Raw genomic sequence first — 49,191 nt, 5'->3', positions numbered from 1 at the left:
GGGTAAAATACCGCCAGTAAAATATGCGGAATTTAATTCTCTTGGGGCTAGCCCCAAGAGAATTAAAAATAATAAGTTTGTAGAAATATTAGAAGAATGAACAGTTCTAATTAGGGGAAGCTTACACTTTAATTTTGCAAGAAGCCAAAGACAGCAATGAAATTGAAAATATTGTAACAACGGACGACGAAATGTACAAAGCAAGTGTAGATGAAATTGCCACTACCAGAACTGCAAAAGAGGCACAAAATTACGCAACGGCATTAAAATTTGGCTTTAAAATAATTCAGGAAAAAAAATTACTTACCATAAATGACATCATAAAAATACAGCAAATAATTGCTCCAAATCACCCAATTAGAAAAGTGCCGGGAACAGTTCTTAAGAATCCCGGCTCAGGAGAAGTAGTTTTTACACCACCCCAAGATTATAATGAAATTCAAAATTTACTTCAAAACCTTGAAAAATATATTAATGACCCGGATTTTCATAAAATTGACAGTTTATTGAAAATGCCAATAATCCATTATCAATTTGAAAGTATCCAACCTTTTTATGACGGCAATGGAAGGACTGGCCGCATCATAAATATGCTATATTTAGTACAACAAAATTTGCTGGATATTCCGGTATTATACCTAAGCAGTTATATTATAAGAAACAAAGCTGATTATTATCGACTGCTTCAAAAGGTAAGAATCGAAAATGATTGGGAATCTTGGATAATCTGGATGCTAAAGGGAATAGAAATTACGGCTAAGGAAACGATCGTGACCGTAAATACTATCAAAATCTTGATGGATACTTATAAAATGAAAATCCGTTCTAATTTCACTTTTTATAGTCACGATTTAATCAATACACTTTTTAAACATCCATATACAAAAATAGATTTTTTGGCAAGAGAATTGGGCGTGCATAGAAATACCGCCAGTTCTTACCTTAATGCCCTTGCAGAGCACGGATTGTTGGTTAAACAAAAAATTGGGAAAAGTAATTATTATATCAATCAACCACTTCTTGACACACTTAGTAAACGATGAAAAGACTAGTGCGCTTTTTAAAACGTTTTTTTATTTTGGTCGTAATTCTCGTAATCGGACTTTACGTTACGGGCTACGGCTATATACTGAAAGGCGTTTGGGTAGTCTATCTGCACGGGCACACCACGGCCTATATTGACGATTTTAAATTTTTTGAAACGGAAAAAATCCCTGCGAGCACCCATCCGCAACCTTGGCCAATCCATAAAGATTACAACAGCGCTGAGGCGACCAAAGCCCTTTCTGAAATGAACGACACCTTGGGAACGGTTGCTTTTTTGATCATAAAAAACGACAGCATTTGGTTTGAAAAATATTTTGACGGCTTCACGAAACACTCGCAGACCAATTCGTTTTCCATGGCGAAGAGTGTTACTTCTGCGTTGCTCGGAAAAGCGATTGACGATGGTTTTATAAAAAGTTTGGAGCAGCCCGTCGGCGATTTTTATCCGCAGTATGCCGGAACCGGAATGACGGTTGGCGATCTTTCCTCTATGGCTTCCGGGCTAAATTGGGACGAATCGTATTTCAATCCGTTTGGGATGACGGCCCGTGCCTACTACGATGCCGATTTGGCCAAAACTATCTTAAAATTGAAAGTAGTAGATACGCCCGGCGTTCGCTTTAAGTATTTAAGCGGAAATACGGAGCTTCTGGCAATGGTTATCCAAAAAGCAACAAATAAAAAGTTGGCGGATTATTTACACGAAAGTTTTTGGCAACCGCTGGGTTTTGAAAATCCTGCGGTTTGGCAAATAGATGACGAGGAAAACAGATTGGTAAAAGCCTATTGCTGTATTGGCAGCAACGCAAGGGATTTTGCACGCTTCGGAAAACTGTATAAGGATTTCGGAAAGTGGAACGGCCGGCAAATTTTGGATTCAAATTTTGTGGCAAAATCCATCACGCCACGTTTTGCAGACAGTCCGGAATACGGTTATGGCTTTTGGCTGAGCAATTATTTGGAAAAGAAAATTTTTGTAATGCGCGCTATTCTTGGACAATACGTAATCGTGATTCCCGAAGATGATTTAATTATCGTGCGCTTGGGGCACAAACGCGGCAATAAAACCGATTTGCCTTTTAGCAGTGATTTTTATGTTTATGTTGAAGAGGTTTATAAGATGTTTGGTCAAAATCAATAATTTTCCGTAGCTTTAAGCATCTCCCCAGTTTGAAAATTTCAGAATTATGATCAAGCGTATAAACTTGGAGCATATCCTATTCTTGGATATCGAGACGGTTCCACAGTACGAAAATTTTGACGAACTGGACGATACCTCAAAAACACTTTGGGAGCTGAAAAGCCAATACCAAAGGAAGGATGAAATTTCCGCGGAAGAGTTTTACGAACGCGCCGGCATTTGGGCGGAGTTTGGAAAAATTGTCTGCATCTCCGTAGGCTATTTTGTGCTGAAAGGCGACGTCCGCAATTTTCGCGTAACCAGTTTTCACGGCGATGAAGTGAAAATTCTGAAAGATTTCAAAAGGCTTTTGGAAACCCATTTCAACAAACCCCAACATTTGCTCTGTGCGCACAACGGCAAGGAATTCGACTTTCCCTACATTGCCCGACGCATGATTATCAACAGTATCGATATTCCTTTTAAATTGGACCTTTTCGGAAAAAAACCTTGGGAAGTTCCGCATTTGGACACTTTGGAATTATGGAAATTTGGCGATTACAAGACTTTCACCTCCCTCAAATTGATGGCGCACGTTCTCGGGATTCCTTCCCCAAAGGACGATATTGATGGCAGTCAAGTGCGCAGCGTTTTTTATGAAGAAAAGGATATCGATAGAATCATTATTTATTGCGAAAAGGATACGGTAACTGTCGCCCAAATCCTATTACGGCTTCGCAATGAAGAGATTTTGAGCGAAGACGAAATACTTTCAGTATAACTGCTTTACTCAGGAAGGATTTCCCACTTGTGGTTTTCTCTTTAAATTTTGGTAGCTTTGTCGGTCATAATTAAATAACTACTGCTATGACAATTCCACGATTCAATCCAAAATCATTTTTAATAGTCTTACTTGCCGCGGCGCCATTTTTTATTTCCTGCAAGGATAAAGAAACACCTACTGATACTACAAACACTGTGCAAGAAGCAACCCTTGAACAGAAAAAGCAAGCCCTTCAAAATGTGGCTCCTGCAACTACTACCACAACAACTACTGCTAACAGCGGCAATCAAGCCATAAATCCGGCCCACGGCCAGCCGGGCCATGACTGTGCTATTCCAGTAGGAGCACCTTTAAATGGGGGCGGAACTTCATCTAAAACCATACAGATGAATACTGACAACGCCAACCCTATAAAAGCTTTTAGTGGTTCAGGTTTAAATCCGGCCCACGGCCAGCCAGGGCATAGATGTGATATTAAAGTGGGCGATCCGTTATAATTTACCACCATAAAAAAAAGAAGAGGCCAGTTTCCATTTGAAAACTGGCCTCTTTGGTTATCAATATTAAAAAATTATTCTTTTACAAAACGTTTCATGATTTTGCTGGTATCGGTGTTTACTTCAAGCATATACACCCCGCTTTGCAATGCGGAAACATCCAAGCTTTCGGCATAATCACCTTTGCCTACAACCTGACCCATAATATTATAGAGTACGTAATCTTTGCCGGTTGCATCGGTCAATCCAATATTTAAGATGTGTTTGGCAGGATTTGGATAAAGAACCATTTCAGAAGAGGCAAGACTGCTGCCTTCGGTAAAGGCTTGAGGTGCAGCATTGTTTCCAACAATTACCGTATAATCTTCCACTTCGCCATAACTGAAGGTTTCACAGGGAGATTGGGAAGTATTGTATTTCATGGAAACGCGCATCCTTGTTGGCCCAGCAAGTGCAGAAGTAGGAACGGTGAAAGTTGCGCTTAACGTTGCGCTGCTGCGCGACGAACCGCTTACCATCAATTCGTTGGAATCAAAAGTGCCGTTTTGGTTAAAATCGACCCAGATTCTCCAATATTCGCGATAGCTGCTGCCCGAAAAGCCGGCGCTTATCTGGATAGTATTTGAACCATACGGCAAGTTGGCAGAAAGATTGGTATTGTCCTTATAGCCACCATCGTTGCCCGAAGGGTTGTTCAAATTGTTCAGTTTCACAAGGTCAATCCACTCATAGCTTGAATTGTTCCCTTTGGAAGTACAATAGGTAACCGAGTTTGAAAGTGTGGTAACATTTACCGTATTACTGAAACCGGAATTGTTGCCCGCGGCATCGTGTGCGCGAACTTTGAAGGAATATGCAGTAGCTGGCGACAAGCCAGTAATATTTGCCGAAGTTCCGGTAACACTACCCAAGTTTGTACTGCCTTGGAAAACGTCATAACCCGTTACGCCCACATTATCTGTGGAAGCATTCCACGAAAGTGAAAGAGTTGTCTGTGCCACGTTTGAAGCCACTAAATTTGAAGGAGCTGTCGGCGGCTGTGTATCAGGCCCTGCCCCGCCAAGATTGATGGTATAATCTTCCACTTCACCATAACTGAAGGTTTCACAAGAAGTTGGTATTCCATTGTATTTCATGGAAACCCGCATTCTGGTTTCTCCGCCTATGGTTCCAGTAGGTACCGTAAATGTGCCACTGTTTGGAGTGTTTTTTGACGCAGCTTTGGACCAAACCAATTCGCCAGCATCGCCAAAATCCTTATCGCCGTTATAGTCAATCCATACTGCATAGCCTTCATTATAAACAGTTCCGGTCCAAGTGGGAGTAACTGTAATGGTGTAAGTTGAACCTTCACTCAAAGAGGTAGAAATGCTTGTAAAATCTGAATAAAGCTGTGCTCCGGAAGCATTGTCAATAGTGTTCAACTGTACGCGGCTTATGTATTCGTCATTCACGTTGTTTCCTTGTGAAGCACAATACTCGCTTCCGCCACCGCCACCGTAAGGCGCGCCAACACCAACAGCATACCAAGCGTTTGTGGTTGCAATTTCCTCAGCGCTTCCGGCACCGTATAAGTCTATTGCAGCTTGTATTGCACCATTTCGGGCATCGCTGTATTGTGAGTTCGAGTTCAAATAAACGGTTAGGTTTCTATAGGCTATTGCAGCTGCTTTGTCCATCCCGATTCCGGTAACATTATAGCTGTCGCCTTTATCGTTGGTGCCGCTTTTCCCTACACTCAACACGTAAAACCAAAAGTTTTGCACCCCGGAATTTGTATGCACACCTCCCGAATCGCCCGAGCCAGTGTACCAATACGTTCCTTGGTAGGTATCAGGATCACCGTATGCATTTGGATTGCTCATAGAGCGAAGTGCGCCACCGCTTCCGCCAGCGCCAATATCGTCGCCCATCAACCAATCGTTGGTTCCGGAGGCGAATTTCTCAATGGATTCCCCAAAAATATCTGAAAAGGATTCATTCAAAGCCCCAGATTGGTAGCTGTAAACAAGGTTTGCGGAATATTCCGTAACGCCGTGCGTAATTTCGTGGCCGCAAATATCCAATGAAACCAAAGGGCCATAATTGGTGCCGTCGCCATCGCCGTAGGTCATCCGGCTTCCATCCCAAAAGGCATTCACATAATTGGTGGAATAACTCACATACGACTTGATAACGGCGCCCGAGCCGTTGTAGGAATTACGTCCGTGTTTTTGGCTGTAATATTTGTGCGTACGTTCCGCGCCAAAATGGGCCTGGACCCCGGTGGGGTTCGAGGTAAAATTGGTTGAGTTGCTGGTAATGTCCACCGCATTGTTATAATTGGTGCTGTTGTTCAGATCAAACGTTTGGATGCCATTGCCATCAGCGGTTTGGCGCAAACGGTATGGCCCCGAGGCATTGTCCGCAGTAAAGGAAACATTGCCGTTATAAAGACTTGTTCCCGTTGCGGGCACATTGGCATCGTGGATTCTTTTGTTTTCCATAATAAACTGCCCCGTTTTGGCATCAATATATACATCGGCCCTGTAAAGTGGGGCTGTGGCATAAATGTCGAATTTATAGGCAAGACGGGTTTCTTCCGTAATATTTTTAATAATGGGAAGAATAACCAATTCGCCAGTAGGTTTTTTGTAATTGTCGGCCAGCGCTGCTTCCGCAGGATTTTGCCACATATATTTTGAAGCGCCCACATGTGCAACGGCACGGTTCAAAGCCTGCGAATTGCTTATGGATGGCGTTACACTGAAATCTTCCGCAATGGGGGAATAGGAAGAATTTAAAGTTTGTACCGTTCCATTTTTACTGCTCAGGGTTGCGGTTGCAAATTCTACTTTTACACCGTTAAAATACTGCTGCATTTTTTGGTGGGTAAACCCCAACGGGTCCTGTTCTTGTTTTAGCGTTACGAAAGAAGTCTGTGGGGAAGGATTAAAAACTTCTTTAAAAATTTGGGTGGAATTTTGAAGCGAATACGATTGTGAGGCATCAAAAACCAATAGACTTGGGGGTTGCTTTACGTTTTTCTTTTCATCGTTTTTGTTTTGTGCAGAAACTACTGCCGAAAAACCAAAAATTGACAATGAAAGCAGAAAAACGAACATGTTAACTTTTTTCATAATAATTAAGATTTAGTGAATAAATAGGGTTGTTGTTTTATAAAAAACACATAAAAGAACAACAATAATTGCGGAAATAAAATTTTATTCGATGAACTACCGTTAAAAAATATCCTCTTGTTTTATCCTATCTTTGAAGTGATGAAAGAAGAATCCTTAGTATCGGTTAAAGAACTCGTGGTTTCCTTTGGGAACAGAAAAAGCAGCACCGAGGTTTTGCACTCCATTTCCTTTGAGGTTTTTGAAAACGAAATCCTGGGAATCGTGGGCGAATCCGGTTCGGGGAAATCGGTTACCTCCCTTTCCATCATGGGCCTGTTGCCGAAAAAGCAAACAACACTATCGGGAACGATTCATTTTGAAGAAAAAAATCTGCTAAAAACGGAGGAAAAGGAATTTCGAAAAATCCGCGGAAGCGAAATAGCCATGATTTTTCAGGAGCCGATGAGCGCGCTGAACCCTTCGTTAAAGTGTGGCTTTCAGGTTGCCGAGATACTTCGGCTTCACTTAAAGATGAACGCTTCCGAAGCGAAAAAGGAAACCATTTCATTGTTCGAAAAAGTGAAATTGCCGCGTCCCAAAGATATTTTCAACAGTTATCCGCACCAAATAAGCGGCGGACAGATGCAGCGGGTGATGATCGCGATGGCCATTGCCTGTAAGCCAAAACTGCTCATTGCGGACGAACCCACCACGGCGCTGGACGTAACCGTCCAAAAGGAAATCATTTCGCTTTTGAAAACCATCCAAAAAGAAACGAAGATGGCGATGCTTTTTATATCGCACGATTTAAGTTTGGTTTCTGAAATTGCCGATAGGGTCGTGGTTATGTACAAAGGTGCTATTGTTGAAACTGCGACTACTGAGGAACTATTTAAACACCCAAAAGCGGAATATACCAAAGCGCTTTTGGCATCGCGACCGTCGCTGGCTGTCCGTTTGGCAAAATTGCCCACTATTGCCTCCATTGCCGATAAAAGTTTTGTGCCGCGGGAAGTGAAAGCTACCGAACGCGCCAAGAAACACAAACGGATTTATACCCAAAACCCGATTTTGGAAATTTCCAATTTGGAAAAATACTACTTCAGCAATGTTGGAATCTTTGCAAAACCGGAAATAGTTAAAGCCGTTGATAACGTTAGTTTTTCAGTTTTTGAAGGCGAGACCTTGGGACTCGTAGGCGAATCGGGCTGCGGAAAATCTACCTTGGGAAAAACGATTCTTCAGCTTGAAAAGGCAACTTCCGGGAGCATAAAATATAGAGGGAAGGAGCTTACAAGGCTTTCAAAAAGTGAAATCAGAAATCTTCGGAAGGAAATACAGATTATCTTCCAAGACCCCTATTCATCGCTGAACCCGCGTTTAATGATTGGCCAGGCATTGATGGAACCTATGGAAGTGCACGGGTTGGGCAAGACTAAAAAAGAAAGAAAGAAACGGGTGCTATCCTTGCTTGAAAGAGTTGGATTGGATGAAAGTTATTTCTACCGCTACCCACACGAACTCTCGGGCGGGCAACGGCAGCGGGTAGGCATTGCGCGCACGATTGTGGTGGAGCCCAAACTTGTAATTTGCGACGAATCGGTTTCAGCCTTGGATATTTCGGTACAGGCGCAGGTTTTGAACTTGCTGAATGAATTAAAGAATGATTTCGGCTTTACCTATATATTTATTTCACACGATTTGGCGGTGGTAAAATATATGTCGGACCAGCTTTTGGTGATGAACAAAGGAAAAATAGAGGAGTTGGGCGATGCCGATGAAATCTACGAAAATCCGCAAACGGAGTATTCAAAAAAACTTATCGAGGCAATTCCGAAAGGAATTTAAAACCACTTAAAAATAAGCAATAAAAAAAACCCGTTCCAACCTCACGAAGAACGGGTTTAATAATTTATCTGTGTTTATGACAGATTTGGGGCATAAACAACCATAAAAAAAGCTTAGACCAATAAAAACACTTTCTTAAAAATGAAAAGCACGTTTAGTAACAATTCTCTGGTGCTTTTAAATGATCTAATTACTTTTTCCATATGAGGTTAAGTTGGTAAGATTTGGGACTGCTAATATGAAAACATTTTTTCAATGGGGCGATAAAAAGCATTTAAATTCGATGAAAAGCATTAAATTTTAACATTTCATCTCTTTTTGACGGTATTTTAACATAAAAAAACCATGAAATCATGGTTTTGCAAAGTTCTAAGACTATTCTTTTTTTAAAATTCCATCTCAATAATGTCTCCTTTTGCAACCAAATCTCCTTCGGTAGCTTTTTGAATTTCGGCAACAGAAACTCCCGGAGCGCGCTCAAGAAGGTGGAATTTCCCATCGATAATTTCAAGAACGGCAAGATTCGTAACTATTTTTTTAACGCACTTCACACCTGTTAATGGCAAACTACATTCTTTGAGAAGTTTGGATTCGCCTTCGCGGTTGGTGTGCATCATTGCCACGATTATATTTTCTGCGGAAGCCACCAAATCCATGGCGCCGCCCATTCCCTTTACCATTTTTCCGGGAATTTTCCAGTTGGCAATATCTCCGTTTTGCGAAACTTCCATCGCCCCGAGAATGGTTAGATCTACGTGCTGGCCGCGGATCATCCCAAAACTCATGGCCGAATCGAAGAAGGATGCGCCGGGCAAAGCGGTTATTGTTTGTTTGCCGGCATTGATCAAATCTGGGTCTTCCTCGCCTTCATACGGAAAAGGGCCCATGCCGAGGATTCCGTTCTCGCTTTGGAATTCCACGCTTATGTCGTCGCGCACAAAGTTGGCCACCAAAGTTGGGATGCCGATCCCTAAATTTACGTAGTATCCGTCCTTTACTTCTTTTGCTATTCTTTGTGCTATTTGTTCTTTAGTTAAGGCCATTAGTTTCTTTTTCTAACTGTTAGTTGCTCAATTCTCTTTTCATATTTTTCCCCTTGGAATATCCGTTGGACAAAAATTCCCGGGATATGGATTTGGTTGGGGTCCAATTCCCCAGCGGGCACCAATTCTTCCACTTCCGCAACCGTAATCTTTCCGGCGCCGCACATGGCTGGGTTGAAATTTCTGGCCGTTCCCTTAAAGATGAGGTTGCCGGCCTCATCGCCCTTCCAAGCTTTTACGAAGGAGAAATCTGCTTCAAAAGCCTTTTCCATCACATACATTTTTCCGTGGAATTCGCGGGTTTCCTTGCCTTCGGCCACTTCGGTTCCGTAGCCTGCTGGGGTAAAAAATGCCGGAATGCCGCTGCGTGCAGCTTCGCAGCGCTGTGCCAATGTTCCTTGAGGTACGAGTTCAACCTCCATTTCGCCACTGAGCATTTGCCGCTCAAACTCGGCATTTTCGCCTACATAGGAAGAAACCATTTTCTTAATCTGATGCTTTTTCAGCAAGAGGCCAAGCCCGAAGTCATCAACGCCGGCATTGTTTGAAATACAGGTAACGTTTTGGATATTTCTTCTTACCAATTCTGAAATTATATTTTCCGGAATGCCGCAAAGGCCGAAGCCGCCCAGCATAAAGGTCATTCCGTCTTCAATGCCCTCACAGGCCTCGCGAACGTTTGCTACTGTCTTTTTTATCATTTTTTAATTTTTCTGAAAATTACGAAATTTCAACCTATAAAAAAACCTCATAGGTTAGATTGCTTCGTTTCTCGCAATGGCCCTATGAGGTTTTTCCCCCTCCCTTTGGGAGGGGTTAGGGGTGGGATTAAATTCCAAACTCATCGGGTATTTTCTCTACATCGGGATTGCCTTCGCGCCATTTTGAACAATCGGTTTCAATGGAAAGATTTGCGGGCCGTTTGAAGTTCCCTGTTGAAACATCCAGATCTTTATCGGCATAGCAGCTTTTCATATATATTCCCCAAATGGGCAGTGCCATGGTAGCACCCTGGCCATAAGCAGTGGAGCCAAAATGGATTGCTCTGTCATCTCCACCCACCCAAACGCCGGTAACAAGGTTTGGCACCATCCCCATAAACCAGCCATCGCTGTTGTTTTGGGTGGTCCCGGTTTTACCGGCTATGGGGTTTTTAAAATCATACGGATATCCGGTAACCGCATTTTTATAGATTGGAGAATTTACCGCCCAAGTTCCCCTCAATCGGGCCCCCGATCCGGACTGTGTTACGCCTTCCATTAAGCTGACGGTTACGTAGGCAGTCTCGTTGCTTATAACGTCTTTTGTTTTGGGTACGTTTTGATAAAGTACCGTGCCGTTTTTGTCCTCGATTCTTTGAATCATTATGGGTTCCACATAAACGCCTTCATTTGCGAAAGTGCTATATGCGCCAACCATTTCATAGACTGAAACGTCCGGGGTTCCAAGGGCAATGGAGGGTACAGCAGGCATGTTTTCGGTATCAACGCCCATTTTTTTAACCAAGTCAATTACCGGTTCAGGCCCTACGCGGTCTATCAATCGGGCGGTAATGGTATTTATTGAATTTGCGAGTGCATATTTTAAGTTGACCATTCCGCCATAACTGCCGCCAGAATTTTTTGGGGTCCAAGGTTGTTGAAGACCGTATTTGCCGGCCGGTATTGTATAAATGGTATTCGGCAAAGTATCGCAGGGCGACATATGCATTTGGTCTATGGCCGTGGCATATACAAAAGGCTTAAAGGTTGAGCCTATTTGACGCCTTCCTTTTTTAACCATATCATATTTATAGTGTTTGTAATCGATTCCTCCCACCCAAGCTTTTACCTCACCAGTTTGTGGAGTCATGGACATCATCGCGGCCTGTAAAAATGATTTGTGGTACCGAATGGAATCCATCGGGGTCATTACGGTATCAATATCGCCTTTCCACGAAAAAACGCGCATCGGCACTTTCTTTTTGAAGCTTTTTATGATTTCTGCTTCGTCTTTGCCCTCTTTCTTCATTTCGCGCCAACGGTCGCTTTTCCGCATAGCGGAATTCAGGATACTTGCGGTTTCTTCTTCAGAAATATCGCGGAAAGGGGCGGTTTTATTTTTTTTGTTTTGTTCATCAAAGGCTTCCTGCAGGTGGGCCATATGTTTTTTTACAGCGGCTTCGGCATATTCCTGCATCTTGCTGTCTATGGTTACATAAACCTTTAGGCCGTCTTGATAAATATTGTATTCACTGCCATCGGGTTTTGGATGTTCCTTTATCCAATCTTCCATAAAATTACGGGCGTATTCGCGGAAATAGGTTGCGCTTCCTTCATCATGGCCCTGTGGCGTAAATTTTATGCCCAACGGGAGGGCCTGCAATGAATCCATTACTTTTTCTGAGATGTAATCGTACTTCTCCATTTGCGACAAAACCACGTTTCTTCTTTCCCGGACCATTTCCGGTCTTCGGTTTGGGTTAAAAAGGGAGGAATTTTTAAACATACCCACCAGCATTGCAGCTTCTGCAGTGGTCAATTGCGCAGGAGGCTTGTCAAAATAAATATGTGCTGCACTTTCAATACCTACGGCCTGGTTTAAAAAGTCGTACTCGTTGAAGTACATCGTGATAATTTCCTCTTTGGTATAGCGCCGTTCCAAACGGGTGGCAATTATCCACTCCTTTACTTTTTGCACAACTCTTTCCAGCTTGTTTGATGCTCTTTGATCTGTAAAAAACAACTTGGCCAATTGTTGGGTAATGGTACTTGCGCCCCCACGGGTTCCCAAAAATGCAACAGCGCGGATGGTTCCTCTGCCGTCAATCCCGGAATGGTCATAAAAGCGAGCATCTTCGGTTGCTATTAACGCATTTACCAAATGATCTGGCAAAGAATCAAAAGGAACTGGCGTCCTGTTTTCTTTATAAAATTTCCCGATGGTCTTTCCGTCAGAGGAAATAATTTCGGTAGCCAGGTTTTTCTCGGGGTTTTCAAGGCTGGTTTCATCGGGAAGACTGCCAAAAACCCCCCACGAGGCAAATAGGAAAAACAGGATAATCAGGAGTATAAACCCTGCGAAAATTTTCCAAAAGGTTTTGATATGACGGCTGACATCATTCTGATTTTTCTTTTTGGGAGCTGCTTTTTTTGTTGCCATATTATTGTTTACTGTTTGGTAGCCTCTTCAATGCTGAAGCCAACATCTGTAATGCCTTCAAGTTTTGTAACGCCTTCCACCTCGCCATTATTGCGCATTGCGTGGGCTATGTCTAACGTGTAAGTGCCTTCTTCAAAAAACTGTACGTTTTCTTTGTACCACAGTTTGTTTTCCTTTATATCGCCAATTCCTTGCCCCATCCACGAGCCGTCAGGATAGGCCATTCGGTATTCAAGGGTATCGGTAACGGTTTTTCCGTGCGGAAAATTCATTGAAACGATCAAAAATATATTATTGAACTTGTATTCGTTTGTGTTTCTAATATTTAAAAAGAGATTATACTTTTTGAGTGAATCCAACTGAGGCAATTTAAACTCCACCACCTCGTCCGCTCCCCAATGACCGTCCATGGCGCGATTTTCACTAAAAACCGTGTTGGACTCGCAGGAAACGAGAAAGAGCGCAGTCAAAAAAAGTGCCAATAATTTATTCATTTTTTGGTGGCTTGGGGTTTCTGTTTTGATTTCCCGATCCTTTTCTCGGCTTATTTCCCGATTTCTTCGAAGGCTTATTTCTTGGATTGTTTTTAGGGGCATTTCCGGTAGTGGCCTCCGCTTTTCCACGGTTTTTGTTTCTGCTTTTATTTCGGCGTTTTTTCCCTTTTTGTTTGGGCCGGTCAAAACGCGTTAAACTATCCTGCCCCACTACGTTGCTGAACGGTTCTTTTTCTGCCTTGGGCGCTTCAATTATGAATTCCTCAAGGGCCAACGGCTTTTTCCCCTTTTTGTTCAGGGCTATAATTTCATTGGCTTTTTCGGCGGTAAGCTCATGCCAATTTGCAAATTCCTTTTCATATGCATACCAAAGCAAGCCTTTAAAAATATCTATTTTTTGGCAGGTTGCGGTTCCTTTTTCAGTTTGAAGTTTGGTTTCTGTATTTGGAAATGATTCCAAAGCTTCCAAATAGGTATCCAGTTCATAATTCAAACAGCATTTCAACTTGCCGCATTGCCCCGCAAGTTTTTGCGGATTCAAAGAAAGTTGTTGATAGCGCGCTGCGGAAGTATTCACCGAGCGGAAATCCGTCAACCAGGTAGAACAGCAAAGTTCGCGGCCGCAACTGCCAATGCCTCCCAAGCGAGCCGCTTCCTGCCGGAAACCGACCTGTTTCATCTCGATGCGGGTATTGAAGGTGCGGGCAAATTCCTTTATCAATTCGCGGAAATCGACCCGTTCTTCGGCGGTGTAATAAAAAATAACTTTGGAAGCATCGCCCTGAAATTCCACATCGCTGATTTTCATCTGCAGCCCGTGGCGGATGGCAATTTCGCGCGAACGCTTTTGTACATCGGCTTCTTTGTCGCGAACGCCTTGCCAAATGTCTATGTCTTTTTGCGAAGCTTTGCGGTAAATTTTTGGCAAGGCTTCAATTTTTATGGGAACTTTTTTCTTCTTCATTTGAACCCGAACGAGTTCCCCCGTTAGCGTAACCATGCCAATATCGTGGCCCGGCGAAGCTTCGGTAGCAACCGTGTCGCCAATGCTTAACGTAAGATTTTCGGGATTTTGGAAGAATTCCTTTCTTCCGTTTTTAAAGCGTACTTCCACCGCATTGAAGGGTTCCATATTCGCAGGAAGTTGCATATTTGAAAGCCAGTCGAACACCGTCAGTTTATTGCAGCCATCGGTTCCGCAAGTACCATTGTTCTTGCATCCCTTTGGCTGACCGTTGGCGCCCGTGGCACAGCTGGTACAGCCCATATTTTTTATATATAAAGCCCTTTTTCTAAGTGAAGAGGGACGAAAATTAAACAAATAAATGAATCAGTAAAGATACCAATAATTAATTATGAATTCAGAATTATGAATTTGGAATTTTTGCTGTTGGAACCAAGACCCAAGACTGAAGGGAAACAGGACGGTTTGACCAAAGCCCCTTGAACTTTATAAAGAGCGCCTATAGTTGAAAGTGCCTAAAGTGCGCTAATGTTAAAATTCTTCCCCAAACCGAAGCCATAAACTTGCTAATTCCCCCTTTGGGGGCTAGGGGGCCTTTTAAACTTCAACTTCTCCGACCTTCCCTTCTTAAAAATCTTGTTGCTGTTCGGGATGCCCTGGCGTAGGCGTTTCTGCTCTTCGTACGGCAAGTGGATTATCTCGATACATTCTTCGGAACAACAGTTTTCCATTGCCACGGCGCATTTGTCACATTGAATAAACAGCAAATGGCAGGCCTCGTTAGCGCAATTGGTGTGTGTGTCGCAAGCTTCGCCGCATTGGTGGCAGTTTGAAATTACATCCTCTGTAATGCGTTCGCCACGGCGATGGTCAAAAACGAAATTTTTCCCGATGAATTTATTTTCCAAGCCTTGATTTTCCACTTGGCGCGCGTATTCAATAATACCGCCTTCCAGTTGGAACACATTTTTAAAACCTTTGTGTTTGTAGTAGGCGCTGGCCTTTTCGCAACGGATGCCACCCGTGCAGTACATCACCAGTTTTTTGTCTTCTTTGTGGTCTTTTAAATCTGCCTCAATTATATCCAATGAATCGCGAAACGTATCAACATCGGGCGTTACGGCATTTTTGAAATGACCGATTTCGCTTTCGTAATGGTTTCGCATATCTACCAAAACCACATCGGGATCTTCAATCAGTTCGTTGAATTTTTGCGCATCTACGTGGATTCCTTTGTTGGTAACGTCGAAGGTTTCGTCATTCAAGCCATCGGCAACAATCTTATCGCGCACTTTCACTTTCAGTTTTAGAAATGACTTCAAATCCTGCTCAATGGCAATGTTCAAACGCACGTCTTTCAGAAAATAGATTCCGTCCAGAAATTCCTTAAATTCCTTAAAACGTATTGCGGGCACGGAAAGCTGGGCATTGATGCCTTCGTGGGCTACGTAAATTCGGCCAAGCACATCCTGCTCGTGCCAGGTTACAAAAAGATGGTTACGGAAAAGATGCGGATTGCCAATCCTGGCATATTGATAAAAAGAAAGGGTAAGCCGTTCCTCGCCGGCTTGCTCCAAAAGGGTTTCCCTTTCTTTTGCACTTAATTTATTGTACAGTTGCATGCTATACTTTTTTTAGGTGAAAAGAATTGATTTTAATAGATTCGGCAAAAATAATCATTATATTTATTGTTAACAAAAATCGTTTCTCCCCTACATTTTACTTTTGCCCCAAGCACAAAGAAATAGTATCTTAGCATACTATAATTTCCATCATAAAAAACACTGAAAATGAGCACTGAAAAAGACGCAAAACTAAAAGCACTAAAGCTTACTCTCGATAAACTTGACAAAACCTACGGCAAGGGAACCGTAATGAAAATGGGCGATAGCGCCGTGGAGGATGTGGATGTAATCCCAACAGGTTCACTTGGTTTGGATGTGGCCCTCGGCGTAGGGGGTTATCCGCGTGGAAGGGTAATAGAAATCTACGGCCCCGAATCCTCCGGTAAAACAACCTTGACGCTCCACGCAATGGCAGAGGCACAGAAAAAAGGCGGGATTGCCGCGTTTATTGATGCAGAGCACGCCTTCGACCGCGGTTATGCCGAAAAGCTCGGCGTAGATATTGAAAACCTAATCATTTCGCAACCCGATAACGGCGAGCAGGCTTTGGAAATCGCAGACAACCTAATCCGGAGCGGGGCCATAGACATCGTGGTTATTGACTCCGTAGCCGCCTTGACGCCAAAAAGCGAAATAGAAGGCGAAATGGGTGACAGCAAAATGGGGCTCCATGCCCGATTGATGAGCCAAGCTTTGCGAAAACTTACGGGCTCCATCAGCAAGACAAAATGTACCGTAATCTTCATTAACCAATTGCGCGAAAAAATAGGCGTAATGTTTGGAAACCCAGAAACTACAACAGGTGGAAACGCACTAAAATTTTATGCTTCCGTGCGTTTGGATATTCGCCGTTCCACACAGATTAAGGATACAGACAGCAACGCCACGGGGAACAAAACCCGCGTAAAAGTGGTAAAAAACAAAGTAGCGCCACCCTTCAAACAAGCAGAGTTTGACATTATGTATGGCGAAGGAATCTCCAAAGTAGGTGAAATAATTGACCTCGGCGTTGATTTCGAAATCATCAAAAAGGCGGGCTCTTGGTTCAGCTATGACGATACCAAACTTGGGCAAGGGCGCGATGCCGTTAAAAATCTACTTCTGGACAATCCAGAACTGATGGACGAGCTTGAAAAGAAAATCAAAGATGCCATTGCGGCCATAAGCCAATAAAATTTCAGCAAAGCACGCAACCCTTTTGATACACTGGTATCTACACAATGTAGGAACCTTGATTAGTACGGTTGCCCTCTAAAGAAAGAGGTATTTACAACGGAACGATAACTCACGGTACCGCATTTGACATTAGACGAGCTCATAATACAATGCAAAAAGCAGAATGCAACGGCGCAGGGCGAATTGTACAAGCAGTACAACAGAATCCTTTTTGCCATCTGTCTTCGCTATTCGCCTAACTATACCGAGGCTGAAGACAATTTGCAGGATGCTTTTATCACCATTTTTAAAAAAATTGAGCAGTATAACGCCAAAGGGTCTTTTGAAGGCTGGATGAAACGGGTAACCGTAAACACCGTGCTTCAAAAATACCGAAAGCAGCGAACCTTTGAAATTGTTGACGAAGGCCAGATTGAGGATGAAGCTGAGGTAGAAATTGAAAGCGAGGAAATCCCCTTGGACTTCCTGCTGAAAATAGTACAGGAACTGCCCGATAGGTACCGATTGGTTTTCAGTATGTACGTGATGGACGGCTATCAGCATAAAGAGATAGCGGAAATGTTAGGAATCAGCGATGGCACGTCTAAATCAAACCTGGCACGCGCCAGAATGATATTGAAAAATAAAATTGAAGCATATAATGCCAATAAACTATAACACTTAAGGCATTGTATGAATTGTTTAGATTGAAAATGTAATCCCCCGCTCTTGGGTGGGGGTTTTACAAAAAAAGATTGCCGCCAGAGTTTATCTTGAGCGGAACCAATAATGAAAGAAAAGAAAAACATAGACAACATTTTTAACGAAGGTTTCAAAAACTTTGAGGCCACTCCTTCGCCGCGCGTTTGGGAAAACATCCAAGCCGAGCTCAAAAAGGAGAAGAAGGAGCGCAAGGTTATCCCACTGTGGGTTAAACTTGGCGGTGTTGCCGCGTTGCTCGCGCTTTTGTTGACCGTTGGTAATTCGCTTTTCAATTCTTCGGAAATAGCAACGCCTGCGATTACGGAGGAAAAGGTGATTAAGACCGAAAAGGAACTACAGCAAAATGCTTCTGAAATAGAAAAAGAAGCAAACAAAACACAAGTAGCTTCTGAGGAAAATACACTTCAAAATGAATCATTGGAAAGCGAGAAGGCTTCCCATAAAAATGCTTCGGAAACTAAATCCCAAACAAAGGCTTCAAATAAAATTTTCAAAAATGCTTCTGATAAAAACGGGGAAACCGTAGTCGCTGCAAGCAATTCTGAAAAAAGAAATTCAAAAACGGTTCAAGATTCCAAAGAAAACCTGGCAGAGAAGCAGATTTCTAAAAATGATTTAAATGAAGGGATAGCCGTTTCAAAAAATAGTTCTGAAAAAACAAATGCGAAAAATAAAGAAATAACTACCGAAAAGAGTATCAAAAAAGATGAGGCTATTTTCAACAACAAAAAAGAAGGCGTTGCGGTAAACGAAAATTCCGAAGCGAAAAATCCGGAAAAAAGCGTTGTAAAAACCGAGGAGGAAATGGCGGAAGCCTCCAAAAACAAAAAATCCATTTTTGACGCTATTGCCGAAAAAGATGAAGAAATAGTTCCCGAAAAGAAAAAGAAAGAAAAGCCGGAACAGCGCTGGAGCGTTGCCCCAAACGTCGCTCCCGTGTATTATAGCAGTCTTGGCAACGGGTCTTCCATAGATCCAAGTTTTGCTGACAATCCGCAACAGGGTGATGTAAACATGAGTTACGGAGTGCAGGTGAGTTATGCGCTTAACAATCGTTTGAGTGTGCGCACAGGGGTAAATAATGTAGATTTAAGTTACAGCACTTCAGGCATTGAAGTAGGTACTGGGCCAGTGGCGGTTGCATTGCGTTCAGTGGATTATGGCGGAAAGGAAATTGTTGTAACGGCTGCCGACAAGGGTTCTTTTACCAACGCCGCTCCATCTAATGGCTTTGGCGACATTATGCCAAAATCGACGCAAGGCGATGCCAGATTGATACAGAATATAAATTATTACGAAGTGCCCGTAGAGCTTAAATATGCTGTAATTAACAGTAGATTTGGCGTAAATGTAATTGGCGGCTTGAGCACTTTGTTTTTAGGAAACAACGAAATATCAGTGAAAGCAGATAATTTTAATAGTGTGTTGGGAGAAGCCAATAATCTCTCCACCGTAAGTTTTTCAACTAACGTCGGGCTGGGGTTGGACTATAAACTGTCCAAAAAATTTACGTTTAATATTGAGCCTATGTTTAAATACCAGCTCAACCCTTATACCGATTCATCTGTAAACTTTAAGCCATATTATTTAGGTGTTTACAGCGGATTGAGTTTCAAGTTTTAGGTTAGTTTTTAGTTGAATGTGTTTGATATACTTCAAACAAAATGATTGCAAAAAACCGTCCTCCGCCATAGGACGGTTTTTTTATTCCTTCTTAATTTTGGATAAAGAATCTAAAAGGATAAAATGGAAAAGGGGATTTCTTGACAAAAAAACAACCACTAAAATTGAATCAAGAATAATCTTCAAACCGTCGGCTCCAATAATTCCCCCAAAATAACCTCCCGCGTTTTCTTTTTCAACTCCTTTCTATTTTCCAAAGTCAAGTTTTCCGTGGGGATAAGTTTGTGAACTTTTACCCGCATCTTGCCTGGCCCGCCTTTAAAAAAGGAATATGGAAACCGTTTTTTATTGTCGTGAAAGGTCATCGGCGCAATGGGAATTTGGTGCTCAATGGAAAGCCGAAAGGCGCCATCCTTAAATTCATCCAACAAAAGCGAAAGGTCTTCCGGCACGCCGCCTTCGGGAAAAATACAGACGCTTAAACCCTCGTTCAATCTAATTTCCGCCCTTCGAAATGCTTCCACGCGACTTTTGTTGTTGCCGCGATCCACCAAAATACAGGTGCGTTTATAGATGTATCCAAAAAGTGGAATCTTAGCCAATTCTTTTTTCCCAACAAACACAAACGGATTTTTTGTGGCGTAAAACATCAGCATAATATCGGTCATTGAAGTGTGGTTCGCCACAAACATATAGCTTTTGCCTTTTTTATAATTTACCTCCCTTTTGATGACGGGATAGCAGCCAATGCCATAAATTATAAATGCGGACCAAGTGCGGGCTACTTTAAAGAAAAAGGGATAGCAGGAATTTTTCAGAATGCTTATGACCAAGAATGGAAAGAGCAGGATAGTGGCCAGAGCGACTATCAAATAAAACCAAACGCGGTAAAGCGCCGCAAAAATTTGTTGAATTAGCTTCATGGAGTTCCAAAAGTACTAATTTGAACGATGCGAATAAATCAAAAAAAGTACCTTTGCTGAAATTTTTTAAGTTTAATTAAAAGGATTCCCGCCTGCGCGGGAAATGATATGTCAAGAATACTTACAGGAATACAAAGCACCGGCACGCCACACCTCGGAAATCTCTTGGGCGCAATCGTTCCGGCCATTGAAATGGCAAACGACCCGAAGAACGACTCCTTTCTCTTTATTGCGGATATGCACTCGCTTACGCAAATTAAAAACCCAGAAACACTTCGGGCAAATACTTATAGTGTAGCCGCAACTTGGCTGGCGTTCGGGTTGGATATAGATCGCGTGGTGTTTTACCGCCAGAGCGATGTGCCACAGACCGCAGAACTTACGTGGTATTTAAGCTGCTTTTTTCCTTTCCAGAGATTGACGTTGGCACATTCCTTTAAGGACAAGGCTGACCGTTTGGAAGATGTAAATGCCGGACTTTTCACCTACCCCATGCTTATGGCGGCAGATATTCTTTTGTACGATGCCGAAATAGTTCCCGTGGGGAAAGACCAAATGCAGCATATTGAAATAACGCGCGATGTAGCGTCACGTTTTCATGCGCAGATGGGCGAGACTTTTGTGATGCCCGTTGGCAAGGTTCAGGAAGAAACAATGTATATTCCGGGCACGGATGGTACTAAGATGAGCAAATCCAAAGGAAATTATATCAACATATTTTTGGATGATAAAAAACTTCGGAAGCAGATAATGGGTATTGAAACCGACAGTACGCCGATGGAAGCGCCGAAAAATCCTGATACCTGTAATGTTTTTGCACTTTATAAAATTCTCGGCACAAAAGAAGAAGTTGTACAAATGCGAAAAAACTACGAAGCGGGCAATTACGGCTATGGCCACGCAAAACAGGCTTTGTTTGAACTGATAACCGAAAAATTTTCTGAAGAACGAACGCGTTATCATTATTTTATGGAGAATCTCGCCGAGATTGATGCCGCCTTGGCTACCGGTGCCGAAAAGGCTCGGAAAGTTGCCGATACGGTTTTAAAAAGGGTTCGCGAGAAAGTGGGGTATTAACTTCCGGGTCGTCTAACTATCGATAATAGTATAAGTTTTAAACTAACTGAAACAACTTCCCCGGCAAGGGGCGTACCACGCCCTTAATTTCCATATTCATCAACACACTTGCGGCTTTGTAGGCCGGGAGGTTGCACTCCAGGGCAATGATGTCCAATAGCTCTTTTTCCTTTTCCTTGAGAAAACGAAAGACTACTTTTTCATCTTCGTCCAATTCCACAAAAAGTTGGGTCTGTTTGGGTTTTTGGTTTTTTTCCAGTTCCCAGCCCAGCATATAGATTATATCGGCAGCACTAGTGAGCAAATGGGCTTTTTGCTGTTTTATCAAATTATTGCAACCGCGGCTTTGGTTATCGTTGGCCCTTCCGGGAACGGCAAAAACTTCCCTGTCGTATGAATTTGCGATATCCGCAGTTACCAAGCTGCCGCCTTTTTCAGCAGATTCTATTACAATGGTTGCTTCGGAAAGGCCAGCGATTATTCGGTTTCGCTTTAAAAAGTTGTTTCGGTCAAAAGTATCGCTGCTCCAAAACTCAGTGATTAATCCGCCATTTTCTTCAATCTGTTGCACGTATTTTTTGTGGGTTTTTGGATATATCTGATTGAGCCCATGGGCCAAACACGCAATATTCTGCAACTTGTTATCGATAGCGGCTTTGTGCGCACAGATGTCCACACCATAGGCCAAACCCGAAACGATTACCGGATTCAACGGCGCTATTTCCTCAATTAAATTTTCACAAAATGAATTGCCGTAGCTCGTTATTTTTCGGGTACCGACGATGCTGATGATTTTCTTTCCCACCAAATCTATATTGCCCCGATGGAAAATAAGTATAGGGCCATCCAAACAGTGCTTTAACTTTTCGGGATAGGTTTTATCTTGAAAATAGCTGCACTCGATATTGTTTTCCTCAATAAATTTCAATTCGTCATCGGCCTGTTCCAACTGCTGTTTCAGATTGATTTCCTTTAAACGCACAAGACCGATGCCGTCAATTTTGGCCAGATTGCTCTTTTTCTCCTTGAAAATCGCTTCCGCGGAACCCATTTTCCGCAATAGTTTTTTTGCTGAAATATCACCCAGATTTGGAATTCGCTGCAAGGCAAGCGTATAGCGCAGTTCGGTTTTTGAAAGCATATTTTTGAGAATTACAATCGGGGGAGTTTCTAAAAATACGAAAATTTTGAGTTGTTGATAAATTACCAAAACAAAAATTGGATTGCCTCCAAAAAACGCTAATTTTGTTAATATGCAACTTACAACCTACATAGCCGACCTGCTCTACCGATACGAATGTGTGATTATTCCTGGTTTTGGGGCGTTTTTGACGCGATACAAATCTGCGCATATTGACGATACTTCCAACACCTTTCATCCACCCTCTAAAATTGTTTCGTTCAACAAACAGTTGCAGGCCAACGATGGTCTGTTCGCAAACTACGTGGCTTCGGTGGAAAAATGCAGTTATGAAACGGCGTTGCAACAAATACGAAATTTTACGGCCCAAATTTCAAAAGAGCTTTCAGAGGGAAAAACAGTTACATTTAATAATATAGGTGCGTTTTCACTGAACGAGGAAAAATCGCTTCAGTTTGAACCTTTACAGCAACAGAATTTCAGTACTTCGGCCTTTGGACTTTCTTCGTTTGTTTCCCCAAAAATAAGCCGCGAGGTTTATAAGGAAACTGTTGAGGCTTTGGAGGAAAAGGCACCGATACATTTTACGCCGGAAAGAAGGGAAGCCAAGCCGTATCTAAAATATGCCGCAATTGCAGTTATTGCACTTTCCGCGATAGGCTTTGGAAGTTTAAAGCTTTATGAAAATCAAGTTCAAAAGTTTAATTTGGCGGAAAGGCAGAAAGCGAATTCCTTGGTTGAAAACCAAATACAGGAAGCTACTTTTGTAATTGAAAACCCATTGCCAGTACTCAGGTTACAACTTCCAAAACACGCTGGAATGTACCATATAGTTGCGGGGGCGTACAGAGAAGAGGACAACGCAACAAAAAGATTGGAACAGTTACGCGAAAAAGGCTATGCGCCGTTAAAAATGGAACCTACCCGCTATGGCCTTTATCAGGTTTTATATGCCAGTTTTGAGGATAGAATGGAGGCTTTGAGGAAACTTCACGAAATACAAAGAACCGAAAATGCCGATGCTTGGCTGTTGGTGCAGGAAATTCAGTAAGTTTCAGTCTCAGTCTCAGTCTCAGTCGCAGGGTTCATTAGGTTCTCGACAGATTTTTTAATATTTCTTGATGCGTTGGGCTAAGAGAACTTTTTTTCCTCTTTTTTCTTTTGTCCATTTTAGCTCCTCTTTTTTCCCAGTTAGGTATCTTTGCAAAAAAAATTCTGATGCAAGCCAAAACCCCGAAAGAATCCCTTACTGTTTATACCGATATGGTGCTGCCCAGCGAAACCAACCCCATTGGGAATATGTTTGGGGGCGAGTTACTGGCGCGGATGGATCGTGCCGCGAGCATCGCCGCGCGCCGCCACAGTAGAAGAATAGTGGTTACAGCTTCCGTAAACCACGTGGCGTTCAACAAAATGATTCCTTTGGGAAGCGTTGTTACGGTAGAGGCGAAGGTTTCGCGGGCGTTCAGCAGTTCTATGGAAGTGTTTATGGATGTTTTTATTGAAGATCGCGAAAGTGGGGAAAGAAGCCTTTCCAACGAAGCTATTTATACTTTTGTAGCTGTTGATGAAATGGGCAACCCTGTTCGTGTGCCAGAGCTTATTCCGGAGACTGAAATTGAAAAATCACGATTTATCGCGGCGCTTCGCCGTAAACAATTGAGTCTGGTTCTTGCCGGAAAAATGAAGCCCAAAGATGCAACGGAGCTGAAGGCCTTGTTTCAATAAAACCGCTTATTATTTCTTTATAAATTATTGATTCTCTGTTTTTTCCCTAAGAAGGAAACTGTGTTAAATTTCTGGATTTTTGATTCGGAATACATTATTTATGGATTCAAATAAATATATTTGAGAAAAGATAGCGGTTTTTTTAAGCCGCTTTTTTTAATCACAATCAAATTAAATATTTCAGTTATGCCAAAAATTACTTTCCCGAAAATCAAAAACGCTGCGTTGTTGGTGATGATGTTGGTTTCTTCATTAGCATTTTCCCAAAATTCAAACGACATAGTCTTTCAAGGCGAAACCTATGAAATGCCTGAAAACATTTCGACCTTTCAATGGAGTCAAATGCCCGAATCCGCTAGATTGGACAATGGGTATGTGGGCTGGGTCCAGTTTTATGAAACTCCTTCACAACAGGTCCAGGATTTATTCAAACAGAACCATTTAGAATTGTTGGAATATATTCCGCATCGGACTTATCTTTTTTATTTTCCAGAAAACACCGCTGTCAATTTCTTGAAAAATAATGGTGTGCGCACCATTGTGCCCGTTGATGGCAATGCAAAGCTTTCGGCAAAATTGAAAAGTGGCGATTATGATTATTGGGCGATGGATGGCGATAATATTTTGGTGACACTTCAATTTCACAAAAATGTTACGGATACTTATGCCATAAATGAGTTAGGGCGGCAACAAATAGAGGTGAAGCAAAATTATAAGGAACAACATATGTTGGACCTTTCCATACCGAACAATTGCTTGGAAACGCTTTCAAACCTTTCTTTTGTTAAATGGGTTGATCTTGTGGTAGCACCCGCAGTTCCTGATGATACTAGAGGGAGAAGCCTTCACAGAGCAAACAGTTTAGACACACAGACCGGGGCTGGCAGAAACTACACAGGCGAAGGTATCGGCGTTATGGTACGCGATGATGGCCGCGTGGGCCCGCATATAGATTTTCAAGGACGATTGACCAATTTGACCAATGTTTCCAACCAATCACACGGCGATGGCGTGGCAGGAATTATGGCAGGTGCAGGTAATTTGGTTCCATCAAATAGGGGAATGGCAGCCGGATCTGATGTTTATGTCGTAAATTATGTAAGTAATTTTTTAGACAGTCCAACAGTAAATCTAATTAACGATGGGAGTGTTCAAATAACAAATTCATCCTACAGCAATGGCTGTAATGATGGCTATACCAGTATTACCCAAACTGTGGACCAACAAACGTTGGACACTCCCAGCCTGCTTCATGTTTTTTCTGCTGGAAATTCCAACGGAAACAATTGTGGTTATGGCGCCGGAAGCCAATGGGGAAATATTACCGGAGGCCATAAACAAGGGAAAAATGTGATTGCTACGGCGAATGTAGATTATAAGGGAGAACTTAGAAATTCAAGTAGCCGCGGCCCGGCACACGACGGAAGGATAAAACCAGACATTACTGCTAATGGGCATAATCAAATTTCCACAAATGAAAACAACACCTATCAAACCTTTAGTGGTACCTCAGGGGCTGCGCCGGGCATTGCGGGCATTTCTGCACAGCTTTACCAAGCCTATGGCGATTTGAACGGAGGCGATCTTCCTCCTTCCGCATTGATAAAGGCTACTTTGCTGAATACTGCAAATGAAGCTGGGAATATAGGCCCTGATTATAAATTTGGCTGGGGAATTGTAAACGCGTTACAGGCAGTAAAGCTTATTGAAGATGGCCGCTACCTTTCCGATGAAGTTACGCAAGGAAACACAAAGACACATACTATAAATGTACCGGCCGGAACCACCCAAGTGCGTTTTATGGTTTATTGGAGTGATGTTGCTGCAAGTGCGGGGGCAAATCCAGCGTTGGTGAACGATCTGGACATGCTTGTTACGGATCCCTCAAGCAACGTCTTGGAACCGTGGATTCTTGACCCAACGCCCGATCCCATTACCCTCAATAATCCCGCAACCACGGGCCCAGATCATTTGAACAATCTGGAGCAGGTATTGATTAACGATCCCGCCGCAGGCGATTATGATATTGATATTTCCGGTTTCAATGTGCCCATAGGGCCACAGGAATATTATATTGTTTACGAACTGATCTCAGACCACGTGGTGATGACGTATCCCAACGGAGGCGAACACTTTCAGCCAAATTCAACTGAAACACTACATTGGGATGAAACGAATACTACGGATGATTTTGTTTTGGAATATTCTACAGATAACGGAAGTACTTGGAACAACATAGCTACCGTGCCAAACGACACCCATTTTTACGATTGGAATGTTGCAGATGAGGTTGGCGGAAATACGCTAATCAGGGTTACCAGTGGCGCATTTCAGGATGTAAGTGATGATACTTTCAATATAGCAAGGTCCCCACTTACCGTGAATGTTAGGGAAGTTTGTGAAACCACGGCCTATTTTGAATGGAACGCAATCGCGGGTGCCGAATCTTACGATTTTTACCTTTTGGGCGAAAAATACATGGAAGTGGTTGCAAGCTCAAACACCAATTCCATAACGATTCCCATTGCCGATCCAAATGATGAAATGTGGTTTGCCGTAAGCGCCAAAAATGATACCGAAGGATGGGAAAGCGAAAGAAGCCGTGCTAAATTTTACGGTGGCGGAATCTTGGATTGTACCATTGGCATTTCAGAAAATACCTTGGAGAGTGCCTTGTCATTATATCCAAATCCAGCCACCAATGAGTTTTATATTAGCCTTTCAGACAAAACCTTCAGTAATTTTGATGTCACTATTGCAAACGGTTTGGGTCAAATTTTAGAACGCAAAACAAATGTGGACAATACCTCCAGAGCTGCGATAAACGTTTCAAATTATTCCTCTGGAATCTATTTTGTAACAATAAAAGCAGGTGAAAATATTTCCACCAAAAAATTGGTGGTCCAGTAATGCTGAAATGATGACAAAAAAGGGGGCTAAAACAGCTCCCTTTTTTTATTTCTTTAAAAAGCGTTTTCGTTATTTCCTTTCCTTTCTATCCTTTTTTCAGTAAACCTTTGACTTATTGATTGTTCCTTGGCCGTTAATATGTTAAAAGGCACGTATTTTCTTTAAATGATAATTGCTTTATTGTTGTTATTAAATATATTTGGAATCCTTTCGAAAAAAGCAAGCATTTTTTTCTGAAGAAATTTTTACAAACTTTTCAAAACTTTAAAGCAATGAAACAAAAATCTACTTTCCCAAATTTACGAAGTATTGTTTTTATGGCGATGACCCTTGTGTTTTCGTTTTCTTATGGACAAAATTCTTCCGACATTAATTTTCAGGGCGAAACTTTTAACATGCCCGAAAACATTGCCACATTTCAATGGAGCCAAATGCCAGAATCCTCAAAAATGGATAACGGGTACGTTGCCTGGGTACAATTTTATGAAACTCCTGCCCAGAACGTCCAAGATCTTCTTAAACAGAACAAGGTAGAATTGCTGGAGTACATTCCCCATAAAACCTATTTGGCTTATTTTCCAAAAAACACCAACGTCGGTCTGTTGCGAAACAATGGGGTGCGAAGCATTATAGCCGTACCGGGAAATGCAAAGATTTCAAATTCCTTAAAAAACCCGCCTTACGATTACTATGCGATGGATGGCAGCAATATTTTGGTGACACTCCAATTTCACAAGAATGTTTCACCGGATTATGTGATTCAGCAATTGGCAGAAAAACAGATAGCAGTAAAGCAGCAATATAAAGGTTCTAACAATATAGATCTTTCCATCCCCAACAACTGTTTGGAAGACCTTGCGAACCAGCCTTTTGTGAAGTGGGTTGAGCTTATTGTAGCTCCTTCCACTCCAGACGATACTCGGGGGCGAAGCTTGCATCGTTCAAGCAATTTGGACACCCAAACTTCTGCTGGAAGAAATTATACAGGCCTGAACATTGGGGTATTATGTCGTGATGATGGCATTGTAGGCCCTCATATAGATTTTCAGGGAAGGATAGACAATTCACTCGCCAGCGGTACAGGGCAAACCCATGGTGATGGCGTGTCAGGGATTATGGCAGGTGCCGGAAACCTGAACCCTTCCAATAGAGGGATGGCAGCCGGCGCTATGCTTCATGTGGTAAACTATGAGGCAAACTTTTTGGATTCGCCCACTGTTTCGCTTATTACGAGCGGCGATGTGCTAATAACAAATTCATCTTATAGTAACGGCTGCAACGACGGCTATACCACCATTACCCAAACCGTGGACACACAGGTGCATGATATTCCAAATTTACAACATACCTTTTCGGCTGGAAATTCCAATGGAAATAATTGCGGTTACGGAGCCGGAAGCCAGTGGGGCAATATTACCGGAGGCCACAAACAGGGCAAGAACGTAATTGCGACCGCAAATGTGTTTTTTGATGGTTCACTGGTAAATTCCAGCAGCCGCGGGCCAGCCCATGACGGTAGAATAAAACCGGATATTGCGGCCAATGGCCAAAACCAAATTTCAACTTCTGAAAACAATACCTATCAAAGTTTCGGGGGAACTTCGGGCGCCTCTCCTGGAATTGCAGGGGTTTCCGCACAGTTGTACCAAGCATATTCAGAAGCCAATGGAAATGTTCTTCCGCCTTCGGCATTAATAAAAGCAACCTTGCTGAACACGGCAAACGATGCCGGAAACGTGGGCCCAGACTATAAATTTGGCTGGGGAATCGTTAACGGGCTACGTGCCGCAAAACTTATTGAGGACAATCGTTTTCTGTCAAGCAGCATTTCACAGAATGGCTCCAATGACCATTCCATCAATGTTCCCGCGGGAACCAAACAAGTACGATTTATGGTTTATTGGAGCGATAGCCCTGCTTCACCGGGAGCCAATCCCGCATTGGTGAACGATTTGGACCTTTTGGTTACCGATCCCTCCAGTAATGTTTTGGAGCCTTATATTTTGGACCCAACTCCAAACCCTGTTACCTTGGACCTTCCGGCCACCAACGGCCCCGACCATTTGAACAATATGGAGCAAGTACTCATAAACAATCCAGCTGCGGGCAATTATAATATTAACATTAAAGGTTTCAATGTTCCAATGGGGCCGCAGGAATACTTTGTTGTTTATGAAATTATTTCAGATAATATAACGGTTACTTACCCAAATGCAGGCGAAAGCTTCGTTCCGGGTGAAACGGAATCCATCCACTGGGATGCCGTACCGGTGAACAATACGTCAAATTTTGTACTTGAATATTCCGTGGATAACGGAAGTAGCTGGAATGCCATTGCATCTGTTTCAAATACTACCACCAACTATGGCTGGAGTGTGCCAAATTCAGTAACTGGGGAAGCATTGATACGGGTAAGCAACGGTTCAAACCAAGATGTTAGCGATGAAACTTTTTCCATTGCGCCTTTGGTTACCAATGTGCAGGCAACCCAAGTTTGCCCCACAGAGGCAACGTTTTCTTGGAATGCGGTAAGTGGCGCAGAATCCTATGACCTCTATATTTTAGGGGATAAATATATGGAAGTAGCTGGCACTTCAACAACCAACAATATTACCGTATCCATTTCAAATTCTTCTGACCCTATGTGGTACGCCGCTGTTGCAAAGAATGCTACCGATGGATGGGAAGGCAGAAGAAGTATTGCCGTTTATTATGCCGGTGGTTTGCTAAATTGCTCCCTTACCAATGATTTATCCATAGAAAGCAACAATGAGCCAAGTGATTTTAATTTAATATGTAATCCTGGCCCTGCAACGGTCTCTGCAACAATTAGGAATTTTGGTAGCGGTCCGGAAAGTAATTTTGAAGTAAGCTATCAATTGGACAGTGAGCCTGCAGTTAGCGAAACCTTTACCGGAACTATTGCACCTGGCGGACAAACTGTGTTTGATTTTACAACTCCTTTAAATATTACGGCATCGGGCAATTATACCCTTACCGTTTCAGTAAACTTGAGCGGAGACGAAAACCCAAACAATGACGATGATGCCTTAAACTTTTATGCTGCCACCGAAGCCGAACCACTTGATTTTGAAGAACCGTTCGATGTAAACGGAGTGCCCCCTCCAGGCTGGAACATCCTCAATTCGGATAATGAGGATACTTGGGTAGAAAGATCGAATATTACGGGTAGCGATGGTTCCCCAACAGTAGCCGCATATATCGACAACTTTTCATACAATGCTTCCGGGGAAGAGGATATTTTGGAAACTCTATTTATTGATTTAACTACTGCTACTTCGGCCGCCTTGGATTTCGATTTGGCAAAAGCACAATATTCCTCAGGCTTTTCGGATGCATTTAGAGTAGATGTATCCATAGATTGCGGAGCTACCTTTACCCAAATCTATTATAAGGACGGGATGAACCTTTCTACTGTTTCAGGATTTCAAACCAGCAAATGGACTCCAAGTTCTGCTGCTGATTGGCGTACTGAAACTATAGACCTTGCAGCCTATTTGGGTGAAAATGTACAATTCCACTTTGTAAATATCAATGGCTATGGAAACAGTACTTTTGTTGACAACATCAATGTTAGCGGTGTTCTGGGGATTGCCAAAGAAGATCTTTCCAATGTAACAATGTATCCTAACCCAGCTTCAAGTGAAGTATTTGTTAATTTGAAAAATGTAGGGCAAAGCGATATATCCATTACCTTGTTCAACAGTTTGGGCCAGCGTTTGCAGGTTATTTCTGAAGCCGACATGGCCGGAAAAACACAGGGAATCCTTAACGTTTCAAATTGCGAGACGGGGATTTACTTTGTGAAAATTAAGTCTGGAAAAAACACTACTACCAAGAAATTGATAGTTCAATAAAATTTCAAAAAGTCGAATTCCAAATACCGAAAAAAGAGGGCCATTGGCTCTCTTTTTTTTACATCCTATAAATCCAATCCGCCGGATTTATCTTTGTCTTGTTCTGATAAATGTAGAATTTTAAAACGGTTTTCCCTTCCGTAGGGCTCTTTGCAACAGTACCTATTTTTTGTTTGGTAGAAACCTTGTCGCCTTTTTTCACTGAAACCGTGGCTAAATTACTGTACACCGAAATATAATCTCCGTGTTGAATAAAGACTACTTTGTTGGCCCCTTTTATAATCTGGATTGCCATAACCTGTCCTTCAAAAATGGAGCGTACATCGGCGTTATCGCTAGTTGCAATTTCCACGCCGCTGCTGTTGGTGGTAACGTTTGGAAATTGCGGATGCTGGTGTGTTCCGAAGCTTTTCACCACCATTCCTTTTTCCACGGGCCACGGAAGTTTTCCCTTGTTGTTCGTAAAACTGGCAGCCAGGGCTTTGTCTTCGGCAGTTAGCGCGAACTCATCGGTTTTTGCGGGTTTGGTAATAACGTTCTTTGTGGAAGGCGTAGTTGAGGTGCTGTTCGCCTTGGCTTCAGCTTCAGCCTTTGCCCTTGCTATTCTGTTTGCTTCCTCAATTGCGGCCTTAATCAACGCTTCTATTTGACGGTCTATTTCGTCCGCTTCTTTTTGTTTGGTCCTTATTTGTGAAGTAAACTTGCTTTCGTCCTTTTTTAAAGTAGCCACTAATTCTTGCTGGTCTTTGCGTTCTTCCGTTAGTTTATTTTTTGCAAGTTCATTTTCAGCAATCAGCTTTTGTTTTGTTTTTTTCTGGCTTATTAAATCTGAATTGAGCTTTTGCAGTTCTTCCGTTTTCGCTTTAATGCCCTCGCCTTGTTTTTTTCTGAACTTGGCATACTGTTTCATATATTGAACGCGCTTGTACGCCTGCAAAAAGTTTTCCGAGGAAAGCAAAAACATAATCCGGCTCTGCTGGTTCTTGCTTTTGTAGGATTTTCGGATCATTTCGGCATAATCCGCTTTCATCACTTTCAGCTCTTCGCGCAAGGAACTTATTTTGTTGATGTTCTCGTTTATGTTTCGGGTAAGCAAATTGGCTTGCTGATTGGTAACACGAATCAAATTTTCGGAAGCCGCAATGCGCTGGTTGAGGTCTTGAACCTGCGAAAGCACAGATTTTTCCTCCTTTTTTGTTTTGAAAAGAAGCGAATTTATCTGCTTTATTTCTTCCAGAATGGCCTGTCGTTTTTCCTCCAGTTCCTTTTGTTTGTCCACTTGTGCAGAAACTGTTGAAACCGTAATTATACAGATGAATAAAAAAAGATATGTGCGCAAAAGATTCATTTAATTAAGTTGGATTTCTTCGTAACCTGCCGGAACATCAAACGGAAAACTCACGTCCACGTTCAAATCTATTTTTTTGAAATTCATTTCAATCTTCGTTACCGAACCTTTTTCGGAAGTATTTATCAAAATGGTTGAAGGATAAAACTGTCCGTCAAGTTTTTGGTAATCGCCGTAACGAATGCTCAACAATCTATCAGAATTGGGCTGGGCCAGCGTTTCCATGGCAATCTTGAAATTTTCTGGATTCAAAAACAGCGAATGTATGAAATTTTGGGGCTGCTGCTTAGGCTGAATTTTGAATTTATTCTGAAAAACCTCCGATTTGTACTCTGAGGGATTTAAGGTGAAAATGGACTGTCCAAGAAGCATATTCTGTGCTTGTTGAAAATTTATAGGCGTTCCAATCCATTCGCCAAGCAATGCGAAATCGCCTTCAAAATAGGTCTTTCCAATGGTTTCGTAATAACTCACGCGTGTTGGGGTTATCAAGACCTTTGCAATGGTAATTCCCAAAACCGAAGCTTTTATCCAAATATTTTTATCCTTTTCCATCCGAAGGCTCACGGTAATACTTTGAAGTTTTTCATCAGTTTCATAGACGAGCTGTACGCGGCCTGCCAGGGTTTTAAATTCGGGTGCTGCAGCTTTGTGGGCGGAAATTACTTCTTTGGCCGAAGCACTTTCAACAGATGTAATACTTTTGGAACCGCCGCAGGAAGCAAGTACCAGTGCCAAAAGAAGGTAAAAAGATTTCAGTTTCATATTTTTTTAGTTCGGCATTTTGGTTGCTGCGGCTTTCTCTGAATACATTTTAGCTTTTTGCGCGTTGCCTTTTGTAGTGTATGCAAAGCTGAGTTGTTCGTAAAAATCACGCTCCATTTTTGGGTCTTCCAATATAAAATCCAAGCCGGTCTCCAAACTTTCAATAGCCGTATCGCTTTTTTCGAGGCCGTTGTTTGCAACGCCGTTCAACAAATACAAAAGTGCCTGTGCGGGAAAAATCTCAAGTCCTTCGGAGCTCAGTTTTGCGGCGGCTTCATATTTTTTGAATTCAATCTGAAACAGAATTGTATTCTTCAGCAGGTTGTAATTGTCCGGGTCTTGGGCTATTCCTTTTTCATAGGCATTGAGCGCGTCTTCCTTTCTATTTTTAGCGGCGTAATAATCTCCGAGTTTTTCATAAACGCGGCCATTCTCCACAGAAAATTGATTGACGATTTCTGCTAAATCTGTTTCGTACTGCGGGTTTTCATTCACAAATTGAATAAAATCACCCAGCACTTTATATTTTGTTTCCTTATCAACTTCTTCCGAAGCAAAGACGATTTTCATGGATTTTATTGCTTCCGAAGCATTGCCTTCATCGAGATAAAACTTGTAAAGCGCCAAATGCACCAATTCTGATTTTGGATTGTTTTTCAAAAGGTTTTTTGCGGCTTCGAAGGCCTTTTCCTTGTTGCCCTGATCGCTGTAAAGAAAGATGAGGTTTAAATATTCCTTTTCGTTTTTTGGGTTGCTGTCTATTTTTTGTTCCAGGTTTTCAATGGCGCCTTCCGTATTGCCGGTAGCGCGGTAAATTTGGGCGCGCAAGGCATTGCGGATGTCGCTCTCGCCCCAAACTTGGTCGAGTTCGTCCAATTGCTCCAAAGCTTTGTCATATTGCTTTGTAAGTGTATAAAGGTTGGCCAGATCTTCTTTGTAATCCTCGTCAAAAAGAATCAGTTTTTGGACAAGCGGAATGGATTTTTCATACTCCTTTTGCCGGTAATAGAGTTCGTAGAATTGTTCCAAAACATCCAAGCGGTCGCCCTGACTTTTTAATACTTTATTGAAATCTGCCTCAGCTTCGGCATATTGTTTTAGATAGGTGTGGTTTTTGCCCATTTCAAAATAGACCACCGCTTTGTTTTCCTCGGTTTTTGCGGCTTATTCGGCTTTGTTCAGGGCGGCGAGGGCCAGTTCATAGTTTTCTATGCCCTTTTGTTTCAGCGCTTCAAAAAAGCTCTCCTGAAACGCATCGGTAACATTCTCCGGTTCGCCACTTGCGGGAGCTTCGGTTTCTTGGGCACAGAGTTGCTTCGGAATTAAAAGGATCCCAAGAAAAAAGTTTATGAATAGAAAAAATTTAAATGTCATTTTATAACTGATGTTGCTTTTTTCAGTAACCAATTGAAAGGACTTTGGATAACCCATCTTTAATTCTTTCAAGTGTTTCCGAGTCAATTTTTCCAAGTTTGTTGATAATTCGTTTTTCCGAAAGCGAACGTAACTGAAAACAATCTGCGGAAGAAACTTTCTTTAATTTGTTGCTGTTGTTCGGCAAAATTTGAACCATCCAGGGCGCAATTTCGTAATGGTCTTTCCAGTCAGTAATGGGAACGATGACTTTAAGGGGAAGTTTTCCAATGGAATTATCATTCACAATGATTGCTGGCCTTGTCTTTTTAAGTTCTGCGCCTATTGTTGGATCGAGATTTATGAGCCAGATTTCACCTTGTTTCATAGAAATTTTCATAATCCAATTCGGTAAAAACGGTTAATTCCCGATCTGCTTCATAATCTGGACCAAGTTTTTCAGCAGCCATCAACATGCTTTTTTCAAAATTGCTTTTGCGAATGGACTTCAGCGTTTTTTCAATCAACCGCATTCTTTGGTCCACTGGCAAACGCTTAATTTCTTTAAATAACTCTTCTGTTCCCATAATTTAAAGTTACAAAATTTTAAACAGGCTGTTAGTAGCGTTTATTGTTTCAATTCAGAATAATCTCCAATACTTACACTCGTAAACTTGCCATCAAAAGTAGCGTAATTGCCAATCATTGCGTTGTCTAAATTGGCATTCTTTATTGTTGAATTGGTTTGAATAATGCTGTTTTTTACCGTACTGTCCTCAATTACCGTGCCCTCCCCGACCGAAGCAAAGGGGCCTATTGTACTGTTTTTCAAGACAACGCCATTGCCGATAAAGCAAGGTTCAATTATTTTTGAGTTTTCTTTTGAAATATTAACGGAGATAAGCGGTTCATTTGCTTCAGAAAGGAACCCCAACATTTTTTGATTGGTTTCCACGGTAACTTCTTTGTTGCCACAGTCCATCCACTCATCAACAGTCCCGGTTTTGAAAACTTTTCCGGAAGCCATCATTCTTTTAATTCCGTCGTTTATTTGGTATTCGCCACCGTTGATGATGTTGTTGTCCAAAACATATTGCAGTTCATTTTTCAATTGTGAAACATCCTTAAAATAGTAAATACCTATAACGGCTTGGTCGCTTACATATTCTTTCGGCTTTTCAACCAGTTCTATTATTTCATTCTTTTCGTTTAGATTTACAACGCCGTAGGCTTCCGGATTTTTAACTTTTTTTGTCCAGATTACGGCGTCCGCTTCTTTGTCCAAATCAAAATCAGCACGTATCAAAGTATCTGCGTAAGCAATCACCGCAGGGCCCGAAAGCGAATCTTTGGCGCACATAATGGCGTGGCCCGTGCCTTTGGGATCGAGCTGGCGGTAAATGGTAGGTTTGGCGCCTAAACTTGTGGCGAGTGCTTTTAAGCTGTCAACCACATCATCGCCAAAAAAAGCGGGGTCGCCGAGGATGAAGGCAATTTCGTCAATATCTTCGTTAAGCACACCCACGATATCTTCCACCAAACGGTGAACTATTGGTTTTCCTGCAACCGGAATCAATGGTTTTGGAACGGTAAGTGTATGTGGGCGAAGACGTGAACCTCTTCCGGCCATTGGGACTATAATCTTCATATTTGCGATTGTCGATTAACGATTTTAGATTTTTTTGAATTGCTATTTTTATTTTGTGCCTGTTGAACCAAAACCCCCGACTCCGCGAGAAGTATCGGTCAGTTCTTCCACTTCTTCCCAAACGGCGCGTTCGTGTTTTGCGATTACCAATTGGGCGATGCGTTCGCCATGCTCGATAGTGAAATCTTCATTGGAAAGGTTTACCAAAATCACTCCAATCTCACCGCGGTAATCGGCATCGATGGTTCCGGGCGAATTGAGAACGGTGATTCCTTTTTTGGCAGCCAAACCACTGCGTGGGCGCACTTGGGCTTCGTAGCCTATGGGCAATTCAATAAAAAGTCCCGTTTTTACGATGGCGCGCTGTAACGGTTTCAACGTTGAAGGGCCATCAACGCAGGCGCGTAAATCCATTCCGGCGGAAGCTATGGTTTCGTAGGAAGGCAGCGGGTGGTTTGATTTGTTGATTATTTTCACACCCACGAAGGTGGGTGTCTCTTCATTTTTGTTCATATTCCAATTTTAAAATCCGTTTTCGAAAGCGCTTCGACAGGCTCAGCGTGACAGGCTTCTTCTACATTTACTTTTTTATAATTTTTAAAAATTCCTTCTTTTCAGAATAGAACATAATTACGGCAAACACTACTAACAACGCAGTCCCCAGCCAAATATTTCCGTTGAAAGCGTAAAAGGAAATTGCCGAAAACCCGATGGCCAGCAGCAGGTATCCGCTTATTTTTTTCACTTCGTATGGCACATCGTAATACTTGCGGCCGTAAAGATACGAAAGCACCATCATACTGCCATAGGCGGCAAGCGTTGCGATTGCGGAGCCCATATAACCGATAATTGGAATCAAAACATAGTTCAAAACTAAAGTTACAATGGCTGCGAAAACCGAAATGTAGGCCCCAAACTTAGTACGGTCCGTAACTTTGTACCATACCGAAAGGTTGTGGTAAATTCCCAAGAAAAGATTCGCCAAAAGAATGAGCGGCACAATTTTCAACGCCTCCCAATATTGACTGTTTGGGATTAGGATTCTTTTGAAAACGTCAATATACACAACTACTACCAAAAGAATGAGACAGCCGAAAAGCGTGAAATATTTGGTAATGGTAGCGTAGGTGTTTTTCGCATTTTCATGGCCGGAATGGTTGAAGAAAAACGGTTCAATCCCCAAACGGAACGCCATTACGAAAAGCGTCATAAACATTCCCAGTTTATAACAGGCTGAGTAAAGCCCCACTTGGGTTTCGGCTATATTTTCGGGGAGTAGATATTTCAGAAGAATTCTATCAAAAGCTTCGTTTACGCTGAAAGCAATTCCTGCAATCAACACGGGAATGGCGTATTTCATCATCTGTTTCCAAATGGTTTTATTGAAGCCGAAGCCTATTTTCACATAAAGTGGCAGCAATACCAAAAGCGTTACCGCACTCGCAATTAAATTTGCGATGAAAACATAAGCCACTTTATTTTCCGGAAACCAAAGGGAGTTCCAAAAACTACTATTTTCGGCAAGTTTCGGAAGCAACAAAAGGAAAAATAAGTTGAAAGCGAGATTTATTACTACGTTAAAAATTTTTATCACGGCATAACGCATCGGTCTTTCATTGACGCGGAACCAAGCAAAGGGCAAGACAACCAGCGCGTCTAAAGCTAAAATTAGCAAGCCGTAGGTGATATATTCAGGCTGGAATTCAGAAACTGTGGCAATTTGGTTTGTGAATAGAAGCGTAATTCCCAAAAAAAGAAAGGTAGAAACGGTGATTGAGGTAAGGGTGGTGGACTGTACAATTTTCTGTTGCTTACTGTCTTTGGTGATAAATCTGAAAAACGCCGTTTCCATGCCGTAACTCAATAAAACGTTTCCCAGAATAAGGTACGCCATCAAGGTGGCATAAACCCCGTATTCCTCTGGAAGCATAACGGTAGTGTAAAGCGGCACGAGAATAACCGCTAAAACGCGCGGCAGCACGGTAGCCAATCCGTAAATAAAAGTTTGTTTGAAAAGTTTTTTGAAAACGCTCAAGGCGGTGCAATTTTATAGCGCAAAAGTATTGAAAATAATAGTTTTGAAGCCTATTTGCCTGGCTTCATATTTAAAGAAAAAGATTAGATATTTCCTCCGTGATTTTCGTGGGGCGAAATGTCTTGGCATCCAAAAAACACCAAAGCGTGGTTGCCTCCACGATTGTTTTCCCGTCAGCGGGACGGATTATTTTGTAATGTCGTTCGCTTTTTACGCCTTCGTAGCTTTCAATCCAGGTTTGCGTTTCAAGTTCTTCACCTAAAAATGAAGGATTTTTATAGGAAATGAAATGGTTCAGCACCACCCAAACGTATTGCTCGCGCTGTGCTTCGGTAGTTTTTGAAATCCAATGTGCTTCCGCGGCATCAAGACACCACTGCAAGTAAATTACATTATTTACGTGATTCAAACCATCGATGGCTGAAGCGGGAACGGTGAAGCGCTGTTTGAAAATGTCCGATTTCAAAAGCCAAGGATTAATTTCGCAATAAGAAAATAGGTAAGTATCCCGAAGATATCATTGCTGGTTGTGATGAAAGGGCCGGTTGCGACCGCAGGGTCAATTCCCCTTTTGTCCAACAGAATAGGGATAAAAGTGCCAATTAAGGCGGCAAGAATGATAACCGTAATAATGGCAATCCCGATGCTGATGGATTCGAGATAGGAAGTAAAAAACACGAAATGGCTTATTACCAAAACTACCAAAGCGATGGCAATTCCGTTAACGAGGGCAAGTAGCGATTCCTTTAATAATCGGGCCACCATATTTCCCTTTAGGGTGTCGTTCGCCAAACCTTGCACTACAATGGCACTGGACTGTACGCCCACATTTCCTGCGGTTGCTTGAATAAGCGGCACAAAAATGATGATTTTAGGAAAAGTGGACATCATGGATTGAAAGCCCGTAATGATGCTGGCCGCGCCCAAACCGCCCAACATGCCAATTAGCAGCCAAGGCAAGCGTGCTCTTGTAAGTTTAAAAATACTATCGTCGGCCTCTACGTCTTGGGAAATACCCGCCGCCATTTGGTAATCTTTTTCGGCCTCTTCCTTTATGAAATCCACAATATCGTCAATGGTAATTCTTCCCACCAAAATGCCTTCGTCATCAACAACCGGAATGGCTTCCAAGTCGTATTTCTGCATAATTCGGGCAACATCCTCAGCTTCGGTATGCACGTTAACATAATCTACTTTTGGGATGTAGATATCGCTGATATGCGCACGTTCCGGGGCCGTAAGTAAATCTTTTAGGGAAAGCCTTCCCTTTAGTTTTCCGTGTTTGTCGGTAACGTAAATGGAATGTACCCGGGTAACGTTTTCTGCCTGACGGCGCATTTCGCGAACGCAGCCTGCCACGGTCCAGGTTTCCTTTACGCGTACCAATTCCTTCGCCATCAACCCCCCTGCGGTATCTTCGTCATAACGCAACAGATCCACAATGTCTGCCGCGTGTTCTTCGTCCTCTATATGATCGATTACCTGCTTTTGAATATGGTCATCGAGCTCGGCGATTATATCTGCCGCATCGTCGGTGTCCATTTCGTCCAGCTTGTCGGCAATTTCCGAAGGCGAAAGATTATCGAGAATGCGCTCCCTAAAATCATCATCCAGCTCCATCAGGGCTTCACTGGTAATTTCGCTGTCGAGAAGTTTTACCAAATAAGTGGCTTCTTCGTGATTTAATTCCTGAAGAAGCTCGGCAACGTCGGCAAAGTGGAAATCGTGCAACAGCCCCTTCAGCGCATCGCCATCATTATTGGCGATGTACTGCTCAATCTGCTCGATAAACTCTTCGGTTAGTTCAAATTGCATCGTTTTCCAGTTTTTGGGTAAGGGCTATAAATTGCGGAACGGAAAGTTGTTCCGGGCGTTGGCCAAAGATAGCATCTTCTTTTATTTTATCGGAAAGATTGAAGGATTTTAAACTGTTGCGGAGCGTTTTTCTGCGCTGCTGAAAAGCGGTCTTTACCACTTTATAAAGCATTTTTTCATCACACGGAAGCGAAATATTTTCCTTTCTGCGAAGCCGAAGCACGCCGCTTTCCACCTTTGGCGGCGGATTGAAAACAGAAGGCGGGACCGTAAAAAGATATTCCGCATCATAAAATGCCTGCGCCAAAACCGAAAGGATGCCATAGGCTTTGCTGCCTTCCCTTTCACAGATGCGCTGCGCCACTTCTTTTTGGAACATGCCCGTAAATTCGGGAATCTGTTCTTTCCATTCCAGCATTTTGAAGACGATTTGTGTTGAAATATTATACGGAAAATTCCCCGTAATGGCGAATTGTTCGGCTCCGAAAAGTTGCGAAAGGTCGAATTTTAAGAAATCTGCTTCAACTATTTTGAGGTTTTTGTCGGGATAGTTCGCTTCCAAATAGGCGATAGATTCCGTGTCGAGGTCCATCGCGATTACTTCTATGTCCTTTTGAATTAAATATTTTGTGAGCACGCCCATGCCGGGGCCTATTTCCAAAACGTTTTTATAGCCTTCAAGCGTCAAGGTATCGCCAATTTTTTCGGCAATGGCTTCGTCTTTTAGAAAATGCTGGCCTAAGTGTTTTTTGGCGCGAACTCCACCCGTTTCCATATTTCCTTTTGACTTATTTGGGTTTTCTCTTTTCATTTAAAAAAACTGCAATTTTGTTTAACCGCAAAGTACACAAAGGTTTTCACAGAGGACGCAGAGCGATTTAGCTTTTTTTGAAAAGTTGGTTATGGGCTTCACCAACAATTTCAAGTTCGGTGCGGAAGGCTACGAATTTTCCCTCAAAGGGTTTGCTCTGCGCTCGGAGCTCTGCGGCGTTTTCGGCATAGTATTTTTGTAGTGTTTCCTTGCTGTCGGTTGTATATTGGACCGAATAGGTAATCCCGCCCATTTCTTCAGTAATCACAATCCGGGTCATCAAAGCCTTGCTGAATTTTCCGGTGGCGAGCATGGCGGGAATGTGTTCGGTTTTCATCCAATCAAGCCAACGGTCGTGGATGGTTTCTTCTATGTTTATGGTTACGTTGTAGATGTACATGTTTTTTAAAATTCCAAGAATGGATTCAGTTACTGGCAAGGTATTAATTTTTAAATTTTTTATTATATTTTAATAATAAGATTTTTAAAATCAATTCATATATTTGTTGTATAACCTTGTATAATGTTGTTTGTAGTTTTTTATGGAAAAATTTATTAAAGTTGGTGAAGCAGCTAAGCGAATTGGGGTAAGTACCGAAACCTTGAGACGGTGGGATAATTCAGGTAAATTTGAAAGTGTGCGACACCCAATAAATAATTATAGGGTATATAATGAATCCAGTGTTAATCTATTAATGGAAGAATTACAACTTGAGCTTGAATATAATAAAAGAGATGCTATTTCATTAAGTATCGAACCAATTTTTAAAACAGAATATGGAAAATTGTATAAGTATGATGCCATTGAATATTTAAAATCGCTTGAAAATGAATCCATAGATCTAATATTCGCAGATCCTCCGTATAACATAAAAAAGGCTGAATGGGATACATTTTCATCCCAGAAAGCGTATGTGGAATGGAGCATGGTGTGGATAAAAGAAGCACAACGCGTCTTGAAAAAAAATGGATCTCTCTATATATGCGGTTTTTCAGAAATTTTGGCAGATATTAAATGGGCGGCTTCCAGTATTTTTCAAGGGTGTAAATGGTTGGTTTGGTTCTATAGAAATAAAGGTAATCTAGGAAATGATTGGGGTCGATCGCATGAAAGCATTTTACATTTTAGAAAAAGTAAAGACTTTATTTTTAATATAGATGAGGTTAGAATACCTTATAATGAGCATACATTGAAATATCCGGAAAGAAAGCAAGCTGAATCTTCGCAATTTTCAAACGGTAAAAAGAAAGATTATAGCTGGACTCCAAATCCATTGGGCGCAAAACCAAAAGATGTTTTGGAAATACCCACAATATCAAATGGCTCTTGGGAGAAGACTTTACACAAAACTCAAAAACCTGTTGAACTACTTCGCAAAATTATTCTCTCGTCTTCAAACCAAGACAGTCTTATTTTAGATCCCTTCGGAGGATCTGGAACCACCTATGCCGTTGCAGAAGCTCTTGGGCGTAAATGGTTGGGAACAGAACTGGAAGATGAATTTTGCCAAATTATAAGAAACAGGATTTCAGATAAAAATCATTTGGAAAGAATAATATCTGGAAAGGACGAAATAAATTCCCAAAAGAGAAGATCAAAATTAAGGGGAGAGTAATTCCCAAATATCTTTTGTTATAAGTTCTGAAAAAGTATTCATATACTTATTGTATGGTTCAATTGACGCATTTGGGGGAGGGTCTAAATAATAAATCCCTTCTAGTTCAGTAAGAAAATTTGAGTAAACCATAAATAAACCTGAAACCAAGGTATGACTAATATTGTCAGTCTCTTTTCTTTGTACATCATTCAGAAAAATTCCGATTACTTTTTGGGGATGATTTACAAAACGCTCCAATAGAATTTTATCGATGAACATTTTTCCCATTCTGTCCTTGGAAGTTGTTTTTACAGAAACAACTATTTCATTTTCATCAAGATGCTTATTTGTGGATTTTACTTTTGAATAGGGAGAAAGTATTATATCATTTTCACATCTGTAGTCTTTTTGACCTTTCTCTGTTTCATATGGAATTTTAAGAACTGTACTCTTGTTTGAAATACCTATTTCACTAAAAATACATCTTATTAATTCTTCAAATCGGTTTCCAACATGTTTTCTGGCACTATTTGGGTTAACCAATAAATCGAATCCGGCACCGATAGATTGCTGAATAGTATATAAAACGCTATCTATCAATTCTCTTTCATTTTCACTCCAATAATTATTACGTGTTTTTAGTTTTCCTAAAATTAATTCAAAATCTGAAAATTTGCTTTCAAATTCTAGCGCACTATAAATAAATAATCGTTGGTTTATTGGTCTTAAATATTTAGTTGTACCAGCAATAAGAGATGAGTGAATTTTGTACCCACTTTTTTCATTAAAGTGCGTGAGAACATTTGGAAGATATTGAAGCACCCTTAAAGTAATTAATTCAAATTCTTTAATTGATTTTTTCTTCTCTCTTAAATCTTTATCTAAAGGAAGCATAATTGATTAAAAATTTAATTTATCGCATCCCCCCTTAACGCCCGATATTTCTTCCGAGCCTCCACAAAGTAAATGCTATCCGCAAAGTTGAAAATTATGGCCTCATATTGCGTCTTTGCCTTATCGGGCTGGTTTAATTTTTCTTCGTAAATCTTCGCCAAGCGGTAATGGGCGTCGTCCGCTAAAATATCGTCGTTGTAAAACTCGATTATTTTAAGGTAGTTGGTTTCGGCTTTTGCATATTCTCCGATCTTTTCATAAATCTCGCCTTGCTTTAAAAGTGCCTCGTCCTCTATTTTTTCGCCTTTGTTATTCGTTAAAATATCTTCTAAAACAGCTATTGCTTCCGCATCTTTATCCTGAAATTCCAGCAAATCTGCCCGCGCATATTTCTTTAAAGCTGTTTGGGTTGAATCTTCCAAAGAATTGTCGCGTATCAACAAACTGAGCTGCATGGCGTCGTTCGCCATTAATTGTGAAGTAGATTTTTTCAACACGTCCAGTTGCACCTGCGCCCATTCAAAATCGCCCTTAAAATAGCTGGTGCGGGCCACCTTGAAACGGGCTTCCTGCGCCAGCACGTCGTTCTGCACTTTTTTCTGGATTTGGGAATAATAAATCAGCGCTTCGTTAAATTTTTCGTCGAAGACCAAAATATCGGCAAGCTCCATTTTAACCCGTGCTTCTTGGTAGGAAGTCAGTTGCTCTTTTGCCAAAGCTTTCAGATTGTCAATGGCCAGTTCCTTTTTGTTGTTTTGGAAGGCCAAAAAGTGATTGTAATCAATCTGAAGCAAATAGGTCTCCCGGTTTCGGCCAAATTCATCCAACAGGTTTTCAAACTTTTTTTCAACTTGTGCATATTCTTTGGGGGTAGCGGTCTTCACCTCCATTTTCATCAAAATTTGATTGCCCTGCAGCTTGTTTTGGGGTGTGAAGGAATTGTCAATAATGAAGTTTACTATTTCCCTTCCGGTTTCATAATCTTCATCGGTAATGGCAATATAGGCCAAATCCGTAATGCCGCTGAGATCTTCGCCTATGCGTTTGTAGATTGCTTTTTCCTGTGTAAATGCTTTTTTGTATTCCTTTTGTTGAATGAATAACCAGCTCAGCAAATCGTTGTAAAGTATATTGGGATTTTGCTGCGAGCGCTGCAGCAGTATTTTTTTAAGAATAACATTTGCTTCATTAGTAGGGTCTTCTGTGGTGTAAAGACTAAAATAACGCTGTGCCGAGGCTTTAAAACTCAAATTTTTCTCGATGAGATTTAAATAGCTATCAAACATTTTCTCAAGCTTTCCCTGCTCGCCATAAATTTGTGCCAGTTGTGCATTAAAATCCATTTTATCGCTAAGGGCCATTGCTTTTTCATAGGCTGAAACGGCTTCGTCAAGCAAGCTGTATTTTTGAAAAGTGGCTCCAATATTATATGCAAAGTTTGGGTTTTGGTCCAACGCTTCAATTGCTTTGTTGAAATATTCCGAGGCGAGCTCCGGTTTGTTTTGAAGCGAATAATTATAGCCCAGTTCTACATAGAGCTGTGGAAAATTACGGCCGTCCCCCAGCTTTTCTTTCAACAATTTTTCGGCTTCAGAGAAATTTTCGAGTTGCTGATTGGCGGCCACCATTGCCATAAAATAATCCAAGCGATAGGGGTTTTGCTTGCTCAGCTTTTCATAGATGGTCAATGCTTTTTGAAATTGGCCTTGTTCGTAATAATTATTGGCCAAGGCATCGCTTTGCGAAAAGCCCGCCGAAACTGTAAAAAGGAATAAAATGAAACAAAGTTTGCGCATGCCGTAAATATAAGGAAATGCCCCGATAGCTATTGGATTCTGAAAATATTTATCAAAAATAAAGCCGTGATTCGTGCTTTTTAAATAGAAACATATAAATAGAAAAGGGCCGCCGTAAAGCGAACCCTTCTTTTCAACATCAAACAATCTCCTCTTATTGTTTAATGATTTTGTATGTGGCGTAATTGCCGTCAATCATTGCCTTCATAAGGTAAACCCCCGGGGTAATGGATGCAATGTTGATTGAAGTTTCATTTTGGCCAACGGAAGTTTCAAAAACTTTTTGCCCTAATAAGGAAAATATCGAAACACTTTCAATGGTATTCTTTGCCGAAAGGTTCAAAACTTCTTGTGCGGGGTTTGGATAGAATTTGAAACCTTCAAAACTATTTTCCTCAACTCCAGCTATAAAATTCTGTGCGTCAAAATAGAGGCCAAAGCCAAAACTTCCGCCGCCGCTTGTCCCCGCAAACGCCATGCATGGGTGATTGTCCGGTGTTTCGGCAACCGCGGAATAGAACCCATCAAACACATCGAAGCCTGAATCTCCTACGGGTTCAAAAGGTCCGAAGCCATTTCCGTCATATTGAAAGGAGCGGTTTTGGTCATCCGAAGAATTGTCAATATCATCGCGAACGTATGAAGTTTCCAGTATTTCAGTGGGTCCGGTTTTGCTCATCCAGGTATCAATATGGGCTATATTTGCCAGTGTGCCCGCGCTAATATAATTTATGGGGGCATAGGCTGCTCCATTCTCTCTTCTATACGCTTGCCCGATATAGGAGTCTGAAGTTCCTGCGGCACGCGAAGAGGCAATTATTAAAACCTCGTCGCTGGCAAAACTCTTGCGCGTTGCCCGGATGGTCGGGTTAAGGGATTCTGTAGTTCCTCCGTCTGCAACTGTTTCATTAGTGCCCCAAGATGCGGGATCGTTATAGTTATCATTGGCATTGGCCCGCAAACTTCTGGAATTAAAGCCAATGAAGGCTGTATAACACCCACCATTAAGTCCGTAAGAGAACTCAATTTGCTCAGAGACTATACCGAGTGCTGTTTCATCTACCCAATCAAAACCATAACTACCGGCGGTGCTTCTTGCGGAATAGGTGGATTGGTTAGATTTGTTGTAGGTGGCAAAGCTTCTTTGTGACGCTGCTCCCGGATAGTTGGTGTCCACCCCAAAATCAATTACATCAGTTGCAATAACCTGTGCGTCAAACGTTCCGGTATGTGTATCCCACCGCCAAGCTTGGAAATTTTTACTTTCTGTCACTAAATTGGCAACAAGGTAAGAATCGTCATAAGTTACGAGTTGCATTTTGCGCATGGGGGCGGTTACTGCCACTTTTTTCCATTCGTCGAAGGTAAGGCCTCCATCTTGCGAACGATATATAAAAATGGAGTCATAAGTTCCGCCAAAATCAATGATGTTTTCATACATGCCGATATAGATAATGTCGGAGATCCTATCTATATCCATATCTACGGCGTCCACATAGTCATTGCGCAACAATTTGTCGGTTCCCCATTCTGGGATAAAACCTTCGCCGTCACGCTCTTTGATTACTTCGGGTGTATATATGCCGTTTATGGGAAGGTTTTCCACGGTTTCCGGCAATCTATTGGTAACGATGGGCTTGTAAAGTGCCGCCACGTTTGGGTCGATGTCCTGCCATGCGTTTTTTATGGCGAGCCTGTTGGCGTTGATCTCGGCCGCCGTGCCGTTCTGTTCAAGCGCTTTTGCTTGTTGGTACAAAGCTTCGAGCTCTGGGGTTCTTTCTGGGATAACCATTTGGTTCCCGGTCAAATCTGACTGTGCTATCCCTGTGATGATACAAAGTGAGCACATTAAAAAGGTAATTGCATTTTTCATGATTACGTGTTTTTAATTAATACTTATTTATTTCACTTTATAATTGGGAATATGTTAATGCGTGATTTAGAATCTTGGACAAATCTATGGGAAGAATCAATGAGGCATTGTAACTATTGTAACAAATTTTATAACATATGTAACAAGTATAAAAAAGCCTGAAAAAACTATGGTTCTCGGCTTTTTTTTACTGGTTAAATGTATTGTTTCACCGAGCTTTTCCAAGTTTATTTCGTCAATTGGGTTCTAAGTTTCACCGTGGCTCATATTGTTTTTACCGGTCTGGGGAAAGGAACACGTATTTCCTAAAATTTAATTTTGCCGTAAGTGATGCGCCCATAGTATTTATAAATGGTTTGTATGTGGATTTTCAATAAAAAAAGGGCCCGCCGTAAAGCGAACCCTTCTTTTCAACATCAAACAATCTCCTCTTATTGTTTAATGATTTTGTACGTGGCGGAATTGCCATCAATCATTGCCTTCATAAGGTAAACCCCCGGGGTAAGGGATGCAATGTCGATTGAAGTTTCATTGTCGTTCACTGAAGTTTCAAAAACTTTTTGTCCTATTAAGGAAAATATCGAGACATTTTCAATAGTGTTGTTTGCTGAAAGGTTCAGAACTTCTTGTGCAGGGTTTGGATAGAATTTGAAACCTTCGAAACTGTTTTCGTCAATTCCTGCGGTAACCCCATTCTTGGCATCAAAGTATAATCCATACCCATAAGTACCACTGATACTAGTGCCTGCGAAAGCCATGCAGGGAAGTCCATCATTGGTCTCTGCAATAGCTGACGGGAATCCGTCAAATACATTCCGCCCGGTGTCCCCAACTCCCTCATAGGGGCCAAAGGTATTACCATCATACTGGTTTGAGCGGTTAACATCGTCTTGTGTATCGTCTATTCTGTCCCGTACATAAGAGCTTTCTATTACTTCAACGGGCCCAGCTGTGCTCATCCAGGTATCGATATGTACAATATCGTAGCCAGAGGATGTGGTTACGTAAGATACAGGCACATAAGCTGCTCCACTTTCCCTTCGGTATGCTTGGCCATCAAAAGGGTTGCTGCTTCCTGCGGCACGGGATGAGGCAATTATTAAAACCTCATCGGACGCAAAAGCCTTGCGCGTGGCCCGGATGGTTGGGTTAAGTGATTCTGTAGATGCCCCAGCGGCAACAGTTTCATTAGTGCCCCAAGATGCGGGATCGTTATAATTATCATTGGCATTGGCCCGCAAACTTCTGGAATTAAAGCCTATAAAAGCTGTATAACACCCACCATTAAGTCCGTAAGAGAATTCAATTTGCTCCGTAAATATACCGAGTGACGTTTCGTCCACCCAGTCAAACCCATAGCTACCAGCGGTGCTTCGTGCAGAATAGGTGCTATTGTCTGATTTGTTATAGGTTGCAAAAACACGTTGGGATGCAGTAGTTCCCGGAAAATTGGTGTCCACACCAAAATCAATAACATCATCGAAAGTTATACTTTGAAAATCAAAAGCGCCAGAGGCCATATTCCATCTAAGGGCTTGAAAAACCCCATTCTGGAACATTGAATAAACGAGCAAATAATCATCGCCAGTTCCGTCAATAGTGATTGTTTGTATTTTTGCGAAAAGAGAACTAATAACGGGTAGATTTTGCCATAATACAAAAGTATTGCCCCCATCTGTAGAGCGATATATATATAGGTTTGAATCTGAACCACTTCCGGTAAAGTTTTCAAAGGCAGCAACATAAATATCTCCATCAGTGGTAACATCCATATCCAGCCCATCAATATAGCCGTCCCGCAACAATTTATCCGTCGCCCAATCTTCGGGAGCTCTTGTTTGCTCAGGGCGCTCAGGTATTGTGTTGGGGCGATAGCTGCCGTCTCCTCCAAGGGGATAATTGGTTGCTGCAATTGGCTTGTAAAGTGCCGCAACTTCTGGATCAATTTCCTGCCAAGCGTTTTTTATGGCAAGCCTGTTAGCGTTAATCTCGGCCGCCGTGCCGTTTTGTTCAAGTGCTTTTGCTTCTTGGTACAAAGCTTCAAGCGCGGGTGTTTTTTCGGGAATTACTATTTGGTTCCCGGTCAAATCTGATTGCGCTATCCCTGTGATGATACAAAGTGAGCACATTAAAAAGGTAATTACATTTTTCATGAGTACATGTTTTTTAATTAATACTTGTTTATTTCACTTTATAATTGAGGAGTAATGCCATTGAGTGATTTAATCTGAAACAAAGCTATGGCAAGTATTAAGCGAAGGGTATGAATATTGTAACAAAAGCTATAACAAATGTAACATCCATGAAAAAAGAAGCCGTCTCAATAATCTAATTGGGACGGTTTTTTATTTTTTGGTTGATGGCGATGATTTTTTGGTAATTTTAAATTTAGACGCAAAGTTGGCCTTTCTTAGGCACTTTTCTTTCTTAAAT

Annotated in this window: 40 protein-coding genes; 14 read left to right on the top strand and 26 right to left on the bottom strand. The window is 41.8% G+C overall.

Annotated elements, in window-relative coordinates:
• Nucleotides 1-134: 134 nt before the first annotated feature.
• The 4 genes from POV26_RS11635 (at nt 135) to POV26_RS11620 (ending at nt 3,448) form a co-directional block, all read left to right on the top strand.
• A complete protein-coding gene (locus tag POV26_RS11635; RefSeq protein WP_272856644.1) occupies nt 135-1,043 on the top strand; it encodes a Fic family protein in 909 nt (302 codons plus the stop codon).
• Nucleotides 1,040-2,188 carry a serine hydrolase domain-containing protein gene (locus tag POV26_RS11630; protein ID WP_272856643.1) on the top strand — a complete coding sequence of 383 codons (1,149 nt, stop codon included), beginning with the start codon at nt 1,040-1,042 and terminating at the stop codon, nt 2,186-2,188. Before POV26_RS11635 ends, POV26_RS11630 begins: the two co-directional genes overlap by 4 nt.
• A gap of 46 nt (nt 2,189-2,234) precedes the next feature.
• Complete coding sequence (locus POV26_RS11625; RefSeq protein WP_272856642.1) at nt 2,235-2,948, top strand: 3'-5' exonuclease; 714 nt, start codon at nt 2,235-2,237, stop codon at nt 2,946-2,948.
• A gap of 86 nt (nt 2,949-3,034) precedes the next feature.
• Nucleotides 3,035-3,448, top strand: coding sequence for a hypothetical protein (locus POV26_RS11620; protein ID WP_272856641.1), 414 nt, complete (start codon nt 3,035-3,037; stop codon nt 3,446-3,448).
• Between the two features lie 74 nt (nt 3,449-3,522).
• On the opposite strand, the gene POV26_RS11615 is transcribed toward POV26_RS11620, so the two are convergent.
• Complete coding sequence (locus POV26_RS11615; RefSeq protein ID WP_272856640.1) at nt 3,523-6,567, bottom strand: M4 family metallopeptidase; 3,045 nt, start codon at nt 6,565-6,567, stop codon at nt 3,523-3,525.
• 141 nt (nt 6,568-6,708) lie between these two features.
• On the opposite strand from POV26_RS11615, the gene POV26_RS11610 reads away from it, so the two are divergent.
• Complete coding sequence (locus POV26_RS11610; protein WP_272856646.1) at nt 6,709-8,397, top strand: ABC transporter ATP-binding protein; 1,689 nt, start codon at nt 6,709-6,711, stop codon at nt 8,395-8,397.
• Between the two features lie 386 nt (nt 8,398-8,783).
• Here POV26_RS11610 and POV26_RS11605 read toward each other — a convergent pair whose 3' ends face one another.
• From POV26_RS11605 to trhO, 6 genes are all read right to left on the bottom strand, one after another.
• Nucleotides 8,784-9,440 carry a CoA transferase subunit B gene (locus POV26_RS11605; protein WP_272856639.1) on the bottom strand — a complete coding sequence of 219 codons (657 nt, stop codon included), beginning with the start codon at nt 9,438-9,440 and terminating at the stop codon, nt 8,784-8,786.
• On the bottom strand, nt 9,440-10,141 hold the full coding sequence (locus tag POV26_RS11600; RefSeq protein ID WP_272856638.1) for a CoA transferase subunit A: 702 nt from the start codon (nt 10,139-10,141) through the stop codon (nt 9,440-9,442). The genes POV26_RS11605 and POV26_RS11600 overlap by 1 nt, the downstream gene beginning before the upstream one ends.
• A gap of 127 nt (nt 10,142-10,268) precedes the next feature.
• On the bottom strand, nt 10,269-12,581 hold the full coding sequence (locus tag POV26_RS11595; RefSeq protein WP_272856637.1) for a penicillin-binding protein 1A: 2,313 nt from the start codon (nt 12,579-12,581) through the stop codon (nt 10,269-10,271).
• Nucleotides 12,582-12,589: 8 nt separating this feature from the next.
• Entirely contained in the window at nt 12,590-13,075 is a 486-nt protein-coding gene (locus tag POV26_RS11590; protein WP_272856636.1) for a gliding motility lipoprotein GldH, read from the bottom strand.
• Complete coding sequence (locus tag POV26_RS11585; RefSeq protein ID WP_272856635.1) at nt 13,068-14,342, bottom strand: PSP1 domain-containing protein; 1,275 nt, start codon at nt 14,340-14,342, stop codon at nt 13,068-13,070. The genes POV26_RS11590 and POV26_RS11585 overlap by 8 nt, the downstream gene beginning before the upstream one ends.
• A 263-nt stretch (nt 14,343-14,605) precedes the next feature.
• Nucleotides 14,606-15,661, bottom strand: coding sequence for an oxygen-dependent tRNA uridine(34) hydroxylase TrhO (gene trhO / locus POV26_RS11580; protein WP_272856634.1), 1,056 nt, complete (start codon nt 15,659-15,661; stop codon nt 14,606-14,608).
• Between the two features lie 168 nt (nt 15,662-15,829).
• Here trhO and recA point away from each other — a divergent pair, with 168 nt between their 5' ends.
• The 3 genes from recA (at nt 15,830) to POV26_RS11565 (ending at nt 19,165) form a co-directional block, all read left to right on the top strand.
• Entirely contained in the window at nt 15,830-16,837 is a 1,008-nt protein-coding gene (gene recA / locus POV26_RS11575; RefSeq protein WP_045078855.1) for a recombinase RecA, read from the top strand.
• A gap of 126 nt (nt 16,838-16,963) precedes the next feature.
• Nucleotides 16,964-17,497 (top strand): RNA polymerase sigma factor, encoded by a 534-nt coding sequence (locus tag POV26_RS11570; RefSeq protein WP_272856633.1) that lies wholly within the window; start codon nt 16,964-16,966, stop codon nt 17,495-17,497.
• Nucleotides 17,498-17,608: 111 nt separating this feature from the next.
• A complete protein-coding gene (locus POV26_RS11565; RefSeq protein ID WP_272856632.1) occupies nt 17,609-19,165 on the top strand; it encodes an outer membrane beta-barrel protein in 1,557 nt (518 codons plus the stop codon).
• A gap of 182 nt (nt 19,166-19,347) precedes the next feature.
• Here POV26_RS11565 and POV26_RS11560 read toward each other — a convergent pair whose 3' ends face one another.
• Nucleotides 19,348-20,088, bottom strand: coding sequence for a lysophospholipid acyltransferase family protein (locus POV26_RS11560; RefSeq protein ID WP_272856631.1), 741 nt, complete (start codon nt 20,086-20,088; stop codon nt 19,348-19,350).
• A 108-nt stretch (nt 20,089-20,196) separates the two neighbouring features.
• On the opposite strand from POV26_RS11560, the gene trpS reads away from it, so the two are divergent.
• Nucleotides 20,197-21,165 (top strand): tryptophan--tRNA ligase, encoded by a 969-nt coding sequence (trpS, locus tag POV26_RS11555; protein ID WP_272856630.1) that lies wholly within the window; start codon nt 20,197-20,199, stop codon nt 21,163-21,165.
• Nucleotides 21,166-21,202: 37 nt separating this feature from the next.
• Here the strand turns inward: trpS and dprA are convergent, their stop codons facing one another.
• Entirely contained in the window at nt 21,203-22,306 is a 1,104-nt protein-coding gene (gene dprA, locus POV26_RS11550; protein WP_272856629.1) for a DNA-processing protein DprA, read from the bottom strand.
• A 112-nt stretch (nt 22,307-22,418) separates the two neighbouring features.
• Here dprA and POV26_RS11545 point away from each other — a divergent pair, with 112 nt between their 5' ends.
• From POV26_RS11545 to POV26_RS11530, 4 genes are all read left to right on the top strand, one after another.
• On the top strand, nt 22,419-23,357 hold the full coding sequence (locus POV26_RS11545; protein WP_272856628.1) for an HU domain-containing protein: 939 nt from the start codon (nt 22,419-22,421) through the stop codon (nt 23,355-23,357).
• A gap of 167 nt (nt 23,358-23,524) precedes the next feature.
• Nucleotides 23,525-24,034, top strand: coding sequence for an acyl-CoA thioesterase (locus tag POV26_RS11540; protein ID WP_272856627.1), 510 nt, complete (start codon nt 23,525-23,527; stop codon nt 24,032-24,034).
• A gap of 186 nt (nt 24,035-24,220) precedes the next feature.
• Complete coding sequence (locus POV26_RS11535; protein WP_272856626.1) at nt 24,221-26,944, top strand: S8 family serine peptidase; 2,724 nt, start codon at nt 24,221-24,223, stop codon at nt 26,942-26,944.
• 272 nt (nt 26,945-27,216) lie between these two features.
• Nucleotides 27,217-30,822: a S8 family serine peptidase gene (locus POV26_RS11530; RefSeq protein ID WP_272856625.1), complete on the top strand. Its 3,606-nt coding sequence runs from the start codon at nt 27,217-27,219 to the stop codon at nt 30,820-30,822.
• 58 nt (nt 30,823-30,880) lie between these two features.
• Here POV26_RS11530 and POV26_RS11525 read toward each other — a convergent pair whose 3' ends face one another.
• The 13 genes from POV26_RS11525 to POV26_RS11465 all read right to left on the bottom strand — a co-directional run bounded on the left by POV26_RS11525 (nt 30,881) and on the right by POV26_RS11465 (nt 40,997).
• Entirely contained in the window at nt 30,881-32,170 is a 1,290-nt protein-coding gene (locus POV26_RS11525) for a murein hydrolase activator EnvC family protein (protein WP_272856624.1), read from the bottom strand.
• Nucleotides 32,171-32,935 carry a lipoprotein insertase outer membrane protein LolB1 gene (lolB1, locus tag POV26_RS11520; RefSeq protein ID WP_272856623.1) on the bottom strand — a complete coding sequence of 255 codons (765 nt, stop codon included), beginning with the start codon at nt 32,933-32,935 and terminating at the stop codon, nt 32,171-32,173.
• 6 nt (nt 32,936-32,941) lie between these two features.
• On the bottom strand, nt 32,942-34,072 hold the full coding sequence (locus tag POV26_RS11515) for a tetratricopeptide repeat protein (protein WP_272856622.1): 1,131 nt from the start codon (nt 34,070-34,072) through the stop codon (nt 32,942-32,944).
• 27 nt (nt 34,073-34,099) lie between these two features.
• Nucleotides 34,100-34,309 carry a hypothetical protein gene (locus POV26_RS11510; protein ID WP_272856621.1) on the bottom strand — a complete coding sequence of 70 codons (210 nt, stop codon included), beginning with the start codon at nt 34,307-34,309 and terminating at the stop codon, nt 34,100-34,102.
• A gap of 22 nt (nt 34,310-34,331) precedes the next feature.
• Nucleotides 34,332-34,676, bottom strand: coding sequence for a type II toxin-antitoxin system PemK/MazF family toxin (locus POV26_RS11505; protein WP_272856620.1), 345 nt, complete (start codon nt 34,674-34,676; stop codon nt 34,332-34,334).
• Nucleotides 34,663-34,875, bottom strand: a complete 213-nt coding sequence (locus POV26_RS11500) for a hypothetical protein (RefSeq protein ID WP_272856619.1) — start codon at nt 34,873-34,875, stop codon at nt 34,663-34,665. The genes POV26_RS11505 and POV26_RS11500 overlap by 14 nt, the downstream gene beginning before the upstream one ends.
• A gap of 41 nt (nt 34,876-34,916) precedes the next feature.
• Entirely contained in the window at nt 34,917-35,936 is a 1,020-nt protein-coding gene (locus POV26_RS11495; RefSeq protein ID WP_272856618.1) for a sugar phosphate nucleotidyltransferase, read from the bottom strand.
• Between the two features lie 48 nt (nt 35,937-35,984).
• Complete coding sequence (gene dut, locus POV26_RS11490) at nt 35,985-36,419, bottom strand: dUTP diphosphatase (protein ID WP_272856645.1); 435 nt, start codon at nt 36,417-36,419, stop codon at nt 35,985-35,987.
• A gap of 97 nt (nt 36,420-36,516) precedes the next feature.
• On the bottom strand, nt 36,517-37,971 hold the full coding sequence (locus tag POV26_RS11485; protein ID WP_272856617.1) for an oligosaccharide flippase family protein: 1,455 nt from the start codon (nt 37,969-37,971) through the stop codon (nt 36,517-36,519).
• Between the two features lie 70 nt (nt 37,972-38,041).
• The gene (locus POV26_RS11480) at nt 38,042-38,437 is read right to left on the bottom strand and encodes an acyl-CoA thioesterase (protein WP_272856616.1); all 396 of its coding nucleotides are present in this window, start codon (nt 38,435-38,437) and stop codon (nt 38,042-38,044) included.
• Nucleotides 38,434-39,786, bottom strand: a complete 1,353-nt coding sequence (gene mgtE, locus POV26_RS11475) for a magnesium transporter (protein ID WP_272856615.1) — start codon at nt 39,784-39,786, stop codon at nt 38,434-38,436. Before mgtE ends, POV26_RS11480 begins: the two co-directional genes overlap by 4 nt.
• The gene (gene rsmA / locus POV26_RS11470) at nt 39,776-40,597 is read right to left on the bottom strand and encodes a 16S rRNA (adenine(1518)-N(6)/adenine(1519)-N(6))-dimethyltransferase RsmA (protein ID WP_272856614.1); all 822 of its coding nucleotides are present in this window, start codon (nt 40,595-40,597) and stop codon (nt 39,776-39,778) included. The genes mgtE and rsmA overlap by 11 nt, the downstream gene beginning before the upstream one ends.
• A 67-nt stretch (nt 40,598-40,664) precedes the next feature.
• Nucleotides 40,665-40,997, bottom strand: a complete 333-nt coding sequence (locus POV26_RS11465; protein WP_272856613.1) for a DUF4286 family protein — start codon at nt 40,995-40,997, stop codon at nt 40,665-40,667.
• Between the two features lie 142 nt (nt 40,998-41,139).
• Here POV26_RS11465 and POV26_RS11460 point away from each other — a divergent pair, with 142 nt between their 5' ends.
• Entirely contained in the window at nt 41,140-42,213 is a 1,074-nt protein-coding gene (locus POV26_RS11460; RefSeq protein ID WP_272856612.1) for a DNA methyltransferase, read from the top strand.
• On the opposite strand, the gene POV26_RS11455 is transcribed toward POV26_RS11460, so the two are convergent.
• From POV26_RS11455 to POV26_RS11440, 4 genes are all read right to left on the bottom strand, one after another.
• Entirely contained in the window at nt 42,199-43,089 is an 891-nt protein-coding gene (locus tag POV26_RS11455) for a hypothetical protein (RefSeq protein WP_272856611.1), read from the bottom strand. The genes POV26_RS11460 and POV26_RS11455 overlap by 15 nt on opposite strands.
• A 14-nt stretch (nt 43,090-43,103) precedes the next feature.
• A complete protein-coding gene (locus tag POV26_RS11450) occupies nt 43,104-44,885 on the bottom strand; it encodes a tetratricopeptide repeat protein (protein WP_272856610.1) in 1,782 nt (593 codons plus the stop codon).
• 154 nt (nt 44,886-45,039) lie between these two features.
• Nucleotides 45,040-46,758 (bottom strand): T9SS type A sorting domain-containing protein, encoded by a 1,719-nt coding sequence (locus POV26_RS11445; RefSeq protein ID WP_272856609.1) that lies wholly within the window; start codon nt 46,756-46,758, stop codon nt 45,040-45,042.
• 431 nt (nt 46,759-47,189) lie between these two features.
• Nucleotides 47,190-48,911: a T9SS type A sorting domain-containing protein gene (locus POV26_RS11440; RefSeq protein ID WP_272856608.1), complete on the bottom strand. Its 1,722-nt coding sequence runs from the start codon at nt 48,909-48,911 to the stop codon at nt 47,190-47,192.
• Nucleotides 48,912-49,191: the final 280 nt, after the last annotated feature.

Source organism: Aequorivita todarodis, from assembly GCF_028561335.1.
Taxonomy (GTDB): Bacteria; Bacteroidota; Bacteroidia; order Flavobacteriales; family Flavobacteriaceae; genus Aequorivita; species Aequorivita todarodis.
This window is presented reverse-complemented; position numbering and strand designations above follow the sequence as displayed.

What these genes read in the sequence shown, in the direction of transcription:
- POV26_RS11630 (WP_272856643.1), top strand. Translation starts at nt 1,040, where the DNA reads ATGAAAAGACTAGTGCGCTTTTTAAAACGTTTTTTTATTTTGGTCGTA.
- POV26_RS11625 (WP_272856642.1), top strand. Translation starts at nt 2,235, where the DNA reads ATGATCAAGCGTATAAACTTGGAGCATATCCTATTCTTGGATATCGAG.
- POV26_RS11620 (WP_272856641.1), top strand. Translation starts at nt 3,035, where the DNA reads ATGACAATTCCACGATTCAATCCAAAATCATTTTTAATAGTCTTACTT.
- POV26_RS11615 (WP_272856640.1), bottom strand. Translation starts at nt 6,567, where the DNA reads ATGAAAAAAGTTAACATGTTCGTTTTTCTGCTTTCATTGTCAATTTTT.
- POV26_RS11610 (WP_272856646.1), top strand. Translation starts at nt 6,709, where the DNA reads ATGAAAGAAGAATCCTTAGTATCGGTTAAAGAACTCGTGGTTTCCTTT.
- POV26_RS11605 (WP_272856639.1), bottom strand. Translation starts at nt 9,440, where the DNA reads ATGGCCTTAACTAAAGAACAAATAGCACAAAGAATAGCAAAAGAAGTA.
- POV26_RS11600 (WP_272856638.1), bottom strand. Translation starts at nt 10,141, where the DNA reads ATGATAAAAAAGACAGTAGCAAACGTTCGCGAGGCCTGTGAGGGCATT.
- POV26_RS11595 (WP_272856637.1), bottom strand. Translation starts at nt 12,581, where the DNA reads ATGGCAACAAAAAAAGCAGCTCCCAAAAAGAAAAATCAGAATGATGTC.
- POV26_RS11590 (WP_272856636.1), bottom strand. Translation starts at nt 13,075, where the DNA reads ATGAATAAATTATTGGCACTTTTTTTGACTGCGCTCTTTCTCGTTTCC.
- POV26_RS11585 (WP_272856635.1), bottom strand. Translation starts at nt 14,342, where the DNA reads ATGGGCTGTACCAGCTGTGCCACGGGCGCCAACGGTCAGCCAAAGGGA.
- trhO (WP_272856634.1), bottom strand. Translation starts at nt 15,661, where the DNA reads ATGCAACTGTACAATAAATTAAGTGCAAAAGAAAGGGAAACCCTTTTG.
- recA (WP_045078855.1), top strand. Translation starts at nt 15,830, where the DNA reads ATGAGCACTGAAAAAGACGCAAAACTAAAAGCACTAAAGCTTACTCTC.
- POV26_RS11565 (WP_272856632.1), top strand. Translation starts at nt 17,609, where the DNA reads ATGAAAGAAAAGAAAAACATAGACAACATTTTTAACGAAGGTTTCAAA.
- POV26_RS11560 (WP_272856631.1), bottom strand. Translation starts at nt 20,088, where the DNA reads ATGAAGCTAATTCAACAAATTTTTGCGGCGCTTTACCGCGTTTGGTTT.
- trpS (WP_272856630.1), top strand. Translation starts at nt 20,197, where the DNA reads ATGTCAAGAATACTTACAGGAATACAAAGCACCGGCACGCCACACCTC.
- dprA (WP_272856629.1), bottom strand. Translation starts at nt 22,306, where the DNA reads ATGCTTTCAAAAACCGAACTGCGCTATACGCTTGCCTTGCAGCGAATT.
- POV26_RS11545 (WP_272856628.1), top strand. Translation starts at nt 22,419, where the DNA reads ATGCAACTTACAACCTACATAGCCGACCTGCTCTACCGATACGAATGT.
- POV26_RS11540 (WP_272856627.1), top strand. Translation starts at nt 23,525, where the DNA reads ATGCAAGCCAAAACCCCGAAAGAATCCCTTACTGTTTATACCGATATG.
- POV26_RS11535 (WP_272856626.1), top strand. Translation starts at nt 24,221, where the DNA reads ATGCCAAAAATTACTTTCCCGAAAATCAAAAACGCTGCGTTGTTGGTG.
- POV26_RS11530 (WP_272856625.1), top strand. Translation starts at nt 27,217, where the DNA reads ATGAAACAAAAATCTACTTTCCCAAATTTACGAAGTATTGTTTTTATG.
- POV26_RS11525 (WP_272856624.1), bottom strand. Translation starts at nt 32,170, where the DNA reads ATGAATCTTTTGCGCACATATCTTTTTTTATTCATCTGTATAATTACG.
- lolB1 (WP_272856623.1), bottom strand. Translation starts at nt 32,935, where the DNA reads ATGAAACTGAAATCTTTTTACCTTCTTTTGGCACTGGTACTTGCTTCC.
- POV26_RS11510 (WP_272856621.1), bottom strand. Translation starts at nt 34,309, where the DNA reads ATGACATTTAAATTTTTTCTATTCATAAACTTTTTTCTTGGGATCCTT.
- POV26_RS11505 (WP_272856620.1), bottom strand. Translation starts at nt 34,676, where the DNA reads ATGAAACAAGGTGAAATCTGGCTCATAAATCTCGATCCAACAATAGGC.
- POV26_RS11500 (WP_272856619.1), bottom strand. Translation starts at nt 34,875, where the DNA reads ATGGGAACAGAAGAGTTATTTAAAGAAATTAAGCGTTTGCCAGTGGAC.
- POV26_RS11495 (WP_272856618.1), bottom strand. Translation starts at nt 35,936, where the DNA reads ATGAAGATTATAGTCCCAATGGCCGGAAGAGGTTCACGTCTTCGCCCA.
- mgtE (WP_272856615.1), bottom strand. Translation starts at nt 39,786, where the DNA reads ATGCAATTTGAACTAACCGAAGAGTTTATCGAGCAGATTGAGCAGTAC.
- rsmA (WP_272856614.1), bottom strand. Translation starts at nt 40,597, where the DNA reads ATGAAAAGAGAAAACCCAAATAAGTCAAAAGGAAATATGGAAACGGGT.
- POV26_RS11465 (WP_272856613.1), bottom strand. Translation starts at nt 40,997, where the DNA reads ATGTACATCTACAACGTAACCATAAACATAGAAGAAACCATCCACGAC.
- POV26_RS11460 (WP_272856612.1), top strand. Translation starts at nt 41,140, where the DNA reads ATGGAAAAATTTATTAAAGTTGGTGAAGCAGCTAAGCGAATTGGGGTA.
- POV26_RS11455 (WP_272856611.1), bottom strand. Translation starts at nt 43,089, where the DNA reads ATGCTTCCTTTAGATAAAGATTTAAGAGAGAAGAAAAAATCAATTAAA.
- POV26_RS11450 (WP_272856610.1), bottom strand. Translation starts at nt 44,885, where the DNA reads ATGCGCAAACTTTGTTTCATTTTATTCCTTTTTACAGTTTCGGCGGGC.
- POV26_RS11445 (WP_272856609.1), bottom strand. Translation starts at nt 46,758, where the DNA reads ATGAAAAATGCAATTACCTTTTTAATGTGCTCACTTTGTATCATCACA.
- POV26_RS11440 (WP_272856608.1), bottom strand. Translation starts at nt 48,911, where the DNA reads ATGAAAAATGTAATTACCTTTTTAATGTGCTCACTTTGTATCATCACA.